This is a genomic window from Catellatospora sp. NPDC049111 (genome assembly GCF_040648615.1).
Taxonomy (GTDB): domain Bacteria; phylum Actinomycetota; class Actinomycetes; order Mycobacteriales; family Micromonosporaceae; genus Catellatospora; species Catellatospora aurea.
The window spans coordinates 1-56727 of record NZ_JBEZEB010000035.1 but is presented as its reverse complement, the minus strand read 5'-3'; the positions used below and the strand labels follow the sequence as shown (position 1 = coordinate 56727).

The 56727-nt window shown below is 72.4% G+C and carries 53 protein-coding genes; 29 read left to right on the top strand and 24 right to left on the bottom strand.

Going from position 1 to position 56727, the window contains the following annotated elements; all coding sequences use genetic code 11:
* Positions 1-42: 42 nt before the first annotated feature.
* Together AB0B66_RS32840 and AB0B66_RS32835 are read left to right on the top strand one after the other, a co-directional pair.
* Entirely contained in the window at positions 43-399 is a 357-nt protein-coding gene (locus AB0B66_RS32840) for a VOC family protein (RefSeq protein WP_360537307.1), read from the top strand.
* Positions 400-542: 143 nt separating this feature from the next.
* On the top strand, positions 543-2930 hold the full coding sequence (locus tag AB0B66_RS32835; protein ID WP_360537305.1) for an excinuclease ABC subunit UvrA: 2388 nt from the start codon (positions 543-545) through the stop codon (positions 2928-2930).
* Positions 2931-3252: 322 nt separating this feature from the next.
* Here AB0B66_RS32835 and AB0B66_RS32830 read toward each other — a convergent pair whose 3' ends face one another.
* The 3 genes from AB0B66_RS32830 to AB0B66_RS32820 all read right to left on the bottom strand — a co-directional run bounded on the left by AB0B66_RS32830 (position 3253) and on the right by AB0B66_RS32820 (position 7214).
* A complete protein-coding gene (locus AB0B66_RS32830) occupies positions 3253-4383 on the bottom strand; it encodes a glycosyltransferase family 4 protein (RefSeq protein ID WP_360537303.1) in 1131 nt (376 codons plus the stop codon).
* Between the two features lie 196 nt (positions 4384-4579).
* Complete coding sequence (locus AB0B66_RS32825) at positions 4580-5821, bottom strand: M48 family metallopeptidase (protein ID WP_360537301.1); 1242 nt, start codon at positions 5819-5821, stop codon at positions 4580-4582.
* A gap of 28 nt (positions 5822-5849) precedes the next feature.
* The gene (locus AB0B66_RS32820) at positions 5850-7214 is read right to left on the bottom strand and encodes an NYN domain-containing protein (protein ID WP_360537299.1); all 1365 of its coding nucleotides are present in this window, start codon (positions 7212-7214) and stop codon (positions 5850-5852) included.
* A 179-nt stretch (positions 7215-7393) separates the two neighbouring features.
* On the opposite strand from AB0B66_RS32820, the gene AB0B66_RS32815 reads away from it, so the two are divergent.
* The 6 genes from AB0B66_RS32815 to AB0B66_RS32790 all read left to right on the top strand — a co-directional run bounded on the left by AB0B66_RS32815 (position 7394) and on the right by AB0B66_RS32790 (position 13910).
* Positions 7394-9061, top strand: a complete 1668-nt coding sequence (locus AB0B66_RS32815) for a DEDD exonuclease domain-containing protein (RefSeq protein ID WP_360537368.1) — start codon at positions 7394-7396, stop codon at positions 9059-9061.
* Positions 9062-9355: 294 nt separating this feature from the next.
* Entirely contained in the window at positions 9356-11203 is a 1848-nt protein-coding gene (locus AB0B66_RS32810) for an HD domain-containing protein (protein WP_360537366.1), read from the top strand.
* Positions 11204-11253: 50 nt separating this feature from the next.
* Positions 11254-11799, top strand: a complete 546-nt coding sequence (locus tag AB0B66_RS32805) for an NUDIX hydrolase (protein ID WP_360537364.1) — start codon at positions 11254-11256, stop codon at positions 11797-11799.
* Entirely contained in the window at positions 11796-12635 is an 840-nt protein-coding gene (locus AB0B66_RS32800; protein WP_360537297.1) for a sugar phosphate nucleotidyltransferase, read from the top strand. Before AB0B66_RS32805 ends, AB0B66_RS32800 begins: the two co-directional genes overlap by 4 nt.
* An 81-nt stretch (positions 12636-12716) precedes the next feature.
* Entirely contained in the window at positions 12717-12992 is a 276-nt protein-coding gene (locus AB0B66_RS32795; protein WP_203687908.1) for an Lrp/AsnC ligand binding domain-containing protein, read from the top strand.
* Between the two features lie 84 nt (positions 12993-13076).
* Complete coding sequence (locus AB0B66_RS32790) at positions 13077-13910, top strand: alpha/beta fold hydrolase (protein ID WP_360537295.1); 834 nt, start codon at positions 13077-13079, stop codon at positions 13908-13910.
* A gap of 231 nt (positions 13911-14141) precedes the next feature.
* Here the strand turns inward: AB0B66_RS32790 and AB0B66_RS32785 are convergent, their stop codons facing one another.
* The 6 genes from AB0B66_RS32785 to AB0B66_RS32760 all read right to left on the bottom strand — a co-directional run bounded on the left by AB0B66_RS32785 (position 14142) and on the right by AB0B66_RS32760 (position 19877).
* Positions 14142-15344: a cytochrome P450 gene (locus AB0B66_RS32785; RefSeq protein ID WP_360537293.1), complete on the bottom strand. Its 1203-nt coding sequence runs from the start codon at positions 15342-15344 to the stop codon at positions 14142-14144.
* Positions 15345-15426: 82 nt separating this feature from the next.
* On the bottom strand, positions 15427-15603 hold the full coding sequence (locus AB0B66_RS32780; protein WP_360537291.1) for a hypothetical protein: 177 nt from the start codon (positions 15601-15603) through the stop codon (positions 15427-15429).
* 185 nt (positions 15604-15788) lie between these two features.
* Positions 15789-17375, bottom strand: a complete 1587-nt coding sequence (locus AB0B66_RS32775; RefSeq protein WP_360537289.1) for a cytochrome b N-terminal domain-containing protein — start codon at positions 17373-17375, stop codon at positions 15789-15791.
* Between the two features lie 2 nt (positions 17376-17377).
* Entirely contained in the window at positions 17378-18454 is a 1077-nt protein-coding gene (locus AB0B66_RS32770) for a Rieske 2Fe-2S domain-containing protein (protein WP_360537287.1), read from the bottom strand.
* Positions 18451-19263: a c-type cytochrome gene (locus AB0B66_RS32765; RefSeq protein ID WP_360537285.1), complete on the bottom strand. Its 813-nt coding sequence runs from the start codon at positions 19261-19263 to the stop codon at positions 18451-18453. The genes AB0B66_RS32770 and AB0B66_RS32765 overlap by 4 nt, the downstream gene beginning before the upstream one ends.
* Positions 19264-19271: 8 nt before the next feature.
* On the bottom strand, positions 19272-19877 hold the full coding sequence (locus AB0B66_RS32760; protein ID WP_120316188.1) for a heme-copper oxidase subunit III: 606 nt from the start codon (positions 19875-19877) through the stop codon (positions 19272-19274).
* 129 nt (positions 19878-20006) lie between these two features.
* Here AB0B66_RS32760 and AB0B66_RS32755 point away from each other — a divergent pair, with 129 nt between their 5' ends.
* The 3 genes from AB0B66_RS32755 to trpD are packed head-to-tail and all read left to right on the top strand — an operon-like array spanning position 20007 to position 22518.
* Complete coding sequence (locus tag AB0B66_RS32755) at positions 20007-20990, top strand: cytochrome c oxidase assembly protein (RefSeq protein ID WP_360537362.1); 984 nt, start codon at positions 20007-20009, stop codon at positions 20988-20990.
* Positions 20987-21379, top strand: a complete 393-nt coding sequence (locus tag AB0B66_RS32750; RefSeq protein ID WP_360537283.1) for a hypothetical protein — start codon at positions 20987-20989, stop codon at positions 21377-21379. Before AB0B66_RS32755 ends, AB0B66_RS32750 begins: the two co-directional genes overlap by 4 nt.
* Before the next feature lie 41 nt (positions 21380-21420).
* Entirely contained in the window at positions 21421-22518 is a 1098-nt protein-coding gene (trpD, locus tag AB0B66_RS32745; protein ID WP_360537281.1) for an anthranilate phosphoribosyltransferase, read from the top strand.
* A gap of 74 nt (positions 22519-22592) precedes the next feature.
* On the opposite strand, the gene AB0B66_RS32740 is transcribed toward trpD, so the two are convergent.
* Together AB0B66_RS32740 and AB0B66_RS32735 are read right to left on the bottom strand one after the other, a co-directional pair.
* Positions 22593-23018, bottom strand: coding sequence for a cytochrome c oxidase subunit 4 (locus tag AB0B66_RS32740; RefSeq protein ID WP_360537279.1), 426 nt, complete (start codon positions 23016-23018; stop codon positions 22593-22595).
* A 10-nt stretch (positions 23019-23028) separates the two neighbouring features.
* Complete coding sequence (locus AB0B66_RS32735) at positions 23029-23862, bottom strand: cytochrome c oxidase subunit II (protein WP_360537360.1); 834 nt, start codon at positions 23860-23862, stop codon at positions 23029-23031.
* Positions 23863-24092: 230 nt separating this feature from the next.
* On the opposite strand from AB0B66_RS32735, the gene AB0B66_RS32730 reads away from it, so the two are divergent.
* A complete protein-coding gene (locus tag AB0B66_RS32730; protein WP_360537277.1) occupies positions 24093-25274 on the top strand; it encodes an aminotransferase class V-fold PLP-dependent enzyme in 1182 nt (393 codons plus the stop codon).
* A complete protein-coding gene (locus AB0B66_RS32725; protein WP_360537275.1) occupies positions 25271-25510 on the top strand; it encodes a sulfurtransferase TusA family protein in 240 nt (79 codons plus the stop codon). Before AB0B66_RS32730 ends, AB0B66_RS32725 begins: the two co-directional genes overlap by 4 nt.
* Before the next feature lie 205 nt (positions 25511-25715).
* On the opposite strand, the gene AB0B66_RS32720 is transcribed toward AB0B66_RS32725, so the two are convergent.
* The 3 genes from AB0B66_RS32720 to AB0B66_RS32710 form a co-directional block, all read right to left on the bottom strand.
* Positions 25716-26690, bottom strand: coding sequence for a carbohydrate kinase family protein (locus tag AB0B66_RS32720; RefSeq protein WP_360537273.1), 975 nt, complete (start codon positions 26688-26690; stop codon positions 25716-25718).
* A gap of 127 nt (positions 26691-26817) precedes the next feature.
* Positions 26818-27171 carry an iron-sulfur cluster assembly accessory protein gene (locus tag AB0B66_RS32715; protein ID WP_360537358.1) on the bottom strand — a complete coding sequence of 118 codons (354 nt, stop codon included), beginning with the start codon at positions 27169-27171 and terminating at the stop codon, positions 26818-26820.
* A 101-nt stretch (positions 27172-27272) separates the two neighbouring features.
* Entirely contained in the window at positions 27273-27647 is a 375-nt protein-coding gene (locus tag AB0B66_RS32710; RefSeq protein ID WP_360537271.1) for a MarR family transcriptional regulator, read from the bottom strand.
* An 85-nt stretch (positions 27648-27732) separates the two neighbouring features.
* Here AB0B66_RS32710 and AB0B66_RS32705 point away from each other — a divergent pair, with 85 nt between their 5' ends.
* Positions 27733-29220 carry an MFS transporter gene (locus tag AB0B66_RS32705; protein WP_360537269.1) on the top strand — a complete coding sequence of 496 codons (1488 nt, stop codon included), beginning with the start codon at positions 27733-27735 and terminating at the stop codon, positions 29218-29220.
* A gap of 104 nt (positions 29221-29324) precedes the next feature.
* Here the strand turns inward: AB0B66_RS32705 and AB0B66_RS32700 are convergent, their stop codons facing one another.
* Positions 29325-30464, bottom strand: coding sequence for a glycerate kinase (locus tag AB0B66_RS32700; RefSeq protein WP_360537267.1), 1140 nt, complete (start codon positions 30462-30464; stop codon positions 29325-29327).
* A 135-nt stretch (positions 30465-30599) separates the two neighbouring features.
* Here AB0B66_RS32700 and nadA point away from each other — a divergent pair, with 135 nt between their 5' ends.
* The 7 genes from nadA to AB0B66_RS32665 all read left to right on the top strand — a co-directional run bounded on the left by nadA (position 30600) and on the right by AB0B66_RS32665 (position 37739).
* Positions 30600-31751, top strand: coding sequence for a quinolinate synthase NadA (nadA, locus tag AB0B66_RS32695; protein ID WP_360537265.1), 1152 nt, complete (start codon positions 30600-30602; stop codon positions 31749-31751).
* Between the two features lie 142 nt (positions 31752-31893).
* The gene (gene murA, locus AB0B66_RS32690; RefSeq protein WP_360537263.1) at positions 31894-33222 is read left to right on the top strand and encodes a UDP-N-acetylglucosamine 1-carboxyvinyltransferase; all 1329 of its coding nucleotides are present in this window, start codon (positions 31894-31896) and stop codon (positions 33220-33222) included.
* A gap of 348 nt (positions 33223-33570) precedes the next feature.
* A complete protein-coding gene (locus tag AB0B66_RS32685) occupies positions 33571-34197 on the top strand; it encodes a DUF3043 domain-containing protein (protein WP_360537261.1) in 627 nt (208 codons plus the stop codon).
* A gap of 71 nt (positions 34198-34268) precedes the next feature.
* Positions 34269-35162, top strand: a complete 894-nt coding sequence (locus AB0B66_RS32680) for an ABC transporter ATP-binding protein (RefSeq protein WP_360537259.1) — start codon at positions 34269-34271, stop codon at positions 35160-35162.
* Between the two features lie 2 nt (positions 35163-35164).
* A complete protein-coding gene (locus tag AB0B66_RS32675) occupies positions 35165-35896 on the top strand; it encodes an ABC transporter permease (RefSeq protein ID WP_360537257.1) in 732 nt (243 codons plus the stop codon).
* A 57-nt stretch (positions 35897-35953) separates the two neighbouring features.
* Positions 35954-37075: a histidine kinase gene (locus AB0B66_RS32670; RefSeq protein WP_360537255.1), complete on the top strand. Its 1122-nt coding sequence runs from the start codon at positions 35954-35956 to the stop codon at positions 37073-37075.
* A gap of 58 nt (positions 37076-37133) precedes the next feature.
* Positions 37134-37739 (top strand): response regulator transcription factor, encoded by a 606-nt coding sequence (locus AB0B66_RS32665; protein ID WP_360537253.1) that lies wholly within the window; start codon positions 37134-37136, stop codon positions 37737-37739.
* A gap of 170 nt (positions 37740-37909) precedes the next feature.
* On the opposite strand, the gene AB0B66_RS32660 is transcribed toward AB0B66_RS32665, so the two are convergent.
* From AB0B66_RS32660 to AB0B66_RS32640, 5 genes are all read right to left on the bottom strand, one after another.
* Complete coding sequence (locus tag AB0B66_RS32660; RefSeq protein ID WP_360537251.1) at positions 37910-38212, bottom strand: AzlD domain-containing protein; 303 nt, start codon at positions 38210-38212, stop codon at positions 37910-37912.
* Positions 38213-38334: 122 nt separating this feature from the next.
* Positions 38335-39624 (bottom strand): MFS transporter, encoded by a 1290-nt coding sequence (locus tag AB0B66_RS32655; RefSeq protein ID WP_360537249.1) that lies wholly within the window; start codon positions 39622-39624, stop codon positions 38335-38337.
* A 162-nt stretch (positions 39625-39786) separates the two neighbouring features.
* Positions 39787-40767, bottom strand: coding sequence for an ATP-binding cassette domain-containing protein (locus tag AB0B66_RS32650; RefSeq protein ID WP_360537247.1), 981 nt, complete (start codon positions 40765-40767; stop codon positions 39787-39789).
* A gap of 22 nt (positions 40768-40789) precedes the next feature.
* Positions 40790-41605, bottom strand: a complete 816-nt coding sequence (locus AB0B66_RS32645) for an ABC-2 family transporter protein (protein WP_360537245.1) — start codon at positions 41603-41605, stop codon at positions 40790-40792.
* Positions 41598-42338: an ABC-2 family transporter protein gene (locus AB0B66_RS32640; protein WP_360537243.1), complete on the bottom strand. Its 741-nt coding sequence runs from the start codon at positions 42336-42338 to the stop codon at positions 41598-41600. The genes AB0B66_RS32645 and AB0B66_RS32640 overlap by 8 nt, the downstream gene beginning before the upstream one ends.
* A 243-nt stretch (positions 42339-42581) precedes the next feature.
* On the opposite strand from AB0B66_RS32640, the gene AB0B66_RS32635 reads away from it, so the two are divergent.
* Both AB0B66_RS32635 and AB0B66_RS32630 read left to right on the top strand, forming a co-directional pair.
* Positions 42582-45269, top strand: a complete 2688-nt coding sequence (locus AB0B66_RS32635) for a WG repeat-containing protein (RefSeq protein ID WP_360537241.1) — start codon at positions 42582-42584, stop codon at positions 45267-45269.
* Between the two features lie 50 nt (positions 45270-45319).
* The gene (locus AB0B66_RS32630) at positions 45320-46318 is read left to right on the top strand and encodes an aldo/keto reductase family protein (RefSeq protein ID WP_360537239.1); all 999 of its coding nucleotides are present in this window, start codon (positions 45320-45322) and stop codon (positions 46316-46318) included.
* A gap of 49 nt (positions 46319-46367) precedes the next feature.
* Here the strand turns inward: AB0B66_RS32630 and AB0B66_RS32625 are convergent, their stop codons facing one another.
* On the bottom strand, positions 46368-46562 hold the full coding sequence (locus AB0B66_RS32625) for a hypothetical protein (protein WP_360537237.1): 195 nt from the start codon (positions 46560-46562) through the stop codon (positions 46368-46370).
* A gap of 90 nt (positions 46563-46652) precedes the next feature.
* On the opposite strand from AB0B66_RS32625, the gene AB0B66_RS32620 reads away from it, so the two are divergent.
* The 3 genes from AB0B66_RS32620 to AB0B66_RS32610 are packed head-to-tail and all read left to right on the top strand — an operon-like array spanning position 46653 to position 50430.
* Positions 46653-48554 (top strand): bifunctional adenosylcobinamide kinase/adenosylcobinamide-phosphate guanylyltransferase, encoded by a 1902-nt coding sequence (locus AB0B66_RS32620; protein ID WP_360537235.1) that lies wholly within the window; start codon positions 46653-46655, stop codon positions 48552-48554.
* Complete coding sequence (locus AB0B66_RS32615) at positions 48532-49332, top strand: adenosylcobinamide-GDP ribazoletransferase (protein WP_360537233.1); 801 nt, start codon at positions 48532-48534, stop codon at positions 49330-49332. The genes AB0B66_RS32620 and AB0B66_RS32615 overlap by 23 nt, the downstream gene beginning before the upstream one ends.
* A 24-nt stretch (positions 49333-49356) precedes the next feature.
* Complete coding sequence (locus AB0B66_RS32610; RefSeq protein WP_360537231.1) at positions 49357-50430, top strand: hypothetical protein; 1074 nt, start codon at positions 49357-49359, stop codon at positions 50428-50430.
* 27 nt (positions 50431-50457) lie between these two features.
* On the opposite strand, the gene AB0B66_RS32605 is transcribed toward AB0B66_RS32610, so the two are convergent.
* Together AB0B66_RS32605 and gcvT are read right to left on the bottom strand one after the other, a co-directional pair.
* The gene (locus tag AB0B66_RS32605) at positions 50458-50808 is read right to left on the bottom strand and encodes an MmcQ/YjbR family DNA-binding protein (RefSeq protein ID WP_360537229.1); all 351 of its coding nucleotides are present in this window, start codon (positions 50806-50808) and stop codon (positions 50458-50460) included.
* 408 nt (positions 50809-51216) lie between these two features.
* A complete protein-coding gene (gcvT, locus tag AB0B66_RS32600; protein ID WP_360537227.1) occupies positions 51217-52338 on the bottom strand; it encodes a glycine cleavage system aminomethyltransferase GcvT in 1122 nt (373 codons plus the stop codon).
* A gap of 72 nt (positions 52339-52410) precedes the next feature.
* Between gcvT and AB0B66_RS32595 the strand changes: the two genes are divergently transcribed.
* Positions 52411-53979 carry a leucyl aminopeptidase gene (locus AB0B66_RS32595; RefSeq protein ID WP_360537225.1) on the top strand — a complete coding sequence of 523 codons (1569 nt, stop codon included), beginning with the start codon at positions 52411-52413 and terminating at the stop codon, positions 53977-53979.
* Between the two features lie 87 nt (positions 53980-54066).
* Here AB0B66_RS32595 and AB0B66_RS32590 read toward each other — a convergent pair whose 3' ends face one another.
* A complete protein-coding gene (locus tag AB0B66_RS32590) occupies positions 54067-54384 on the bottom strand; it encodes a hypothetical protein (protein ID WP_203687876.1) in 318 nt (105 codons plus the stop codon).
* A 182-nt stretch (positions 54385-54566) separates the two neighbouring features.
* On the opposite strand from AB0B66_RS32590, the gene lpdA reads away from it, so the two are divergent.
* Entirely contained in the window at positions 54567-55943 is a 1377-nt protein-coding gene (lpdA, locus tag AB0B66_RS32585) for a dihydrolipoyl dehydrogenase (RefSeq protein WP_360537222.1), read from the top strand.
* Between the two features lie 64 nt (positions 55944-56007).
* The coding region (locus tag AB0B66_RS32580; protein ID WP_360537220.1) for a biotin/lipoyl-containing protein at positions 56008-56727 on the top strand (720 nt) is incomplete at its 3' end.

Genomic DNA, 56727 nt, shown 5'->3' with positions numbered 1-56727 from the left:
AGTGTGACGGACGTAGACGTCACCACGACTCCAGGAGTAACCATGACCGGCTCGTCCACGCAGGGAATCATGACCGTGCTGCACCCCGTGTCCGATCTCGCCGCGGCCAAGACGGTGTACTCGGCGCTGCTCGGCGTGGAGCCGACCGCCGATTCGCCATACTATGTTGGCTTTGACGCCGCCGGTCAGCACATCGGCCTGGTGCCGGGCGGCGGGCCCCAGGGCATGACCTCGCCGGTCGCCTATTGGCACGTGGCCGACATCGAGGCCAAACTGGCCGAGGTGACCGCCGCCGGAGCCACGCTCAAGGAGGCCGCGCACGACGTGGGCGGCGGCCGCCTGGTGGCCACCGTCACCGACCCCGACGGCAACGTGCTCGGCCTGCTCCAGGACAGCTGAGCACGGCACCAGAACCGTCAGCCGCAGGCCGTAGGGTCTGCGGCTGAGGACTGTCCGGCGCACCGCCCGACGCCGGTGGGATCGAGCCCGGTGCGCCGGCCCAGGCCGCGTTGGCGACCCGCCCCCGACCAGATGGAGACACGATGAGCAAGGCCAAGAAGGCGGACACGCCGTCTGAGCTGCACGCCGCCGACAGCCACGACCTGATCCGGGTGCACGGCGCACGCGTGAACAACCTCAAGGACGTCAGCGTCGAGCTGCCCAAGCGCCGGCTCACGGTGTTCACCGGCGTGTCCGGCTCGGGCAAGAGCTCGCTGGTCTTCGGCACGATCGCCGCCGAGTCGCAGCGGATGATCAACGAGACCTACAGCACGTTCGTGCAGGGCTTCATGCCGACGCTGGCCCGCCCCGACGTGGACGTGCTCGACGGGCTGACCACCGCGATCATCGTCGACCAGGAGCGCATGGGGGCCAACGTCCGCTCCACGGTCGGCACCGCCACCGACGCCAACGCGATGCTGCGCATCCTGTTCAGCCGGCTCGGCAAGCCGCACATCGGCTCCCCGCAGGCGTTCTCCTTCAACGTCGCCTCGATCAGCGGCGCGGGTGCGGTGACGATCTCCAAGGGCGGCACCACCACCAAGGAGCGGCGCAGCTTCAGCATCACCGGCGGCATGTGCCCGCGCTGCGAGGGCATGGGCCGGGTCAGCGACTTCGACCTGTCGGCGATGTACGACGACAGCAAGTCGCTCAACGAGGGCGCGCTGACCATCCCCGGCTACAGCATGGAGGGCTGGTTCGGCCGCATCTTCGCCGGTTCCGGCTTCTTCGACATGGACAAGCCCATCCGCAAGTACACCAAGAAGGAACTGCACGACCTGCTCCACAAGGAGCCGACCAAGATCAAGGTCGAGGGCATCAACCTGACGTACGAGGGCCTGATCCCGAAGATCCAGAAGTCGATGCTGTCCAAGGACGTCGAGGCGATGCAGCCGCACATCCGCGCCTTCGTGGAGCGGGTGATCACGTTCGGCACCTGCCCCGACTGCGGCGGCACCCGGCTGAGCGAGGCGGCCCGGTCCTCGAAGATCGGCAAGGTCAACATCGCCGACGCGTGCGCGATGCAGATCAGCGACCTGGCCGACTGGGTACGCGGCCTCGACGAGCCGTCGGTGGCCCCGCTGCTGGACAAGCTCCAGCACACCCTGGACTCGTTCGTGGAGATCGGCCTGGGTTACCTGTCCCTCGACCGGCCCGCGGGCACGCTGTCGGGCGGCGAGGCGCAGCGCACCAAGATGATCCGGCACCTCGGTTCCTCGCTGACCGACGTCACGTACGTCTTCGACGAGCCGACCATCGGCCTGCACCCGCACGACATCCAGCGGATGAACAACCTGCTGCTGCGCCTGCGCGACAAGGGCAACACGGTGCTCGTGGTCGAGCACAAGCCGGAGGCGATCGCGATCGCCGACCACGTCGTCGACCTCGGCCCCGGCGCGGGCAGCGGCGGCGGCACGGTCTGCTTCGAGGGCACCGTGGACGAACTGCGGGCCAGCGACACCCTCACCGGCCGGCACCTCGACGACCGGTCCAAGCTCAAGGACAAGGTGCGCTCGTCCACCGGCAAACTCGCGATCCGCGGCGCGAAGGCCAACAACCTGCGCGACGTCGACGTCGACATCCCGCTCGGGGTGCTGACCGTGATCACGGGTGTGGCCGGCTCCGGCAAGAGCTCGCTGGTGCACGGCTCCATCCCGGACGACGCGGGCGTGGTGTCGATCGACCAGGGCGCGATCCGCGGCTCGCGGCGCAGCAACCCGGCGACGTACACCGGCCTGCTGGAGCCGATCCGCAAGGCGTTCGCGAAGGCCAACGGCGTCAAGCCGGCCCTGTTCAGCGCCAACTCCGAGGGCGCCTGCCCCACCTGCAACGGCGCGGGCGTCATCTACACCGACCTGGCGATCATGGCCGGGGTCGCGACCGTCTGCGAGGAGTGCGAGGGCAAGCGGTTCGACGCGTCGGTGCTGGAGTATCGCTTCGGCGGCCGGGACATCAGCGAGGTGCTCGCGATGTCGGTGACCGAGGCCGAGCAGTTCTTCGCCGCGGGCGACGCGCGCACCCCGGCGGCGCATGCCATCCTGGCCCGGCTCGTCGACGTCGGGCTCGGCTACCTCAGCCTGGGCCAGCCGCTGACCACGCTGTCCGGCGGCGAGCGCCAGCGGCTCAAGCTGGCCACCCACATGGCCGAGAAGGGCGGGGTGTACGTGCTCGACGAGCCGACCACCGGCCTGCACCTGGCCGACGTGGAGCACCTGCTGAGCCTGCTCGACCGGATCGTCGACTCCGGCAAGTCGGTCATCGTCATCGAGCACCACCAGGCGGTCATGGCCCACGCCGACTGGATCATCGACCTCGGCCCCGGCGCGGGCCACGACGGCGGCAAGATCGTCTTCGAGGGCACCCCCGCCGACCTGGTCGCCGCCCGCTCCACCCTCACCGGCCAGCACCTCGCGGAATACATCTCCGCCTGACCCCGCCTGCACGGGACCGGCCGGGTGGGCCGGTCCCGTCGCCAGCGGCCGGCCGCCCGCGCCTGCTCGTGTGGGCGGCCGCCCGACCGGCGACCGCCCTTGATCGTTCGACTTGCCTGGCACCTGTGCGTATCTTGACCCGCCATTCGCCCACCTGCCTGGCAAGTCGAACGATCAAGGTGCGTGACGTCCCCGGCTCACCCGTTCTCGGCGCTCGGCGACCCTGTCCGGGCCGGACACGCCCGGTCACGTTCGCCGACGACCATGCGCAGGTCAGGAGCCGGACGCGCCTGTTCACGTTCGCCGGCGACCATGCTCAGCGTCAGGAGCCGGATCCACGGAGCAGGTCGCGCAGGCGGCGGGCCTGGAGGTCCCAGCCCCACTCCTGCTCGACCCAGGCGCGGCCGGCCGCGCCCATCTTGGCCCGCAGGGCCTCGTCGGACAGCAGCTCGACCAGGCGGGCGGCCAGCGTCTCCACATCGCGGCCGGGCACCACGAAGCCGGTCTCGCCCTCGCGGACCGCGTCCGGCGCACCGCCGGAGTCGCCGGCGATCACCGGCAGGCCCACCGCGGACGCCTCCAGGTAGACGATGCCGAGCCCTTCCACGTCCAGGCCGCGGTTGCGGGTGCGGCACGGCATCGCGAAGACGTCCCCGGCGGCGTAGTGCGCGGGCAGGTCCGCCCAAGGCACCGAGCCGGTCAGCACCACGTGGTCGGCCACATCGAGTTCGCGGGCCAGCCGCTGCACGGTGGGCCGGTGCGGTCCCCCGCCGACGAGCAGCAGCGCCGCGTCCGGGATCGCCTTGCGGACCAGGGGCAGCGCGCGTACCAGCGTGTCCTGGCCCTTGCGCGGCACCAGCCGGGACACGCACACGATCACCGGCCGGCCGGTGAGCCCGTGCCTGGCCCGCACGCTCGCGCCGTCCACGTCGGGGTGGTACATCGTCGAGTCCACGCCCGGGGCGAGCCGCTGCAGGCGGGTCCGCTCCCCCAGCGCCTTCGCCAGCCGCACCCGCTGGTACTCGCCGAGGTAGGTGAGCACGTCGTTGCCGTCGGCGATGCGACGCAGGGCGCTACGGGCACCCGGCAGCGCCGCCCAGCCGATCTCGTGCCCGTGCGTGATGCCCACGGCCCGGCGCACGCCCGCCCGCTTGCGCAGCCCCTGTGCCAGCAGCCCGAGCGGCGCGGCCGCGCCGAACAAGACCCGGTCGCAGCCCTCCGCACGGGCCAGTTCGGCCACCCGCCGCGCCACCCGCGGCGTGGGCAGCAGCACCCCGGTCCGGTCCCGGACCACCGGGTACGGCTGCTCGGCGTCGAACTGCTTCGGGTCGCGCCAGGTCGAGGCGTAGACGACGAGTTCGCCGTCGGGCTGGCGGATCGCGAGGTTGTGCAGGAACTGCTGGATACCCCCGGGGCGGGGCGGAAAGTCGTTGGTCACCAGCAGCGTACGCATCCGCGCAGCCTACCGGCCTCGTGATCCCCGCCCGGCAACGCGCAGATCGCGGTTTGGTGTCACGATCCGCGGTCCGCCCCCGGGCCGACGTCGGGTCGGGTCGGGTCGGGTCGGCGAGGATATGACGGGACGCGGCCACATCATCTTTGATGTACGTACATCAAAGATGATGTGGCCGCATGCGGACGTATGCCTGTCAGCGGCTGCGCGCGAAGGCGCGAGCGGCCGCCATGCGCTCGACGGTCGTCGGGTGGCTGCCGAAGAGGGCCTGCTCCCAGGCGGGCGGGTCGGGGTCGCCGAGGTTGACCAGGGACAACCTGCCCTGCATCTGCTCGAAGCCGGCCGGGTCGCCGGTCAGCTCCAGCGCGTGCTCGTCGGCCCGCGCCTCGATCAGCCGCGACACGTACGCCTGCGCCGGCCCCGCCAGCAGCCCGCCGACCGTGGCGACGGCGAGCAGCAGCCCGATCGCCCGCGGCTCGGCGATCGACTCGACCCCGGCCCGGTGCAGCAGCCACGACCACGCCCCCAGCAGGTACAGGCCGACCACGAAGATCGCCGCGCCGAGCGCGCCGATGACCGTGCCGATCACCACGTCGCCGCGTTTGGCGTGCCCCAGCTCGTGCGCGGCGACCGCGACCACCTCCGACTGCGGGGCCTCGCGCAGCAGCGTGTCGTAGACCACGATGCGCCGGGTCGGCCCGATGCCGCTGACGTACGCGTTGAGCGCGGTGGTGCGCCGGGACGCGTCGGCGACGAGCACGTCGCGCACCGGCACGCCGTCCCGCTGGGCCAGGTCCATCAGCTCGCTGCGCAGCGGCCCGTCGGCCATCGGCGTGAACTTGTTGAACACCGGCTCGACCAGCACCGGGAACACGAAACTGAGCAGCACCACCAGCACCGCCGCGCCGACCGCCCCGACGGCCCACCACCAGTTCGGCAGGAACCGGGTCAGGGTGTAGAAGCCGAGCAGCGCGATCGCGCCGAGCACCGCCGCAACGGCGTACCCCTTGAGCAGGTCGACGGCCCAGCCGCCCCAGCCCTGGGTGGACAGCCCGTAGCGCACCGCCACGGTGTGCCGCCACGCGGCGAACGGCAGCGTGATCAGATCCGCGACCAGCAGCACGAGCAGCCCGCCGCCGAGCACCTTGGCGATCCACGGCCCCGGCACCAGACCGACGAGCCACGAGCCCAGCGGGGTCAACCCCAGCACGAGCGCCGCCGCCAGCCCGATCAGCATCGCCGGGTACGTGATCCAGCGCAGCTCGCCGCGCAGCTCGCGAGCCTTGGCGACGCGGTCGGCGGGCAGCTCGGCCAGCGCGGCGAGCTGGTCGGCGCGCGGCGCGGGCGGCCGGTGCCACGGCACCAGCACCGCCACGGCCACCGCCAGCGCGGCACATAGGACGATCAACGTCAGCCAGGCCCAGCCCCGCACCGTCATCGCCCGATCCTAAGCCCGGCGGGTGGGCTCAGCTGCGGGTGAGGCGGCGGACCAGCGATTCGGAGTTCAGCGGGTACGCGCCGTGGCGGCGTACGCCGTCGGCGACCTCACGGTCGGAGGAGACCACGACGATGGGGCGGCCGGGCGGCTCGGCCCGGACCAGGCGGCGGATCACCTCGTCGGCGGTCTCGCCCTTGCGCGAGAACAGCACCCGCACCCCGCGCGGCGGGGCGGGCAGGCCGTGCACCCGCTCGGCCCCGTCGAAGACGACGGTGACCTCGGCGCCGGTCTGCGCGGCGACCCCGCCCAGGCCGGTGACGAGGCGGTTGCGCTGCTGCTCCAGCGACATCTCGGCGAAGCCGCGTTTGGTCACGTTGTAGCCGTCGACGACCAGGTGCGCCTTGGGCAGGGCGAGCAGCTGGGCCAGCCGGGCCGGGTCGTCGGCGTCCTGGGCCCGGTTGCTCGCCGTGGGCGCGCCGGCCATGTCGGCGTACGCCGCGGCGACGGTGTCCCCCGGCAGCACCTTCGCCGGGTCCAGCGCCAGCTCCCGGCGCAGCCCGGCGGCGGCCTGCCCGATGGTCTCCAGCAGCAGCCACAGCCGCGCCTCGTCGACGGCCCGGCTGTCGCGGGCGGCCTGGCGCGCGTCGCCCGCCACCGCCTCGGCGTCGGCCAGTTTCGCGCGCAGTCGGCGCAGCTCGGCCTCGTGGTCGCCGTGCCCCTTGGCGGCCCGGCCCTTCTCGATGGCCAGCAGCTCATTGGCCCGCTTGAGCTGGGCCTGCGTCTCGCGCAGCGCCTTGCCGCTCGCGCGGGCCTCCTCGCGCACCTGGTTCAGCTCGTCGCGCACCCGGGCCAGCTCGTCGCGCAGCTTGTCGGCCTCGACCCGGGCCACCGCCCGGTCGTGCTCGGCGCGCGCGGCCCGGGTCTCGGCGTCGCGGATGTGCTCGGCGACGGCCGTGCTCTCCGCCTCGGCGGTGACCGCCTGCCCGGCGGCGTCGAGCAGGTCGCGCCAGCCCTCGGGGCGGGCGAGGTAGGCCAGGGCGGCGACCTCGATCGGGTCGGCGGCGGCCGGGGCCATGCCGCCGAGCACCGCCGCGCCCAGCTCGCCCGCATCGGCCAGCACCCGGCCGCTGATCCGCTGCCGGAACACCGCGTCGGCGGTGAGCTGCGCCGCGATCGCCGCGCCGCCCAGCCGGGCCCGGCGGTTGGGCGCGAATTTGGCGACCTTGCGTAGCGCGACGGGCATCTCGTCGTTGGGCAGTGCGGTCAGCACCGCCGCGGCCAGCGCGACCACCCGCTGGCGGATGGGCTCGGGCAGGATCGGCTCGGGCGCGAAGTCAGCCGCCCCCACCGGGTCCCCGGAGGAGGCGTCGAACGAAAGTTCAGCGGCTGACATGGTCCTAGTGTTCCACCGACTTACCGATCTTGTCGCTCAGGTTCGCGGCTCGGCGTCCCCGCCGACCACCCATGTCGTACCGGACGTTTAGCGTCCGGTCTGTGCCGTCCCCGTCCCAGGTGCCGTCCGCGCGCCCCGCCGCGCCCGGTGACCGATTCGAACAGCCGACCCTCGACGGCATGCTGGCCGATCCGCTGCAGCTCGACCTGCGGCACACCACCTTCGTGGTGCTCGACCTGGAGACCACCGGCGGCGCTCCGGACGGCGCGGGCATCACCGAGATCGGCGCGGTCAAGGTGCGCGGAGGCGAGGAGCTGGGCTCGTTCGGCACGCTGATCAACCCCGGGGTGCCGATCCCGCCGTTCATCACCGTGCTGACCGGCATCACCACCGCGATGACTATCGAGGCCCCGCCGATCGAGGCGGTGCTGCCGTCGCTGCTGGAGTTCCTGTCCGGCGCGGTCCTGGTCGCGCACAACGCGCCGTACGACACCGGCTTCCTCAAGGCGGCGTGCGCGGCGCACGGCTACCGCTGGCCGAATCCGCGGGTCGTGGACACCGTGGCGCTGGCCCGGCGGGTGCTCCTGCGCGACGAGGTGCCCAACAACAAGCTGGGCACGCTCGCGGCGTACTTCCGGGTAGGCGACCAGCCCAACCACCGGGCCATGGCCGACGCGCGGGCCACCGTCGGGGTGCTGCACGCGCTGATCGCCCGGCTCGGCGGGCACAAGGTGCACACGCTCGGCGACACCATCGAGTTCGTCAAGGCGGTCGCGCCGGTGCAGCGGGCCAAGAAGCACCTGGCCGAGAACCTGCCGCACGCGCCCGGGGTCTACCTGTTCCGGGCCGCCGACGACCGCCCGCTGTACGTCGGCACCTCCAACGACATCGCGACCCGGGTGCGCAGCTACTTCACCGCCGCCGAGCGCCGGGCCCGGATCAAGGAGATGCTCGGCGCGGCGGTGCGGGTGGACGCCGTCGAGTGCGCCCACGCCCTGGAGGCACAGGTACGCGAACTGCGGCTGATCGCGGCGCACGCGCCGCCGTACAACCGGCGCTCCAAGCACCCGGAGCGGGTGCAGTGGCTGAAGCTGACCGCGGAGGCCTTCCCCCGGCTGTCCGTAGTCCGGCAGCTCACCGCCGATGGCGCGTCCTATCTCGGGCCGTTCGCCGGGCGGGCGGCCGCCCAGGCGGCGGTGGACGCGATCCACGAGGCGCTGCCGCTGCGGCAGTGCACGCCGAAGCTGTCGCCCCGCAAGGCCTCCCCCGCCTGCGCGCTCGCCGAACTCGGCAAGTGCCCGGCCCCCTGCCAGCTCTCCATCAGCGTCGAGGAGTACGACGCGCAGGCCGCCGCGCCGCTGCGGGCCGCATTCGACGGCGACCCGGACGCCGTGGTGGACCCGCTGCTGGCCCGCATCCGCAAGCTGTCCGACGCCCAGCGCTACGAGGACGCGGCGGCGGTGCGCGACCGGCTCGCCGCGTTCCTGCGCGCGGCGGTGCGCATGCAGCGGCTGGCCGCGCTCACCTCGATCGAGGAGCTGATCGCGGCCCGGCGCACCGAGCGCAACGCGTGGGAGATCGCGATCGTGCGACGGGGGCGGCTGGCCGCCGCGGCGACCGCCGAGCCGGGTGTCCACCCGCGACGGACGCTCGACGTGCTGCGGCCGACCGCCGAGACGGTGCTCGCCGCACCCGGCCCGACCCCGGCGGCCACCCCGGAAGAGACGGAACGCATCCTCGACTGGCTGGAACGGCCGGAGACGCGCCTGGTGGAGGCCACTTCCGGCTGGGCCTCCCCGGCTCGCGGCGCGGCACGCTGGAAGATGCTCCTCCAGGCGAGCCGCTAGCCCCCGCGGAGTCAGTGTCGGCATACCCGTTCGGCCATTACTTGACCGAACGCATGAAAGGTCTTGACCATTCGGCCACGACGTTCGTTACTAGGCTATGGAGCGATATCCAGAGATCTCTCGGAAGTGGGCAGTCGTGACGGGGCGTCGAGGCCTCGTACGCGCCGCGCGGCGCTCCACCTCCACGCGGTGAGAGGGGTGTCCTCAGTGGACGCGGAAGCCGCCACGGTGGCGACGGGGATTCCGGTAACCGGCCGGGCCGGGGAGAGCATGCTCACCACCCGGCTGCGGGCGATGCTCAGCTGGCCGAACATGCGGGAGCGGGCGCCGGTGCCCGCCGATCCGGTCACCGCATTGATCAAGGCGCACCACCAGGTGCACTCCGGCTCCGACGTCGCCCTGCTGCGCCGCGCCTACCTGGTCGCCGAGCGCATGCACCGCGGCCAGATGCGCAAGAGCGGCGACCCGTACATCACGCACCCGCTGGCCGTCGCGGAGATCCTGGCCCACCTGGGCATGGACGGCACCACCCTGGCCGCGGCGCTGCTGCACGACACGGTCGAGGACACCAGCTACACCCTGGCCCAGCTGCGCGCGGACTTCGGCCCGGACGTCGCGCACCTGGTCGACGGGGTGACCAAGTTCGACAAGGCGCACTTCGGCGCACGCGCGGAGGCCGAGACCATCCGCAAGATGATCGTCGCCGCGGGGCAGGACATCCGGGTGCTCGTCATCAAGCTCGCCGACCGGCTGCACAACATGCAGACCCTCGACGCCCGCTCGGCGGCCTCCCGCGCCCGCATCGCCGGCGCGACCCGCGAGGTGCTGGTGCCGCTGTGCGACCGGCTCGGCATCCAGGCGCTCAAACGCGAGCTGGAAGACAAGGTGCTGCTCTTCCTCGACCCGGAGGAGTACGAACGCATCGACGGCATGGTGTCCAACCGGCCGGACTGGAACGACTACGTGCAGAACCTGGTCACCCTGGGCCGGGGCGCGCTGCGCCGGGAGAAGCTCGACGGCCGGGTCAAACCGCGCCCCCGGCACTACTACTCGATCTGGAAGGACACCCAGCAGGCGGGCAGCCCGGTCCCGATGGACCTGCCCCGCATCGTGGTGATCCTCGACGGCGACGACCCGGACTGCTACGCCGCCCTGTGCGCGGTGCACCAGCAGTGGAAGCCCATCCCCGGCCGGTTCAAGGACTTCATCGCCGCGCCCAAGAACAACCTCTACCGCTCGCTGCACACCACGGTGCTGGGCCCCGGCGACCAGATGGTCGAGGTGCTCATCCGCACCGAGCAGATGCACCGCGCGGTGGAGTACGGCGTGGTCGCCCCGTTCCGCTATCCGGCCCGCCAGTCGCGTCGCAGCACGGCGCTGAGCATCTTCAACCCGGTGCGCACCGCGCCCCGCGAGGTGGTGCCGCCGCCCCGCCAGCACGGCGAGCACGCCTGGCTGCGCCGCGCGCTGGACCTGGAGCAGGCCGCCCCGGACGCGGTGCAGTTCGTCGAGACGCTGCGCTGCGACCTGGCCGAGCAGCAGATCCAGGTCTTCGCCTGGGGACGCCAGCTGCTGCTGCCCGCGGGCGCGAGCCCGGTCGACGTGGCGTACGAGCTGGGCACCCGCACCGGCGACCGCTGCGTCGCGGCGACCGTGAACGGCGTGCTGACCCCGCTCAACGCGGCGCTGACCGACGGCGACGTGGTGGACATCCTGGTCAGCCGGGCACGCAACCATCCCGGCCCGCGCCGGGAGTGGCTGGAGTTCGTCAAGTCGCCGAACGCGCGGCTGCGGCTGAGCCGCCGCTTCACCGAGCCCGAGGTTGCCGCGGGCACCGTCAGCGACCGGCTGCAACTGGGCCGGGCCGCGATCGGGCTGGCCCTGCGCCGGCGGGACCGGGCCCTGGCCGACGAGCAGCGCCTGATCAGCCTCGCCCAGGCACTGGACTACCCCGACCTCGACACGCTGCTGATCGCCGTCGCCGAGCACCGGGTGTCCGCCGACACCATCGTCGACCAGCTCATCGCCAGCGTCGACAACCAGAACGAGGCGGCCCGCACGCCCCCGGTGAACGTCGTGCCTCCGCGTCGCGACGCCGCTGACACGCCGCCGCGACGCTCGTCGACTAGCCTGGCAAGGTGAAGAACGAGGAGCGAACCGGCGAATCCCCCAGCGCGAACCCCGGCACCCGGGTGAACCGGCGCTCGCCGCTGGGCACCAAGCTCGTCTCCTTCGGCTACGGCGTCTTCTACCGGATCCCGCCGCGCTGGCGCAGCCGCATGGTGAAGCTGGTGACCGCGCGTTATTCGGTGGGCTCGGTGGTGCTCATCTTCGACAGCGAGGCCGTCGGCCCCGAGCGCATCCTGCTGCTGCGCCAGCCCCCGGGACGCGGCTGGACGCTGCCCGCCGGGCTGCTGGAGCGGCGGGAGCCCCCGATCGTCGGGGCATGCCGTGAGGCGGCCGAGGAGACCGGCATCCGGCTCACCATCGAACAGGTCAGCCCGGCGATCCCGAACGCGGTGGTGCACCACCGCGGGCACTGGGTGGACATGGTCTTCACCGCCCGGGTGCCCGCCGCCCGCACCCCGCTCAGTGTGGACGGGGCCGAGGTGTGGGAGGCCCGCTGGCATGCCGTCGACGAGCTGCCGGTGGTGACCCCGGCGACGGCCCGGCTGCTCGGCCACTACGGCATCGGCCCGGAGGCGCACCTGCGCGACAACATGGACGTGGCCCGGTGAGAGCCCCCGACGACGTCTGCGCCGTGGTGCTCGCCGCGGGGCTCGGCACGCGGCTGCGCCCGCTGACCATGCTGCGGCCCAAGGCCCTGGTGCCGGTCGGCAACCAGACGCTGCTGGACCGCACCCTCGACCGGCTGGCCGAGGTCGGGCTGGCCGGGCCGGACCGGGTCGCGGTCAACACGCACTGGCTGGCCGGGCAGATCGCCGAGCACGTCGACGGCCGGGTGCGGCTGTCGTTCGAGCCGGAGCCGCTGGGCACCGCCGGGGCGCTGGGCAACCTGCACGGCTGGATCGACGGGCGAGCGGTGCTGGTGCTCAACGCCGACGCGTACGTGGTCGCCGACGCCCCCGAGGACCTGGCCGCGCTGCTGTCCGGGTGGGACGGCGAGCGGGTGCGCATGCACGGCGTCAAGGCGGGGCTGCCCGACCCGTTCGGCGGCTACAACTTCGCGGGCGCGTCGCTGCTGCCCGCCGCCGACGCCGCGGCCCTGCCCGACAAGCCGCGCGAGCTCGTGCGCACCACCTGGCGGCCGGCCGAGCAGGCCGGACGCCTGGACGTGATCCCCCTGCCCGGCCGCTACCTCGACTGCGGCACCCCCGCCGACTACCTGGACGCCAACCTGGACGCCGCCGGCGGCGGCAACCTGTTCGGCGACGACGTACAGGTCACCGGCGAGGCGCACGGCAGCGTGCTCGGCGCCGGCTCCCGCGTGCACGGCACGGTCCGCGACTGCGTCCTGTGGCCCGGCGCCACCGTCGCCCTCCACGAGAACCTGCACCGCGTGATCCGAGTCGGCTCCGATCTCACCGTCCCCGCGCCGCACCCGGTACAGTGATCATGAACTTATGGCACGGCTCGGCGGCGTGGCGCGGCCACAACTCCATGATCAACAGACGCACGGCGTGAGGAGCCCACGGTGATCACAGCGATCGTTCTCATCGACTGCGCGACCGACGCGATCCCAGAGGTCGCCGAGGAGCTGGCCAACCTCGAAGGCGTCAGCGAGGTGTACTCCGTCGCGGGCGGCGTGGACCTGATCGCCATCGTGCGGGTGCGCGAGTTCGACCACATCGCCGAGGTCATCGCGGGCGGCATCTCGAAGGTGCCGGGCGTGCTGAACACCGACACGCACATCGCGTTCCGCTCGTACTCCCGGCACGACCTGGAGCAGGCGTTCGCCATCGGCTTCTGAGCAGTGCGGGTGGCCCCATCGAGCGGTCCGCGTCACACCTCGCGGTGCTTACTTGTGAGTAACCTCGCGGTCTAGGCTGCTGCCATGCAGCTCACCGTGGACCGTGGCAGCGACCGGCTCGGCGTACAGCTCCACCCCGTACAGAATCCCGACGCTCCCCTGGTCGTGGTCTTCCCCGCGATGGGCGTGCCCGCCGGTTACTACACCCGGTTCGCGCACTCCCTCAACGCGGCCGGCCTCGGCGTCGCGGTCGCCGACCTGCGCGGCACCGGCGACAGCTCGCCCCGCCCCGGCCGGGAAAGCCGGTACGGCTACACCGAGCTCGCCGACGACGTCCCCGCGGTGCTGGCGGCCCTCGCGGAGCACCGCGCCGGGCGGCGCACCATCCTGCTCGGACACTCCCTCGGCGGGCAGATCTGCGTGCTGCACCTGGCCCGCGAGGCCGCCCGCGGCGCGGGCCACAGCGTCGACGGGCTGGTCCTGATCGCGGTCGGGCTGCCGTACTGGCGGACCTACCCCCGGCAGCGGCTGGGCGTGCTCGCCATGACCCAGTTCGTCAACGCCGTCTCCGCCGTCCTGCGGGTCTGGCCCGGCTGGGGCTTCGGCGGCCGCCAGGCCCGCGGCGTCATCCGGGACTGGGCGCACACCGCCCGCCACGGCGAGTTCCCCGCCCACCTGGGCGTATCGGCGGCGCTGTCCCGGGTGGACCTGCCGGTGCTCGCGATCAGCGTGGACGACGACCAGTACACCCCGCCGGAGACCACCGACCACCTGGTCGCCGCCCTGACCGGCGCGAAAGTCCACCGCGACCACCTCACCACCGCCGCCGCCGCCGCGCCCCTGGACCACTTCAAGTGGGTCAAGGCGGGCGCTGCCCTGGCCCCCCGCATCACCGCCTGGCTCCCGATCCGCCACTGACCGCACCCTGCACCGGCGGCCCGCGCCCGCCCCACTGGCCTGCCTCCGGCGTGACCAAGGCGGGCGGGGTCCGCACCCAGCTCGTTCGACTTGCCAGGCACCTGGGCGAATGCGGCCTCAAGATACGCACAGGTGCCAAGCAAGTCGGACGATCATGGCGTGCGGACGAGCGCGGCGCGGGCGGCCGGGCGGCGAACGCGACCGGCCGTCCCACAGCCGGTGCGCGGGCCGTCAGGCCGTGATGGGCAGGGTGGCGTAGCCGCGGAAGCCGAGGCGGTCGCGGCGGGTGGGGACGCCTGCCGAGCGCAGGTGGGGCAGCTTGTCCAGGAGCAGCGGGAAGGCGATCTGGGCCTCCAGCCGGGCCAGTGGCGCACCGAGGCAGTAGTGCGCGCCCGCACCGAAGGCCAGCGACGGCACGGACGGGCGGTCGGGCAGGAAGTCGGCCGGCGCGGCGAAGCGGCGCGGATCGCGGCCGGTCGCGGCGAGCACCAGCAGCACCTCCGTGCCCGCGGACAGCTCCACCCCGGCCAGCTCGGCGTCCTGCCCGGCGTACCGGGAGGTGACCTGCACGGGCGGGTCGAGCCGGAGCATCTCCTCGATGTAGGCCGCGGACAGCGACGGGTCCGCGCGCAGCCGGGCCGTGTGCTCCGGCCGGTCGAGCAGCATGGCCAGGCCGTTGCCGAGCAGGTTGGTCGTCGTCTCGAAGCCCGCGACCAGCAGCAGCACCAGGTGCGAGACGAGTTCCGCCCCGCCGATCCGGCCGTCCGCGCCCGCCGCGAGCAGGTCGCTGATCATGTCGTCGCCGGGTTCGCGCTGCCGCCGCGCCAGCAGGTCGACGAAGTACTCGGCCAGCTCGTCGCTCGCGGCGTCGGCCCTGGCCAGCTCCTGCGGGTCGCCGGCGAACACCTCCAGGGCCAGCGTGAGGTCCTGCGCCCGCGGCCGGAACCAGTCCCGGTCGGCGACCGGGACCCCGAGCAGGGCGCAGATCACCGACACGGGCAGCGGATACGCCACCTCGTCCATGAAGTCCACCGGCCCGCCCGCCGCCGCGATCGGCTCGACAAGCTCCTCGGCCAGCGCGGTGACGTCGGCGCGCAGCGCCGCGACCCGGCGGGCGGTGAACGCCGAGCCGGCCAGCCGCCGCAGTCGGGTGTGGTCGGGGGCGTTCTGCCAGAGCATGGTGCGGCTCAGCCACTGCCAGGAGGCGACGGTGCGCCAGCCGGGCATAGCCCGGTCCAGCGCGACGGCGTCGGTGACCCGGAACGAGGCGTCCCGCAGCACCTGATCGGCTTCGGCATACCCGGTGACGACCGCGAACCCGTCGCCCAGCAGCACCACCGGGCCCGCCGCGCGCAGCCGCTCGTAGTGCGGGTACGGATCGGCCCGGCCCTCGGCCGTCGCCAGTGCCTGCATCGCCGCCAGCGCGTCCTGCATCGCCGCTCCCCCTGCCCGCCGTCCTGAGGGGAAGACTACGACGCGGGGGCGACCATGCCGCCGAGCCGCATGGCACGGGCTCTCAGCGGGGCATCAGCGACATCGGCCGGCAGCCCGGACCGGTGTGCACCGTCGCGCAGCAGCCCAGGGTCCACTGCCCGTTGAAGACGGCGTGCCGGGCCACACCCGTGGCGGCGGGCCGGAGTGCCGCCGGTGCGGTCCGCGGGTCGCGCTTGCCCGCGTGGCCTGCTGTGATCATGTGATTGCCTCCTGGAACGAACCGCGCGCCGACGTCTGATGCGCCACGACTATGCCATGGCCGTCCCCCAAGATCTGCGTGAGGCGGCGTCGCGGCCCGGGTGACGGTGCCCACCCGGGCACGGAAACGGCGGAGGGCGCCCACCTCGGGTGGACGCCCTCGCACCGTGCGGAACCGTTGCCGGATCAGCTCTTGCCGCTCGTGATCTCCTCGCGCGGCTGCTCCTCCTGCTGCGGCGGAGCCGGCTGCTCGATCGGCCGGAAGAAGCCGCGGACGGCCGGACCCAGCGCGCCGAGGCGGTTCATCTTCTTCGGCACCGTCCAGCCGACGTACGGCAGGTCGGTGTGGCCGTGCTCGTCCGGCGCGGCCAGCGGCTGGTGCACCTCGACGAAGCGCCCGTCCGGCAGCCGCTTGATGATGCCGGTCTCGACGCCGTGCGCCAGCACCTCGCGGTCGTGCTGCTGCAGGCCCAGGGCGAGGCGGCGGGCGAAGTAGTACGCCAGCGGCGGCAGGATCAGCAGGCCGATGCGGCCGGCCCAGGTCATCGCGTTCAGGCTGATGTGGAACTTGTCGGCGACGATGTCGTTGCCGCCGGAGATCGTCAGCACCAGGTAGAACGCCAGCGCCATGGCGGCCAGGCCGGTGCGGTCCGGCACGTCACGCGGACGCTGGAGCAGGTTGTGCGACGCCTTGTCCTTCTTCCAGCGCGCCTCGATCCACGGATACGCCATGGGCAGCACCGTCAGGATGCCCGGGAGCACCACGGTCGGCCAGAACAGCGGTGGGATGTTGTACCCGAGGAATCTGATGTCCCAGGCGGGCATCAGACGGGTCGAGCCGTCGAGGAACATGACGTACCAGTCGGGCTGGCTGCCCGCGGAGACGACCGCGGCTTCGTACGGGCCGAACAGCCAGATCGGGTTGATCTGGAACAGGCCGCCCATCAGCGCGATGACGGCGAAGACGAGCATGAAGAAGCCGGCCTGCTTGATCGTGTACCGCGGCACGAAGCGCTCGCCGACCACGTTGTTGTTCGTCCGGCCCGGCCCCGGCCACTGGGTGTGCTTCTGGATGAAGACGAGTCCCAGGTGGATGCTGACCAGCGCGAGCAGGATCAACGGCAGCAGGAAGACGTGCAGGATGTACAGGCGGGACAGGATGATCTCGCCGGGGAACTCGCCGCCGAACAGCGACGTGGTCACCCAGGAGCCGATCACCGGGATGGACAGCATGATCGCCGAGGCGATGCGCAGACCGGTGCCGGACAGCGCGTCGTCGGGCAGCGAGTAGCCGGCGAAGCCCTCGGTGAAGCCCAGCCAGAACATGCTCAGACCGATGATCCAGTTGAGCTCGCGCGGCTTGCGGAACGCGCCGGTCATGAAGATCCGGAACATGTGCACCACGATCGCGGCCATGAACAGCAGCGCCGCCCAGTGGTGCATCTGGCGCATGATCAGGCCGCCGCGCACGTCGAACGACAGGTCCAGCGCCGTCTCGTACGCCCGCGACATCTGCACGCCCTGCAGCGGGATGTACGAGCCGTCGTAGTGCACCTCCTGCAGCGAGGGCTCGAAGAACAGCGCGAGGAACGTGCCGGTCAGCAGCAGGATGATGAACGAGAACAGCGCGATCTCGCCGAGCAGGAACGACCAGTGGTCGGGGAACACCTTGTTCAGCATGCCGCGCAGCGGGGTGGCGACGGGCAGCCGGGTGTCCACCTCCTGGGCGGTCTTGCCCGGGAGGGCTTTGAGGTCAACCTTGCGACGCTTCATGGTCAGTCCTTCTCCCAGAACGCCGGCCCGACCGGCACCTTGTAGTCGCCGGTGGCCACGAGGTAGCCCTCCTTGTCCACGCTGATGGGCAGCATGGGCAGGGACCGCGTCGCCGGGCCGAAGATCGGCCGGGCGTTGTCGGTGATGAGGAACTGGGACTGGTGGCACGGGCAGAGCAGGCGGTTGGTCTGCTGCTCGTACAGGCTCGCCGGGCAACCCGCGTGGGTGCAGATCTTCGAGTACGCCACGAAGCTGCTCCAGGTGCTGCCCTGGTTGATCGTGTACAGCTGGCCGTTCAGCTTCGCCGCGTCGTCCTCCCGGAGGTGGATCAGCAGCGTCGGCGAGTCGGCGTGGTGGTTGCTGGCCCCGCCCGGGATGTTCGGGAACACCGTGATCTGGCCGCCGGTGCTCACGTGCTCCGGCCGCACCAGCGTGCCGTCGTCGTGCATCAGCCGGATCGGGTTCTGCGGCGTCGCGCCGGCGAAGCCCGTCTTGAACAGGATGTCGGGGTGGTGCGGGTCCTTGATCAGCGCGCCGATCGGCACCGCCGCGGCGGCCAGCCCCAGCGGGGCCAGGCCCAGCAGCGACCACTTCAGGATCGGCCGCCGGCCCAGGCCCATCTCCTCGCCGACGAACTGCAGCGTGTTGCCGGTGAGCTTCTGCTCCTCCGGCGCCGACGGGCCGTCGTGCCGCTCCTGGATCGCGATCTCGTGCGGGAGCAGCTTCTTGCCCCAGGTGAGGATGCCCAGACCGACGCCGACCAGGGCCAGGCCCAGGGTCAGGCCGAGGACCGGGGTGTAGTACTTGCTGGCGTGCGGGCCCAGCTCGTACTCCCACGGCCACCAGATGAAGGCGATGACGAACAGGGTCGACATGATGCCGGTGAGCAGGAAGAAGAAGGCGACGATGCGGGTCATGCGCCGCTCGCCCTTCGAGCCCGGCGGGTACTGCGCCTCGTAGTGGACGATCTCCACGCCGTCGCGCCGCGCACCCTCGCGCACGATGTCGAACCGGGTCAGGTTCGGGTTGTCCAGGTCGACGCCCCCGGCGTCGCGCACCTGGGTGTTCGTGTCACTCATGACTTACCCGCAATCCACAGCGCTGCGAAGACCAGTGCCACGACGCCGACCAGGAAGATCGCCAGACCCTCGGTCACGGGGCCGAAACGGCCCAGGCCCCAGCCACCCGGGTCGCTGTCGCTCTTCAGGTTCTGCACGTAGGCGATGATGTCGAACTTGTCCTGCGGCGTCAGTTCGTTGTCACCGAAGACCGGCATGTTCTGCGGGCCGGTCAGCATCGCCGCGTAGATCTGCCGGTCGGTGGCCGGCTCCAGGGTCGGCGCGAACTTGCCGCTGGACAGCGCGCCGCCGCCACCGGAGAAGGCGTGGCAGGACGAGCAGTTGATCCGGTACAGCTCACCACCGCGGGCGATGTCGCCCTTCGACGCGAAGTCCTCGCCCTCCGGGAGCTGCGGGCCGCCGCCCAGCTCCTGGATGAAGGCGCCGAGCTGCCGGGCCTGGTCGTTGGTGAACATCGGGTCCTTGCGCTCCGCCTGGGCCTCCTGGCGGGCGGCCGGCATGCGGCCCGTCTCCACCTGGAACTCCACGGCCGCCGAGCCGACGCCGATCAGGCTCGGTCCGCGCCCCTCGACGCCCTGCGCGTTCGCGCCGTGGCAGGAGATGCAGCTCACGTCGTACAGCGCCTTGCCGGCCTCGGCGGCCGGGGTGAGCGGGGCGGCGCCCTGGGCTCCGCCGGGCGCGACGATCGCGTAGATGCCGCCCGCGAAGACCAGCGCGGCGAACATGCGCAGCGCCGAGTTCAGCCGCCGGCGTACCCGGCTGCGCTGCTTGGGCGCACCCGCCGCCGGGCGTGGGGTGTCTGGTGTCATAGCCGAGCTCACATCCGCTCCAGCAGGTAGATCATGAAGAAGAGGCCGACCCAGACCACGTCGACGAAGTGCCAGTAGTACGACACGACGATCGCCGAGGTTGCCTGCGCCGGCGTGAACCGACCCATGGTGGTGCGGATCATGTAGATGATGAAGGCGATCAGACCGCCTGTCACGTGCAGGCCGTGGAAGCCCGTGGTCAGGTAGAACATCGAGCCGAACCCGTCGGCGTTGATCTTGATGCCCTCACTGACCAGCACGCGGTACTCGTTCACCTGGCCGAGCACGAACGTCAGGCCCATCAGGAACGTGATGGTGAACCAGAGCCGCAGCCCGTACACGTCACCCCGCTCCGCGCGCAGCACGCCGATCTGACAGGTGATGGAGGACAGCACCAGGATCGTCGTGAAGAACACCGCGTACGGGAGGTTGAGCACGTGGGAGTGCTGGATCCACTGGTCGTAGTCCGCGGCGCGGATCGCGAAGAACATCGCGAAAAGCGCCGCGAAGAACATGAGTTCGCTGGAGAGCCACACGATCGTCCCGACGCTGACCATGTTGGGCCTGGTCAGGGAGTGGATCCTGCTCTTGTCGATGGCTGAGGCGGCAGTCACGCGGTCATTATTGCCCCCTACCTGCATCGGCGAGCGTCGGGGTGCCTGGTTGGCGGCGTGTCGTGACCCGCCGGACCGCCCGCGACGAGCACGGTCTAGCCTCGGGTGGTGCCGCCTGTCGATCATTTCATCGCGCTGACCTCGGACGTTGCGACCTTGACCGCCGAGACTCCCCCGTTCACCGTGGCGACGCTGGTGACCGGCGCCCGGCTCGACTCGTGGCTCGCGGTCGGTCTACTGCTGGCGGGTGCGCTTTATCTCTACGGCACGCACCGGCTGCGGATGCGCGGCGACCGGTGGCCGGTGGGGCGCACCATCGCCTTCCTCGGCCCCGGCCTGGGCACGCTGGCCCTGGTCACGGTGAGCGGCATCGGCGGATACGACACCACGCTGCTGTCGGTGCACATGCTGCAGCACATGGCGCTGTCCATGGTCGCGCCGATCTTCCTGGCCCTGGGCGCGCCGGTCACGCTGGCCCTGCGCACGCTGCCCGCCCGCTACCGCCGCACCCTGCTGGCGGTGCTGCACAGCAAGGCCGCCGCGGTGCTGGCGAATCCGCTGGTGGCGTTCGGCATCTTCGTGGCCAACCCGTTCGCGTTGTATTTCACCAGCCTGTACGAGCAGACGCTGCGCCACGAGTGGCTGCACGAGGTCATGCACGCGCACTTCATCGCCACCGGCTGCCTGTTCTTCTGGCCCCTGCTGGGCCGCGACCCGCTGCCGGGACGCTGGCCTTATCCGGCCCGCGCGCTGCTGATGCTGTTGAGTGTCCCGTTTCACACCGTGCTCGGGCTCACCATCATGCAGCAGAAGACCCTCCTCGGCGGCGACTGGTATCCGTCGCTGAACCTGTCCTGGATGGACCCCTGGGCCGACCAGGTGACGGCCGGCGGCGTGCTCTGGGCCGGCGGTGAGCTGGTCTCGGTCACCATGCTCGCGGTCCTCGTCGTCCAGTGGATCAAGCAGTCCCGCCAGGAGGCCGCCCGCATCGACCGCCAGCTCGACCGCGAGGAGGCCGCACAGGCCGCCGCGGCGGCCGGGTCGGCGCAGGTCGACGCGGACGGCGCACCGCACGACCACGAGATCACTCCACCGCTTAGGATGAGCGCATGAGTACCAAGACCGTCCTGCTCTACAGCGACGACCCGCAGGTCCGCGACCGGATGCGGCTGGCCATCGGCGAGCACCCGGCACCCGACCTCGATGTCGAGTTCGTCGAGGCGTCCACCTACGCCGAGTGCGTCAAGCTGGTGGACGACTACGAGATCGATCTGCTGGTGCTGGACGGCGAGGCGACCCCGGGCGGTGGCCTGGGCGTGGCGCGTCAGCTCAAGGACGAGATCGACGAGTGCCCGCCCTGCTGTGTCGTCATCGCCCGCTCGGCCGACCGCTGGCTGGCGGCGTACGCCCGCGTCGACGCGACGCTGGTGCACCCGCTCGACCCGATCGAGACCGCGAAGGTCATCTCCAACCTGCTGCACGACGAGACCGTGGCCGCCTGACCCGAGCACCGCGCGCCACGCCCTTCACCCCTGGAGGCCCGATGGGCGACCGGAACACCTGGCCCCACCTGCTCGGCGCGCTGCTGCGCCGCGAGGAGCTCACGCCGGACGACACGGCCTGGGCGATGGGCGAGATCATGTCGGGCGTGGCGACACCGGCGCAGATCGCCGGGTTCGCGCTGCTGCTGCGGGCCAAGGGCGAGACCGCCGGCGAGGTGTCGGGTCTGGTCGCCACGATGCTGGCGAACGCGGCCCCGCTGCCGCAGACCGACGAGCAGCGCACGGCCACCCTCGACGTGGTCGGCACCGGCGGCGACCAGGCGCACACCGTCAACATCTCGACGATGTCCGCCATCGTGGCCGCCGGCGCGGGCGCGCGCGTGGTCAAGCACGGCAACCGCGCCGCCTCCTCCTCCTGCGGCACGGCGGACGTGCTGGAGTTCCTCGGCATCCCGCTGGACCTCAGCCCGGAGCAGGTGGCCGCGGTCGCCGAGGAGGCGGGCATCACGTTCTGCTTCGCCGCGACGTTCCACCAGGGCCTGCGCCACGCCGGCGGAGTACGCCGCGAGCTGGGCGTGCCCACCGCGTTCAACTTCCTCGGCCCGCTGACCAACCCCGCCCGGCCCCGCGCGGGCGCGATCGGCTGCGCCGACGTCCGGATGGCCGGTGTCATGGCGCAGGTGTTCGCCGACCGCGGCGACACGGCCCTGGTGCTGTGCGGCGAGGACGGCCTGGACGAGTTCACCACCGCCGCCCCCACGCGCGTCTGGGTGGCTCGTGGCGGGCGCGTCACCCCACTCACGATCGACGCCGCCGATCTCGGCGTGGCCCGTTCCGCTCCCGGGGACCTGCGCGGCGGCGACGTGTCGCTCAACGCCGACGTCGTGCGCCGCCTGCTCGGCGGGGAGACCGGCCCGGTGCGCGACGCCGTGCTCGTCAACACCGCCGCCGGGCTGACCGCCCACGACTGGGCGGTCAAGGGCGCGGGAGCCGCCGACGCGGACTCGCTGGTCGAGGAGCTGACCGACGCGCTGCACGCGAACATGCGCCGCGCCGCGGAGGCCGTCGACTCGGGCGCGGCGGCCGCGGCCCTGGAACGCTGGATCGCCGCCGCCTCGGCTGCCAAGTACGCCCAGTAGCGCAGACTCACGAAATGAAACCGGCCCCCTCCGCTGTGGAGGGGGCCGGTTTCATTTGCTTTCGGTGCGGAGGATCAGTGCTCCGCGGTGCGGCGGGTGCCGGTGTAGTACTCGAACAGCATCGCCGAGGTGGACAGCAGCACGCACACGATGCCGAGCGCGATCAGCCACCACATCCAGAACACCAGGCCGAGCGAGGCGATCAGCGCCGACATCGCGATGCCGAACGGCCAGTAGCTGCCCGGGCTGAAGAAGCCCAGCTCGCCGGCGCCGTCGGCGATCTCGGCGTCGAGCCGGTCCTCCGGGCGCGGGTCGATGCGGCGCGAGACGAACCAGAAGTAGCCGCCGCACATCAGGCAGAGCAGGAACGACAGCGCCAGCGCGGTGGTGCCGATCCACTCGATCCCGCCCATGGACAGGTCCGTCCACCAGCCGTAGACCACCGCGGCGACGATCAGGAACAGCGCGACGCCGACGAAGATGCGGTATTCGGTCTTCATGTCTCCAGCCTCAGTTCGCGGTGCGCAGGGTCGGGAACGGAGTCGTCGTCGTGGCGTAGGGCGTCTCGCCGATCGCGGTCAGCGCCTCGGGAGTGCTCTTGCCCGCCTTCAGCGCCGCCACGAACTGCGCGTACTTCTCCGGCGTCACGGCCCGCAGCTCGAAGTTCATCATCGAGTGGTACGTGCCGCACAGCTCGGCGCACCGGCCGACGTAGCTGCCCACCTGAGTGATGTTCACTTCGAACTGGTTGATCACGTTGCCGGGGAACACGTCGCGCTTGAACAGCAGCTCCGGGACCCAGAACGAGTGGATGACGTCGTTGCTGTGCTCGACGAAGCGCACCGTCTTGCCGACCGGCACGACCACGACCGGGATGTAGTTGCTGTCGCCGGGCGTGCTCTCGACCTTCTCCGCGTCCACCTCGGGGCTGGAGAGGTAGTTGAACTGCCAGTTCCACTTGAACGCGACGACCTCGACGGTGGCGTCCGGGTTCTTGGTCAGCTTGTTCACGTCGGTCTGCACGACGGCGGTGTAGTAGAACAGCACCGCGATCACCAGGAACGGCAGCACCGTGTAGAGGATCTCGATCGGCAGGTTGAACCGCGTCTGCGTGGGCAGGTCGGCGTCACCGCGCTTGCGGCGGTAGGCCGCCACGCACCAGAAGATCAGACCCCACACGAAGAAGCCCACGGCGAACGCCGCGACGACCGAGCCGACCCACAGGTCGTACATCCGCTCGGACTGCTGGGTGATGCCGCCCTCGGGCCAGCCGAATCCGTCGAACGCAGCACCGATGTTGTTGATGCTGCAGCCGGCGAGCAGGGTCACCAGGACCACCGACATCGCGCTCAAGCCGACGGCTCGCCTGCGGGCTCGTGTTGCGACCACCTGCTCCTGCCTCCCTTAGCAGCGCCACCTTCGGACGCACCGGTGAGGGGCGTGACCGACGGTCGCAGAGTACTTCACCCCGGGGCCCCGGCCGGGCCTGGGGTCGGCCCGGTGATCCGGCGTGTCCGCGGGATTCGGTGACGGCGACGACTGCCGTCACCGCTAGATCACGATACCGTCGAGGGGTGGGAGATCCCCGGCAGGCCGGACCAATCGATCAGGGCGAAGACGTGCGCGGCGCGTATTTCGATGCGGCGACGGCGACGCCGCTGCACCCGGCCGCACGCGAGGCGCTGCTCGGCGCGCTCGACGACGGCTGGGCCGACCCGGGCAAGCTCTACACGCAGGCCCGCCGCGCCCGCCTGCTGCTCGACGCGGCCCGCGCCACGATCGCGCAGGTCCTGGGGGTACGCCCGGACGAGCTGACCTTCACCAGCAGCGGCAGTACCGCCGCGCACGCCGCCGTCCTGGGTGGACTGGCCGGGCGGCGCCGCGCCGGGGCGACCCTGGTCCGCTCGGCGATCGAGCACTCGGCTGTGCTGCACGCCGGCGAGCGGCACGTACGCGACGGCGGCACCGAAACCGAGGTCCCGGTGAATCTGCTCGGCCGGGTCGACCTCGACGCCTGGACCTCGGCCGTGTCCGCGCCCGGGGCGGCGCTCGCCGCGCTGATCAGCGCGAGCCACGAGGTCGGCACGGTGCAGCCGGTCGCCGCCGCGGCGGCCGCGTGCCGCGAGGCGGGTGTGCCGCTGTATGTCGACGCCGCCCAGTCACTGGGCCGGGTCCCGGTGCCGGACGGCTGGTCCCTGCTGACCGGCTCGGCCCGCAAATGGGGCGGTCCGCCCGGGGTCGGCCTGCTGGTGGTGCGCAAAGGAACCCGCTGGGTGTCGCCCTACCCGGCCGACGACCGGGAGTCCGGCCGCTTCCCCGGCGCGCCCGACCTGCCCGCGATCCTCGCGGCGGCCGCCTCGCTGCACGCGGTGCACGAGACCGCGGCACAGGAATCAAGACGCCTGTCCGGCCTGGTCGACCACGTCCGCGCCACCGTCGCGGCGATCGTTCCCGACGTGGAGATCGTGGGCGACCCGGCCGACCGGCTGCCGCACATCGTCACCTTCTCCTGCCTGTACGTCGACGGCGAAGCACTGCTCACCGCCCTCGATCGGCGCGGTTTCGCGGTGTCCTCCGGTTCGGCCTGCACGTCGTCCACCCTGCGGCCGAGTCACGTGCTCGCCGCGATGGGCGCGCTGACCCACGGCAACATCCGGCTGTCGCTGCACCGCGACACCACCGCTGACCAGGTGGAACGTTTCCTCGCCGAACTGCCCGGCATCGTCGCCGCGCTGCGGGCGGAGGTGGGCATGTGAACCCGGACACCCCGGTCGACGTATTGGACTGTCTGGGGCAGCGCTGTCCCCTGCCGGTGATCGCCCTGGCGAAGCGCCTGCCGTCGGTGCCGGTCGGCGCGGTCGTACGCGTGCTCGCCGACGACCCGGCCGCCGCCGTGGACGTCCCCGCGTGGTGCCGTATGCGTGCCCAGGAATACCTCGGCGCGGTCTCCGTCGACGGCTCCCCCGCGTTCGACGTCCGCCGCCTCAGCTGAGTCCGCTCCGCGCCTGGCCAGGTATCGGTCCCGTGCGCATTTGCTCTGCACCCAAAAGCTTGCTCTGCACCCACCGACGCAACACGGCGCCCGCTCGACGGCGCTGCTCCGTTGCGTATTCGGGTGCAGAGCAAGCGAATGGGTGCAGAGCAAAGTCGGCGCGGGGCAACGCCCCACGCCGACGTCGATCGCCCTTCCGGGCAGGTCAGTTCAGGTGGGGCCGGATGTCGGCGACGACGGCGTCGCCGTAGGACTCGGCCAGGCGCTTGAGGAAGTTGTCCGGCTCGACCTCGTACTCCTGGGTGCCGACGGTCTCCAGGACCAGCGTGGCCAGCAGCGCCCCGACCTGCGCGGCCCGCTCCAGGCCCTGGCCCCAGGACAGCGCCGCGAAGAAGCCGGCCCGGAAGCCGTCGCCGACGCCCGTCGGGTCGTACACCTGGATCTCGCGGGCGACCGGAACGTGGATCGGCGCGAAGTCGCGGCCGGTGATCCGGACGCCGTTCTTGCCCAGCGTGGTGACCCGCACCTTGACCCGCTCCAGCACCTCGTCAGAGGTCAGGCCGGTCTTCTGCTCCAGCAGCGAGTTCTCGTACTCGTTGGTGAGCAGGTACTGCGCACCGTCGATGAGCTGCAGCACGTCGTCGCCGCTCATCCGGGCCAGCTGCTGCGACGGGTCGGCGGCGAACGCGTACCCCCGGTCGCGGCACTCCTGCGAGTGGCGCACCATCGCCACCGGATCGTTCGCGCCGACGATGACCAGGTCGAGGCCGTCCAGGCGCTGGTGCACCGGGGACAGCTCGATGTTGCGGGCCTCGCTCATGGCGCCGGCGTAGAACGAGGCGACCTGGCACAGGTCCTCGTCGGTGGTGCAGACGAAGCGGGCGGTGTGCGCTACCTCACTGACGTGCACCGAGTCACAGTCGACGCCGTTGCGCTCCAGCCACGAGCGGTAGTCGGCGAAGTCCGCGCCGACCGCGCCGACCAGGGTCGGCTGCAGGCCCAGCTTGGCCAGGCCGAAGGCGATGTTCGCCGCCACGCCGCCACGCCGGATCACGAGGTCGTCGACCAGGAACGACAGCGAGACCTTGTCCAGCTGGTCGGCGATGAGCTGGTCCGCGAAGCGGCCCGGGAAGTGCATCAGGTGATCCGTGGCGATCGATCCGGTAACGCAGATCTTCATGGTTGACCTTCAGGTCGGCGAAAGATGGGCGCGGAAAGCGTACCGGTTGACGCACATACGACAGCGGCACTCCGGCATGGCCGGAGTGCCGCTTGTGTCGTCGCCCACAGCGGGCGGCGATGAAGGCTCAGTGGAACGAATCGCCACAGGCGCAGGAGCCGCCGGCGTTCGGGTTGTCGATGGTGAAACCCTGCGCGTCGATGCGGTCGGCGAAGTCGACGGTCGCGCCCGCGAGGTACGGCGCGCTCATCCGGTCGACGACGACCTCGACACCGCCGAACTCCTTGACGATGTCGCCGTCGAGCTCGCGCTCGTCGAAGAAGAGCTGGTAACGCAGGCCGGAGCAGCCACCGGGCTGAACCGCGACCCGCAGCCGGAGGTCATCGCGACCCTCCTGCTCCAGCAGAGCCTTGACCTTGCCGGCCGCGACCTCGGTGAGGTTGATGCCGGTGGTGTCCGTCTTGCTGTCGGGCGTCGAGATGTCGGGCGTCGTCACGTGGTGCTCCCCAAGCGTGAAGTGCTGATAATCCTTCGAGGTAACGCTAGCGCGCCCCGGTTTGATTCCCCAGAGCGCCTCACGGGCTACTGCCCCAGTGTGGTGTTGATGACTGCGCGGTGGGTGGGCCGCGCCGCAGCGTGCCGTTCCCGCCCGGCGTCGGTGGGGTGCACGAACACCCCGCGCCGGTCGGAGGTGCAGAGCTGCCGCTCCACCAGCCCGTCCTTCTCCAGCCGGGCGACGGTGCGCGACAGCGCGCTCTGGCTGAGGTGGATCTGCTCGCCGAGTTCCTGCATGCGCAGCCCGGTGCAGTCCGTCGCGCCGACGAGCCGGTCCAGCACCTCGAACTCGCTCATGCCGAGCCGGTGCTGCTCCTGCAGCGCGCTCTCCAGGGCGCAGGAGAGAGCCGCGTACTGCCGGGACAGCTCTCGCCACGCCTTCACGGCCACCTCGTCGGGCATGCCCGGAGCATAACATGCAGGTGCAGTAAATGTGAACGCATTTTATGCTTGCGCATTCAATGCACGTGCAACTAATGTACCGAGCATGTCCTCCACCACGACGCTGTCGCCACCTGCCCCTGGCACCTCCTCTCCGGCCCCCGCGGACCAGCGCTGGACCCCGCGGCTGTGGGGCACGCTGCTGGTGCTGTGCGCGGTGCTCTTCCTCGACGGCCTCGACGTCTCGATGGTCGGCGTGACCCTGCCCGCCATCCAGTCCGACCTGGGCCTGTCCACCGCGACGCTGCAGTGGATCGTCAGCGGCTACGTGCTCGGCTACGGCGGCCTGCTCCTGCTCGGCGGGCGCACCGCAGACCTGCTCGGCCGCCGCCGGGTGCTGCTGATCGCCCTCGCCGTGTTCGCGGGCGCGTCCGTGCTCGGCGGCCTGGTCGAGGACGGCACGCTGCTCATCGCGACCCGGTTCGTCAAGGGCCTGGCCGCGGCGTTCACCGCGCCGGCCGGCCTGTCCATTCTGACCACGACCTTCCGTGAGGGACCGGTGCGCAACCGGGCGCTGGGCATCTACACCGTCTTCGGGGCCAGCGGCTTCTCCTCCGGCCTGATCCTGGGCGGCCTGCTCACCGAGATCGACTGGCGGGTCACCTTCCTGCTGCCCGCGCCGCTGGCAGTGCTCGCCCTGATCGCGGGCCTGCGGCTGATCCCGCGCGACGGCGCGCGCAACCCCGGCGGCTACGACGTGCTCGGCGCGGCCACCTCCACCGGCGCGCTGCTGCTGCTCGTGTTCACCGTCGTCAACGCGCCCGAGGCGGGCTGGACCTCGCTGCGCACCCTCGGCTCGCTGGCCCTGGTCGTGGCGCTCGCCGCCGCTTTCGTGATCGCCGAGCGCACGGTCGCGCACCCGCTGGTGCGGCTGGGCATCTTCGCCAACCGCAGCCTGGTCCGGGCCGACCTCACCGCGATGGCGGTGTCCGGCGGCTACCTGAGCTTCCAGTTCATCGTCGCGCTGTACCTGCAGACCGTGCTGGGCTGGTCGCCGCTGCAGATGGCGCTGTCGCTGCTGCCCGCCGGGATCATCGTGGCGAGTTCCGGCCCGGTCGTCGGCAGGCTGATCACGCGGTACGGCACCCGGCGGCTGATCGCCCTGGGCATGGTCGCGTTCGTCGCCGCGTACGCCCTGTTCCTGCGGGCCGGGCCGGAGCCGGAGTTCCTCACCGTGATCCTGCCGACCGCGCTGCTGCTCGGGCTGGGCTTCGCGCTGAGCTTCTCCGCCCTGAACGTGCAGGCGACCAACGGCGTCGCCGACGACGAGCAGGGGCTGGCCTCCGGGCTGGTGCAGAGCTCGTTCCAGGTCGGCGGGGCGATCGCGCTGGCCGTCACGTCGGCGGTGGTCGGCGGCGGGGCCATCGAGCCGGGCCGCCTGCCGGACACCTTCGTGCCCGCCATCGGCCTGGTCACCGCGATCTCGCTGCTCGGCCTGCTGGCCGCCGTGCTGGGTCGGCGGCCCGGCCGCCACGCCGGCAACCGGGCGACGCGTGAGGATGATCGGTATCTCGTGTCAGAAGGTGCGGCCTGACCAGAGGTTTCACCGCCGACCGGCGATCATCGCCGCCACCGGTGTTAAGAAGGGCACCTTCCTCTACGCGTAGCGATGGGAAGGTGCCCTTCCTTTGCTTCGGGTCAGCGGGACCACTGGTGGGCCAGGCGGGCGGAGAGTTCGCGGAGGCCTCGGGCGGGTTCGGCCAGGGCGAGGTCGACGCTGCCGAAGTGGTCTACCAGGGCGTGGGCCTCGGTGACGCCGGCCGCGCCCTGCTCGCGGCGGCCGGTGGTGACCCGGCCGGCCAGCACCACGCACGGGATGCCGAGGTCGCGGGCCGCGCCGGCCAGGCCGGAGATCGCCTTGCCGCGCAGCGACTGGTGGTCGAAGGAGCCCTCGCCCGTGATCACCAAGTCGACGTTCTCCAGCACCTCGTCCAGGCCGGTCAGCTCGCGGATCAGGTCGATGCCGGAGGCGACGGTGCCGCCCAGGGCCAGGATCGCCGCGCCGAGGCCGCCCGCCGCGCCGCCGCCGGGCAGTTCCGCCAGCTTCGCGGGGCAGCCGGGCAGCTCGCGCTCCAGCACCGCGGCCCAGTTGGCCAGGGCGGCATCGAGCAGCGTCACGTCCTGCGGGGTCGCGCCCTTCTGCGGGCCGTACACCGCCGACGCGCCGTGCAGGCCGGTCAACGGATTGTCCACGTCGGTCGCGGCGATCAGCTCGACGCCGTCCGGGAGCGGGCCGGCCCCTTCGCCGAGGGTGAGGGACGCGCAGGTGGTCAGGGCCGCGCCGCCGGGGGCCAGTGGTTCGCCCGCGGCGTCCAGGCCGACCGCGCCGAGGGCCGCGAGCAGCCCCGCGCCGCCGTCGTTGGTGGCCGAGCCGCCGAGCCCGATCACCACACGCCGGGCCCCGTGCGCGAGCGCGGCCTCGATCAGCGCGCCGAGGCCGTACGAGGAGGTGACTTTCGGGTCCCGCTCCCCCGGCTCGACCAGGTGCAGGCCGCAGGCCTGGGCGCTCTCCACGTACGCCGTGCCCGCCTCGTCCCCGGCCAGCAGCACCGCGCCGAGCACCGGGCGGCCCAGCGGGTCGGTCGTGTCGACCTCGACCAGCTCGCCGCCGATCGAGGCGTGCAGCACCTCGACGAAGCCGGGGCCGCCGTCGGCGATGGGGCGGCAGATCAGCTCGTCGGCCACCGCGGCCTCCCGCCAGCCCTCGGCGACGGCCTGCGCCGCCTCCACCGCGGTGAGGGTGCCGGCGAACTTGTCGGGACAGATCAACACTCGCATGGGCTGCACGATAGTGACCCGCCCCGGCCGTATGGGCGACCGGCGTGACCGCGTCCCACGCCCCGGCCGCCGCCGGGCGCCGTGGGGCAGGCCACAGCCGTGCGGGCGAGCCTGCCGCGCCCGGTTGGTGCGACGATGGGAGGCGTGACTGCTCCCGTACTGCTGCTGCTCGGCCGCGGCAAGGACTCGAACTCCGAACGCGGCGTCGACTGCCCGGGCGACCTGCCCGCGCCCAGCGACCCCGGGCTGGTCGAGCGTGCCGCCGCCGCCAAGGCCGCGCTCGGTGACCGGGTCTTCGTCCTCGGCCACCACTACCAGCGCGACGAGGTCATCCAGTTCGCCGACGTGACCGGCGACTCGTTCAAGCTGGCCCGCGAGGCCGCGGCGCGGCCCGACGCCGAGTTCATCGTGTTCTGCGGCGTGCACTTCATGGCCGAGTCGGCCGACATCCTCACCTCCGAGACCCAGCGCGTGGTCCTGCCGGACCTGGCCGCGGGCTGCTCCATGGCCGACATGGCCGTGCTGGAGCAGGTCGAGCAGTGCTGGGACCTGCTGAGCGACCTCGGCATCGCGGACTCCGTAATCCCCGTCACCTACATGAACTCCTCCGCCGACATCAAGGGCTTCGTCGGCCGCAACGGCGGCGTGGTCTGCACCTCCTCCAACGCCAAGCGCGCGCTCGACTGGGCGTACGCCCAGGGTGAGAAGGTGTTGTTCCTGCCGGACCAGCACCTGGGGCGCAACACCGCGGTGCTGGAGATGGGCTACTCGCTCGACGACTGCGTGCTCTACGACCCGCACAAGCCCAACGGCGGGCTGACCGACCAGCAGCTGCGCGACGCCAAGATGATCCTGTGGCGTGGGCACTGCTCGGTGCACGGCCGGTTCACCCTGGAGAACGTGCAGGCCATGCGCGAGCAGGTGCCGGGCGTCAACATCCTGGTGCACCCGGAGTGCCGGCACGAGGTGGTCACCGCCGCCGACTACGTGGGCTCGACGGAGTACATCATCAAGAAGCTGGAGGCGGCCGAGCCCGGCTCCGCGTGGGCCGTGGGAACCGAACTGAACCTGGTCCGGCGGCTGGCCGCCGCACACCCGGACAAGCAGGTCATGTTCCTGGAGAAGACGGTCTGCTACTGCTCCACGATGAACCGCATCGACCTGCCGCACCTGGTCTGGGCGCTGGAGGAGCTGGTCGCGGGCCGGGTGCCCAACCAGATCACGGTCGACCCCGACACCGCGCACCACGCTCGGGTGGCGCTGGACCAGATGCTGGCACTGCCGTAGGCGACTGATTACTCTGAGTGCGAGCACCGCGTCCGAATCGCGGTGCTCGTACTCATTTAAGCTTCCCGTGTTCCGTCACACATCACGCAGCGCTATGCTGCCGGGGTTTGCTTTTCACTCGCGCCACACCCAGGAGGTCGCCTTGTCGGACGACGTGCTCATCGTCAGCGGAGGTAGCCCGCTCAAGGGCGAGGTGCGGGTCCGCGGGGCCAAGAATCTGGTCTCCAAAGCCATGGTCGCCACCGTGCTGGGCGAGAGCCCGAGCCGAATGTACGACGTCCCGCGCATCCGCGACGTGGAGATCGTGCGCGGTCTCCTGGAACTGCACGGCGTCAAGGTGAGCAACGGCCAGCTCGACGGGGAGCTGCTGTTCGACCCCTCCAACGTCGAGCGCGCCGGCATCGACGAGATCAACGTGCACGCCGGCTCCAGCCGGATCCCGATCCTGCTGTGCGGCCCGCTGCTGCACCGGCTCGGCCACGCGTTCATCCCGGACCTGGGCGGCTGCCACATCGGCCCGCGCCCGATCGACTACCACCTGGAGGCGCTGCGGCGCTTCGGTGCCGTCGTCGACAAGACCCCGGAAGGCCTGCACCTGTCCGCCCCGGACGGCCTGCACGGCATCAAGTACGAGCTGGACTACCCGTCGGTCGGCGCGACCGAGCAGATCCTGCTCACCGCCGTGCGCGCCGAGGGCGTCACCGAGCTGAGCAACGCCGCGGTCGAGCCCGAGATCATCGACCTGATCTGCATCCTGCAGAAGATGGGCGCGATCATCAAAGTCCACACCAACCGGGTGATCGAGATCCAGGGCGTGCCGCGCCTGGGCGGGTTCACGCACCGCCCCATCCCGGACCGCATCGAGGCCGCCAGCTGGGCCTCGGCCGCGCTGGCCACCCGGGGCGACATCACCGTCAAGGGCGCCCGCCAGGCCGACATGACGACGTACCTCAACGTGTTCCGGTCCATCGGCGGCGAGTTCGAGATCGACGACAACCCGGTCGACGGCGGCATCCGCTTCTGGCACCCCGGCGGCGACCTGCGCCCCGTCGCGCTGGAGACCGACGTGCACCCCGGCTTCATGACCGACTGGCAGCAGCCGCTGGTCGTGGCGCTGACCCAGGCCAACGGCCTGTCCGTGGTGCACGAGACGGTGTACGAGAAGCGCTTCGGCTACACCAGCGCCCTCAACCAGATGGGCGCGCACATCCAGGTGTTCCAGGACTGCCTCGGCGGCACCCCGTGCCGGTTCGGCCGGATGGGCTTCCGCCACTCCGCCGTCATCGCCGGCCCGGCCAAGCTGCACGCCACCGACCTGGTCATCCCGGACCTGCGGGCGGGCTTCAGCCACCTCATCGCGGCCCTGGCCGCCGAGGGCACCTCCCGGGTGCACGGCGTCGACCTGATCAACCGCGGCTACGAGGACTTCGAGGCCAAGCTCGCCGGCCTCGGCGCGACCGTCTCCCGCTGACCCCTCCCGCACCATCCCGCCCCACCGGCACCACCCGCCCCGCGGGCACCCCGTTTTTCGTGGAATGGCTGAAGCGTGGCTGCCCCCGAACCACCACGACACCCGTCGCATGCTTGTCCACCCACCGCCCCCGCCACCCCCCCCCCCGCGGGCACCCCGTTTTTCGTAGACGTTGGCCTATCTCATCGAGTTTGATCTGCAAAAACTCGATGAGATAGGCCAACGTCTGTTCAAGGCGCGGGCGCCGAGCGCGCCCCGGGCGGGGCGCAGCGCTGGGCGGGAGCTGTTCGTCACAGGTCGCCACGCGGTGGCCGTCGGCCGCGGCCGCGGGTCGGCTACCCTTGCTGCGTGCCGTTGTTCTCCCGCAAGACCACCGACGTTTCCGCTGCGACCCCGGCCGAAGAGCCGGAGGCCACGGAGATCGTGCGCGCCTCGCGCTCGTACACGCCCGCCAAGGGCAAGGCGACGCCGAAGCGCACCGAGGCTCAGCGCCGCAAGGCCGAGCCGCCGCCGGCGAACCGCCGCGAGGCGATGAAGCGCCAGCGCGAGAAGATGCGCGCCGACCGGGCCGAGTCCATGGCCGGCATGAAGGCGGGCGACGAGCGCTACCTGCTGCCCCGGGACAAGGGACCGGAGCGGCGGCTGGTGCGCGACTACGTCGACTCCCGGCGTACCGTCGGCACCTGGTTCTTCGGCGGCGCCTTCCTGATCTTCTTCCTGATCCAGGTCCGCGACCCCCGCATCGCGCTGGCCGCGAACGTGATCTGGCTGCTGCTGGCGCTGGCCGTGGTCGTCGACAGCGTCTTCATCTGCCGGAAGATCAAGAAGCTGGTCAAGGCGAACTACCCCAAGACCACGCAGCGCATGGGCTCGCTGTACATGTACGCGGTCATGCGCGCCATCACGTTCCGCCGCATGCGCATGCCGAACCCGCAGGTCAAGATCGGTGACCCGGTCGTCCCCACCAAGGCCTAGGACATCTGTCCTGCCGGAGTCGGGATCGCCGGATCTGCCCGGCCGTCCCGGCTCCGCCTAGCGTCGGACGCATGACGGAAGCGGTGCGGCTGCAAGCGGTCGCGAAGAACTACGGCCCGGTGAGGGCGGTGGACGGCATCGACCTGTCCATCGCCCGCGGCCAGACGGTGGCGCTGCTCGGCCCCAACGGAGCAGGCAAGTCCACCACCATCAACATGCTGCTCGGCCTGCTGGAGCCGACGGACGGCACGGTACGCGTGTTCGGCGGCAGCCCGACCGAGGCGGTGCGGGCCGGCCAGGTCGGCGCGATGCTGCAGGAGTCGGGCTTCGCCGCCAACGCCACGGTCCGCGAGCTGGTCGAACTCGCCCGCGCGCTGTACCGCGACCCGCTGCCCACGGCGGAGATCCTGGCCACGGCCGACCTCACCGAACTGGCCGGACGCCGCCTCGACAAGCTGTCGGGCGGCCAGACGCAGCGGGTGCGCTTCGCGTTCGCCCTGGCCGGCAACCCCGAACTGCTCGTGCTCGACGAGCCCACCGCCGCGCTGGACGTGGAGAGCCGCCAGGCGTTCTGGGCGGCCATGCGCCGCTACGCCGCCACCGGTCGCACCGTGCTGTTCGCGACGCACTACCTGGAAGAGGCCGACGACTTCGCCGACCGGGTGATCGTGATCGCGCGGGGTCGGGTCGTCGCCGACGGCAGCGGAGCCGACATCAGGCAGCTCACCGGCGGGCGTACGGTCAGCTTCGACCGCGCGGGCACCGACCTGGACGTGCTGCGGCGGCTGCCCGGCGTGGTCGAGGCGGAGACGCGCGGCGAGCGCGCCCTGCTGCGCTGCGACGACTCCGACACCACCGTGCGCGCCCTGCTCGCCGACGGCCACGCCTGGCGCAACCTGGAGATCACCGGCGCTGGCCTGGAAGAGGCCTTCCTGTCCCTCACCGCAGCCGCAGGCAAGGAGTGACCGTGCGCGCCTATCTCGTCTTCGAACTGCGCCGCCTGATCCGCGAGCCGCGCATGGCGATCTTCACCGTGGTGCTGCCGGTGCTGATCTACACGATCAGCAGCGGCAGCTCCGGCGACGCCGGCCAGGTCGGCGGGGTGGACGTCGCCGCGTACCTCATGGTCAGCATGGCGGCGTACGGCGCGCTGGTCGGCGCCCTGTCCGTCGGCATCGCGGTGTCCCAGGAGCGCGCCTCCGGCTGGCTGCGCCAGTTGCGCATCACGCCGCTCGCCCCGACCCAGGTGGTCGCCGTGAAGGCGCTGCTGGCCTCGCTGCTGGCGATCCCGCCGGTGGTCTCGGTGGGCCTGGTCGCGGCGTTCGCGTACGGGGTGTCGTTCAGCGCCGGGCAGTGGGTCGCGCTGGTCGTGCTGATGTGGCTGGGCAGCCTGCCGTTCGCCGCGTTCGGGCTGGCGTTGGGCTTCACGCTGCCGCCGCAGCTGACCCAGCCGGTGAGCATGCTGGGCGTGTTCGGGCTGGCGTTCCTCGGCGGGCTGTTCGTACCGGTCGCGGTGATGCCGCACGTACTCGCGTCGATCGCCACCTGGCTGCCCAGCAACCGCTTCGCCGAGCTGGGCTGGTCGGTGGTCGCCGGACAGGCGCCGCCGGTGGGCGGAGTCGCCATCCTCGCGGCCTGGGCCGTGCTCTTCGGCGGGCTCGCGGCGTGGGCCTACCGCCGCTCGGCGGCGCTGCGGTGATGTCGGGGTTCCTGGACGGCCTGAGCCGGGCGGGCGCGACCTCGTCGCACCCGCTCGGTGGCCGCCGCGGCGGCGCGCCGCCGTGGGCAGCGCCGGGGTGCGCTGTTCGCCGCGCTGTGGCTGTGGCCGCTGGCCCCGACCGCGCACGCGGTGCTGGCCGGTGACGTCTCCGCACCTGTAGTGGCCGGGCTGGGCCTGGCCGCCTTCGTCGGGCTGTACCTGTTCGTCGTCGTGCAGGGGTTCAGCTCCGCGGCCCGGCCCGGCGTGCGCAACCAGGCGCTGCTCGGGCTGGTCACGGTCGTCGGGCTGGCGCTGGCCGCCGCCTTCGGCGGGCAGCCCGGTGGCTGGGTAGGACTGGTGCTCTACCTGGCCGCCGCCGGGGTGGCGCTGTACGCGCTGCCCTGGGCGTACCTGTGGCTGGCCGCCATGGTCGCGGCGCAGATCGCGCTGGGTCTGCTGCACGGCGAGCCCGCGAAGGAGATCGCCGAGTCGGTCTTCAACACCGTGATGGCGGGCGCACTGATCATGGTGGTACGCCGGATGATGCGCCTCATCCGCGAGCTGAGCGCGACCCGCGACGAGCTGGCCCGCGCCGCCGTGGAGGGCGAGCGCCTGCGGTTCGCCCGCGACCTGCACGACCTGCTCGGCCACAGCCTGTCCCTGATCGTCGTCAAGGCCGAGGTGGTACGCCGCACCGCCGGGCGCGACGCGGCCGCCGCCGCCCGGGAGGCCGCCGAGATCGAGCAGATCGGCCGCACCGCGCTGGCCGAGGTGCGCCAGGCGGTGAGCGGGTACCGGGCCCGTGCCTTCGCCGCCGAGCTGGCCACGGCCGGCGCGGCGCTGTCCGACGCGGGCATCGAGCCGACCGTGCGGGCCACGGCCGAGGCGATGCCGGCCGCCGTCGACGACGCCTTCGCCTGGGCGGTCCGCGAGGCCGCCACCAACGTCATCCGGCACAGCGGAGCCGGCTCGTGCGTGATCGCGCTCAGCCGCACCGACCACTGGCAGTTGGAGGTGCGCGACGACGGCCGGGGCGTCCCCGCCGACACGTCGCCCGGAAACGGCCTGCGCGGCCTGGCCGAGCGCCTGGCCCTGGTCGGTGGCACGCTGTCGACCGTGGACCTGTCCGGCGGCGGTTTCGTGCTGCGCGCCACCGCGCCCGCCGGAGCCCCGGCATGACCCGCCTGCCCGCCCGCCGGAGCCCGCTTCCGATCAAGGTGCTGCCCGGGGGCCGTCGGTGATCAGGGTGCTGCTCGCCGAGGACCAGGGCATGATGCGCGGTGCGCTCGCGCTGCTGCTCGGCCTGGAACCCGACATCGAGGTGGTGGCCCAGGTGGGCCGGGGCGACGAGGTCGCGGCCGCCGCCGTCGCGGCGTCGCCCGACGTGGCGCTGCTCGACATCGAGATGCCCGGTCTGTCCGGCCTGGACGCCGCGGCGCAGCTGCGTACCGCCGCACCGTCGTGCAAGGTGCTGATCCTGACCACCTTCGGCCGACCGGGTTACCTGCGCCGGGCCATGGACGCCGGGGCGCGCGGCTTCCTGGTCAAGGACGGGCCGGTCGAGGAGTTGGCCGAGGCGATCCGGCGGGTGCTCGCCGGGCAGACCGTCATCGACCCGGCCCTGGCCGCTGCGGCGCTGGCGGCCGGCCCCAACCCGCTCACCGAACGCGAACGCGAGGTGCTGGCCAGCGCCGCCGACGGCGCGACCATCGCCGACCTCGCCACCCGCCTGCACCTGTCCGAGAGCACCGTGCGCAACTACCTCTCCGCCGCCATCGGCAAGACCGGCACCCGCAACCGCATGGAAGCCGTCCAGACCGCCCGCACCCAAGGCTGGCTCTGACCCACCTTTGGGTTGATCATGAACCTGTGGACGTGTTCGACGGTGTGTCGCGACCCTGGCACCGTGATCGATCCGAAGCATCGCCGAACAGCGGGCAAGCCGGCGAGCCGGCGCGGTCAGGGCAGGCCGGCGGATCGGCGCGGTCAGGGCAGGCCGGTGGATCGGCGCGGTCAGGGCAGGCCGGCGAGCCGGAGCAGGGCCGCGGTCGCGGCGGCGGCCACCACGACGAACGGCGCCTTCCGCCACGCCAGGACCGCGCCGACCAGCACGCCGAGCGGACGCGCGAAGCCGACGGACAACCGTCCCGCCTCCGTGAACACCGCCGTGGCGACCAGGGCGGCGAGCAGTGTCGTCGCCGCGATCGGCAGCAGGTGCCGCAGCCGTTCGGGCAGCACCAGCCGGTCGTGCAGCAGCACTCCGGCGATGCGGGTCGCGTAGGTGCCCGCGGCCAGCGCGAGGACCACCAGCAGCATCCCGGAATGAAGATCGCTGTTTCGGGTCAGAACCTGCGGTTCAACCAGAGGTTTTGACCCGAAACAGCGATCTCTGCTCCGCCGGAGCACGTCCCGCTGTCGCCGGAAAGCGTGCGCAGGACTCAGGCCGAGGTCAGGGCGACGGAACGGGATGCCGGGTGCGAGGAGGTCACGGCATCGGCGCGGTCCGCGGCGTGCACCGCGCGGCGCAGGCCCGGCGCGACCAGCACCGCCAGCAGTAGCCCCAGCACGGCGGCGGCGAGCGGCACCACGAATGCGCCGCGGTAGCCGTACGCGTCGGCGAGCCGGCCCGCGACGGCCGCTCCCAGCGAGACCCCCGCGACGACACCACTGGCCAGCAGGGTCATCACCATGCCGGCGCGGCGGGGCGGGCACAGCCGGCCGGCCAGGGCGTACCCGGAGATCAGGTACGGCGCGGCGGTGACGCCGAGCACGACGACGGCCGCCAGCGCGGTGAGCGTGGAGTGGGCGAGCAGCAGCGCCGCGCTGCCCCCGACGAGCGCGGCGGCCGACCAGGCGTACCGGCTGACCGGGCCGAGCGACTCCGGCAGCCAGGCCACGGCCAGTCCGGCGACGGCGCTGCCGACGCCCAGCACCGCGTAGATCAGGCCGGCCGAGCCCGCCGAGCCGATCGAGTCGGCGAACGCGGTCACCCCGGTCTGGGTCGCCCCGAACACGATCCCGATCACCGACATGGCCGCGACCAGCACCGCCACCCGCGAGAACGGCATCGCGTCGGCCGGTTCGGCGGCAGCGGGTCCGGTCGGCGCATCCGCGCGGGGTGCGCGCAGCACGGGCGGCACGGTGCGGTGCAGCGCGAACGGCACCGCCGCCAGCACGGTCAGCACGGATCCGACGAGCAGCGGCGCGCCCGCCCAGCCGGACATGGCAAGGATGCCGACCAGCGCCGGGCCGGCCAGGAAGGAGGCCTCGTCGGCGGCTCCCTCGTACGCCATCGCGGTGGGCAGCCGCCGCTGCTGTCCCCGGTCGCCGAGCAGCACCGCCCAGCGCACCCGGACCAGCGGCCCGACCTGCGGCATGGCGAACCCGGCGAGCGCGGCGAGCGGCAGCACCGCGGCGGACAGGCCGCCGGTGACGGCGAACACGAGGGCGGCGTACGCGGCGGCGTCGACGATCGCGGTGGCGATGCCGACGGCGCGCTGGCCGTACCGGTCGGCGAGGCTGCCGGTGACGGGACCGCCGAGCGCCGCGCCGACGCCGAACGCGGCAGCGGCCAGCCCTGCGGTGCCGTAACTGCCGGTGGCGGCGACGACGAGCGTGATCACGCCGAGCGGGCCCATGGCGGCGGGCAGGCGGGCGAAGAAGGCGAGGACGAGGAACCAGGGTCCGGTGATCCGGACGAGGTCACGGTAGGAGGCACGGGCAGGCATGTTGTTGCTCCGGGTACGGCGCGGTTGATGCGCGCCGTCCCACCCAACCAGCGCGCCCCTTGCGGCCCTGTGCGCCCCCGAGTCTAGCCGCACAAGATCCGCTCCCGGAAGCGGATGTCACCAGCGGCACAGTCAGCGGCGCGTTAAGAAGGTGCCCTTCCTCTACGGATTCCGTTGTGAAGGTGCCCTTCCTTCGGAGCGGTAGAGGCGGGCGATGACTTCTTCGATCTCGGGTTCGGTTACGGAGAGGTCGCGGAGGTTGCCGAGGGTGGTGAGGGTGGAGATGAGGGTGCCTACGGAGGCGGTGTTGTCGAGGGTGAAGGTGAGGCGGGGGCCGGTGGAAGCTTCGAGGTGTACGCCGGGTAGGTCGGGCAGGGCCGGGGGCGGGGTGTCGAAGTCGACGGTCACCCGGCGCTGGGAGCCGTAGCGGGCGTGCAGGGCGTCGATGCCGCCGTCGTGCACCACGCGGCCGTGGTCGATGACGACGATGCGGCGGCAGAGCCGTTCGATGTCGGCCAGGTCGTGGGTGGTCAGCACGATCGTGGTGTCGCCGGTCCCGCCGAGTTCGGCCAGGAAGCCGCGCACGGCCTGCTTGCTGACCACGTCCAGGCCGATCGTCGGCTCGTCGAGGAACAGCACCTCGGGGCCGTGCAGCAGGGCCGCGGTCAGCTCGCCGCGCATGCGCTGGCCCAGCGACAGTTGGCGCACCGGGGTGTCCAGGAACGGGTCCAACTCCAGCAGGTCGCGGCAGCGGCGCAGGCGGGCGGCGTGCTCGGCGGCGGGCACCCGGTAGATGTGGCGCAGCAGCTCGTACGAGTCGCGCAGCGGCAGGTCCCACCACAGCTGAGAGCGCTGCCCGAACACCACGCCGATGCGCCGGGCCAGCAGGATGCGCTGCGGCACCGGGGTCAGCCCGCACACCGACACCCGCCCGCCGGAGGGGTGCAGCACGCCGGTGAGCATCTTCAGCGTCGTGGACTTGCCCGCGCCGTTCGGGCCGAGGTAGCCGAGCAGCTCGCCGCGCTGGACGGTCAGGTCGACGCCGTCGACCGCGGCGACGTCGCGCCGTTCCCGGCGCAGCAGGCCCTTGCGTACCCGCACGGTGAAGTCCTTGCGCAGCCCATGCGCCTCGATGACGTTCACGCCCCGTGCCTCCCGTCGGTGTTCATGAGCCGGTGCTGCGGTAGTGCCGTACCCCGGTGCGCCAGACCAGGGCGGCCAGGGTCGCCGCGACGACTGCCGGCAGGGGGCCGCACCAGCCCAGCCAGGCGGGGGCCCCCAGCGGGTCGGGGCGGTCCAGCAGGATGAGCGCCGGGTAGTACGCCACCAGGCCGAAGCCCAGCCCGAAGGCGAGCAGGTGGCGGAACCAGCCGCCGTAGACGGTCATCGGGTACGAGGTGAAGTCCCGCCCGCCGTAGGTGAGCGCGGCGCTCAGCTCGCCGGAGTCCACCCACCAGAACGCCACGGTGGCGGTGGCCACGAACACGGCGCTGAAGAAGACCGCCCCGACCACCGGCGTGACCGCCAGGAGCAGCAGGTTGGCGGGCGTGAGCGGCACCCCGGCCAGGCGCACCGCGATCGCGAGCACCACCACCCCGGACAGCACCCGGCCCACGCGCCGGACGCCCACGTCCATCACCAGCAGCTGCCACAGCACACCCAGCGGGCGGATCAGCACGGCGTCGAGCAGCCCGGTGCGCACGTGCCGCTGCACCCGGTCGATGTTGCCGACAGCGAGATCGGCCAGCGAGAACGCCAGGGACGACAGCCCGAACACCAGCAGTGCGTCGCCCAGCGAGAACCCGGCCAGCAGCGGCACCCGCTGGAACACGACCAGCACGGTGAGCAGGTCGGCGCCGGTGAACACGACGTTGGTCAGCAGGTCGAGGGTGAAGCTCACCCGGTACGACGCCTGCGACCGAACCTGAGCGGCGATCAGGCGGCGGTAGATCGCGGCAGTGGAGGCCGTGGGCTCAGCCACCTTGCACCACCAGCCGCCGCTCGGCCCGCCGCTGGACGACGACGCACGCCGTGAACAGCAGCACGGCCCACATGCCCTGCAGCCCCAGCAGGGCCAGCTGCCCGGCGGGCGGGTCCCGTTCGACCAGCACGTCCAGCGGGACCTGTAGCAGGGACGGGAAAGGGGTGCCCAGGTAGACCGCGGTCGCCGCCCAGTCCGGCAGGAAGCGGATCGGGAAGTACAGTCCGCCGAGCATGCCGGCGCAGACGGCCCAGCCCATCAGCACGCCTCGGGTGTCCAGCAGCCAGTAGCCGGCCGCGTTGGCCAGGTACCGCCCGGCGAAGCAGACCAGCACCGCGAGCAGCACCGACACCGCGAACATGGGGTAGGTGGCGGCCCGGCGCGGCAGGTACATGTCGAACGCCAGCGCTCCGACCGCGATCGGCACGACGAACCTCGTGAGCAGCGCGTACGCGGCCCGACCCAGGTCGGGCAGCAGGTAGCCGAGCACGGGGTGGACCGGGCGCAGCAGGTCGGTGACGACGTCGCCGGAGCGGATCCGGTCGGCCAGGTCGGTCCAGCCCCACATGGCCACCACGCCGATCAGGCCCTGACCGGCCCACACGTAGGTGACCAGTTGCGGGGCGTCGTAGCCGGCCGCCTGCCCGCCGAGCGCCGCCGCGGAGCCGGCCACGGCCAGCATGACGTAGGTGCGCACGAAGCCGAACATGGTGTTGGTGGCGGTGGCCGCCACCGTCGCCTGACGGTATGTGGCGAATCGCCGGAATCCCGATGCGCCTAATGTCCGGAAGAGCCCTGCCGTCTCGGTGAAGTTTCGGATTGTGAGCCGATCCGCAGTGGCGGTGACGAAGCCCACCCCGTACCCTCCACTCGCAACCGCATTCATTTTTCGGGCCGGGCGCGACCATACCTTCGTGGCGAACCGGTTCGCGATGCATTTGTGCCATAAGCGACTCAGAACCAGGCGAGGTGGGGCGTGACCGACGAGCGCACCGACGAGCGGCACCGCGGCACGCCGGCCTGGGCCGGTACGCCAACGTCGCCGTGGTCGCGCGTGCCCGGACAGCGCCCGCCCGCGGACTCCCCCGACCCCGCCGCGCAGCAGCCCGCCAACGCGCAGGCGCCGCAGCAGGGCGGCCCGCAGCAGCCCGGCCAGTACGGCCCCGGCCAGCCGCACCCCAACGGTCCCCAGCAGTACGGGCAGCCGCAGGCCGGCCAGGGCCCGCCCGGGCCGTTCCCGCCCGCCAACGGGCAGCGTCCGCCGCAACAGGGGCAGGGCAACTGGGACCCGAACGCGCAGCGCGGCGGCCGTCCCGGCCCGATGCCGCCGCAGCCCGGCCCGCAGTACCGCCCGAACGGCCCCGGCCCGCAGGGGCAGGTCTACGGCGGCCCCCACCAGCAGCACCCGCAGCAGGGCCCCGGCCCGCAGGGTCAGTACGGTCCGCCCCAGCAGGGCCGCCACCCGCAGCAGGGCCCCGGCCCGCAGGGTCCGCGCCCGCCGCAGCAGGGGCAGGTCTACGGCGGCCCCAACCAGCACCCGAACGGCCCCCAGCAGTACGGCCAGCCGCACCCTGGCCAGCAGGGCCAGCCTTACGGGCACCCGCAGGGCCAGCCGCCGTACGGTCCGCCGCAGGGCCGTCCCGGCCAGCCGCCGCAGGGTCAGGTCTACGGCCAGCCCGGCATGCCGCCGCAGGGTCACCCCGGCGCGCCCGGACAGGGCCAGCAGGGCTATGCCCCCGCGCCCGGCCAGCAGGCGCCCGGCCAGCCCGTGGCGCCGCAGGTTCCGCAGGCCGCGGCGGCTGCCGCGCCACCCGCAGCCCCGCCCGCGCAGCAGGCCGCCCCGACGTCTCCCGCCCAGCCCGCCGCGCCGACCCCGGCTGCCGCTCCGACGGCCGCCGCCGCGCCTGCGCCGGCCGAGCAGGCGCAGGCCGCGCCGGGTCGCCGCGGACGCCACTCCACCTCGGACACCGGCATGATTCCCGCCATCACCGACGACACGCCGGCTCCCGCCGAGGCCGCAGCTCCCGCTGCCGCACCGGTCACCGGCGAGGCCGCGGCCGCACCGGTCTCCCCCGCGCCCGTGTCGGCCGCGCCGGTCTCGGCGAACCCGGTCTCCCCGGCCGCGCCGCAGACCCCGGCCGTGGCCACCCCGGACACGGTGCTGCCCGTCGCCGCGAGCGCGGCGGGCGCGGCCACCGCGCTGTCCGCCCCGACGATGCTGCACCCGCTGGTCCGCCCGGGTGCCGCGCCCACGCCCGCCGCCGAGCCCGCGGCGACCACGGCGACGGTCACCGGTGACGCGGCCGCGGCCGCCGCCGCGGCGGCCGAGCCGGAGCCGGAGGCCACCCCGGAGGCGGGTCCCGACCCGGAGCAGGTGCTGGCGGCGTACGAGTGGCGCTTCCACCACGAGACCCTGCGCGAGCTGGTCGACAACCCGGACGAGCTGCGGGAGATCCGCGACCGGCTCACCGAGAAGCTCACCCCGGCCACCGACAACCCGACCCGGGCCCGGCTGCTCAGCCTGCGGGCCGTGGTCTCGCGCATCCTCGGCGACCTGACCAAGGCGCTGTCGGACGGCAAGATGGCGCTGGTGCACGCCGAGGCGACCGGCGAGCTGCGCCGCATCGCGCTGGCCAAGGCCCGCCTGGCGCACGTGCTGCAGTGGCGCGGCGACTTCACCGAGGCCGACAAGCTGTTCGCCGAGGCCAACTCCACCGAGCTGCCCGACCGGCTGCGCGCCACCATGCACGAGCACGCCGGACGGTCCTGCCTGGACCAGGGCCGCTACATGGAGGCGTTCAACCACTTCGAGAAGGCCCTCGAACTGCGCAAGGTCGAGGACCCGGAGCTGATCGCGCGCACCGAGATGGCACTGGACGCCGTCTCGATGAAGATCGCCGAGAACGGCATGGGCCCGTACCCGCGCAGCATGGACGAGATCCTGCAGGTCAGCAAGCCGCCGGTGCCGCGATTCGACGAGCGGGTGCAGTGCTGGGGCTTCGCCGGGTCCGACGGCCGCACGGTGATCTCCCCCGCGTTCGCCGACGTGCAGCCGTTCCGCGACGGCGCGGCGTGGGTACGCCGCCCGGAGATGGAGACCTGGGAGCTGATCGACGAGGCGGGCACCCGGCTCATCGACGGCCGGGCCGGCTGGCTCGGCGTGGGCTCGTTCTCCGACGGGCTGGCGTGGGTGTCGCGCGACGGCGCGGGCAACTGGGTCGCCATCGACAAGCAGGGCCGGGTCATCATCTCGACCGGCTTCGAGGACGTGCGCCCGTTCCGCCGCGGCCTGGCCGCGGTGCGCCGGGGCGGCTGGGGCGCGGTCGACAAGCAGGGCCGGGCCGTGGTGCCGTTCCAGTTCACCGGTTTCGCGACCGCGCTGACCGACGGCCGCTACGTCGACGGCTTCTCCGACGAGGGCCTGGCCATCGTGGACGCGGGCGGCCGCAAGGGCGTGGTAGACCGCACCGGCGCCGTGGTGGTGCCGCCCGTGCACCCCGCCCTGGTCATCCACCCGGTGGCGTTCCTGATCGCCGGGCCGTCCGGCCGCTGGGGCGCGCTGGACCGCAAGGGCCGCCCGTTCATCGACCCGGAGCTGCCCAGCCGCCAGGTCGTCATGGAGGAGCTGGACCGCCTGCTCGCCGACACGAAACCGGTTCTGTAGAGCAATCCACCCTATGGCGGGTCCCGAACCGGGCGGCATAGGGTCTCCGTATGGAGTTTCGGCATTTGGGCCGTTCCGGGATGCTCGTCAGCGAGATCTCGTACGGAAACTGGATCACCCACGGCTCGCAGGTCGAGGAGGACGCCGCCGACGCGTGTGTGCGCGCGGCCCTCGACAGCGGGATCACCACCTTCGACACCGCCGACGTGTACGCCGGCACCCGCGCCGAGTCGGTCCTCGGCCGCGCGCTGAAGGGCGAGCGCCGCGAGGGCCTGGAGATCTTCACGAAGGTCTTCTGGCCGACCGGTTCGGGACGCAACGACCGGGGCCTGTCCCGCAAGCACATCATGGAGTCGATCAACGGCTCGCTGACCCGCCTGCAGACCGACTACGTCGACCTGTACCAGGCGCACCGCTACGACTACGCCACGCCGCTGGAAGAGACGATGACAGCGTTCGCCGACATCGTGCACTCCGGCAAGGCGCACTACATCGGCGTCTCGGAGTGGAAGGCGTCGGAGATCCGCGCCGCCCACGCGCTGGCCACCGAGCTGAAGATCTCGCTGGTGTCGAGCCAGCCGCAGTACTCGATGCTGTGGCGGGTCATCGAGGCCGAGGTCGTGCCGACCTGCGAGGAGCTGGGCCTCGGCCAGATCGTCTGGTCGCCGATGGCGCAGGGTGTGCTGAGCGGCAAGTACCTGCCGGGCCAGCCGCCGCCGGCCGGTTCGCGGGCCACCGACGAGAAGTCGGGCGCGGGCTTCATCGCGCGCTGGCTCGACGAGGACGTGCTGACCCGGGTGCAGCTGCTCAAGCCGCTGGCCGAGCAGGCGGGCCTGACGATGGCCCAGCTGGCCATCGCGTGGGTGCTGCAGAACCCGAACGTCTCGTCGGCGATCGTCGGCGCGACACGTCCGGAGCAGGTGTACGACAACGTCAAGGCCTCGGGCGTGAAGCTCGACGCGGACCTGATGAAGGCGATCGACGAGATCGTCGAGCCGATCACGGAGCGGGACCCGGCCAAGACCGTGTCCCCCGCCGAGCGGCCGTGAGGTGACGTCGGGGGCCGCCCGCATGGACGGCCCCCGACGGTTCCGGGGGTCAGGCCCCCTGCAGGCTCATCCGGTACTCGTCGCGGTCGCCCTCGACGAGGATCACCTCCACCGCGCCGGCGCTGACCAGGTCACGCCAGGTCTGGCCGAGCCACGACTCGGCATCGGCCTGGTTGCTGAACGTCTCGTTCGGGCCTTCGACCGGCTTGCCTGCCGCGTCCTCGTACCGCCAGCTCCACGTCATGACGATCAGCTTATCCGCCGCCGGTGATCCGGCCGCGCAGGCGGCGCATCCGCTGACCCGCTCCGCCGCCGAAGGTCATAAGGTACGGGCATGTCGCATGACGGTTGGCCCCCACACTTCGGGGCACGGGTGCTGGTGCTCGGCGGTATTCGCTCCGGCAAGAGCGAGTACGCCGAATCGCTGCTGTCGGGCGCGCGCTCGGTGCGCTACCTGGCCACCGCCCTGGCGGACGGCGGTGACCCGGCGTTCGCCGACCGGGTGGCCGCGCACCGCGAGCGCAGGCCGCACTCCTGGATCACCGTCGAGACGTACGGCAACCCGGCCGCCCTGGTCGACGCGCTCGGGCAGGCCGCCGCCGAGGACACGCTGATCGTCGACGACCTCGGCGGCTGGGTCGTGAACCTGCTGGACCGCGACGACGCGAGCGTGCACGTCAGCCGGCTGGCCGCCGCCGTAGCCGGGTGTGCGGCACGGGTGGTGCTGGTCAGCCCCGAGGTCGGGCTGTCCGTCGTGCCGCCGTCGGAGGCAGGCGTGCGCTTCGCCGACCTGATGGGACTGGTCAACCAGGCCGTCGCCGCCGCCTGCGACGCGGTGGCCCTCGTCGTCGCGGGACAGCCCGTCTGGCTGCGCGGCGGGGACGCCGCAGGCACGCACGTCACCACCGCGCAACCGGCCGGTGCGGCGGCGGGCGCGGCTGCCACCGGCGCAGGCGCCGCTGCGGCCGCGGTCGCCGCCACGGACACCGGTGCCGCAGGCGCGACCACGGCCGGTGCGCCGACGACCGTGACGATCCCATCCGTTCCCGCGATCCCCAGCCCCGAGGTGCTCACCCCGGCCGCCGCCGCGCCGAGGCCGTCGGCCGCGCTGACCGAGAGCACCCAGGCGCTGCCGCTCGTGGCCACGGGCGTGGTCATCGGGCCGAACATGGACCTGCCCATCCCCGACGGCGACGCCCGCGAGGCCGCCCGCGACCACCTGCACCTGCTCGACATCCCCGGCGCGGGCCTGGGCCGGCTGACCGAGATCGTGCTGTTCGCGGCGGGAGCGCAGGGACGTACCGTGCCGCTGCCCTGGCAGCAGCCCAGGATGCTGCTGCTGCACGGCAACCACGAGGGCGACGCGGCCGCCGGGCAGACCCCGCACGGGGCGGCGCTGCTCGCGGCGCAGGCCCGCCGCGGCGAGGGCCCGATCGGGCTGCTGGCCGCCGAGCACGGGGTCAGCCTGCAGATCGTCGACACGGCGACGGCCGAGGCCATCGAGCACAGCCCGGCGGCCGAGCAGGAAACCGTCGAGGGGCTGCTCCGCTACGGCTGGCAGCTCGCCGACGAGGCCGTCGACAGCGGGGTGGACCTGCTGGTGCTGGGCTCGTGCGGAGCCGGCGCCGAGGCCGCGGCCGCCGCGGTGGTGTCCGCGGTGACCGGCGCGGAAGTGCCCGGTCTGCTGGCCCGGGTGGTCAGCGCCGACGGCACGGTCGACGACGCCGCGTGGATGCGGCGCTGCGCCGCGGTGCGCGACGCGCTGCACCGGGTCCGTGGGCGGGTGCTGCCGGCCAAGGAGCTGCTCACCGAGCTCGGCGGGCCGGATCTGGCGGTCGCGGCCGGCGTGATCCTGGGTGCGACGGCCCGGCGTACGCCGGTGCTGCTGGACGGGCCGGTCGGCGTCGCCGCCGGGCTGGTCGCCCGGGACCTGGGCAGCCAGTCGCGGCTGTGGTGCGCGCTGGCCGACACCGGCAGGCACCCGACCACCGTGCTCGCCGCCGACGTGCTCGGCCTGACGCCGCTGACCGACCTGAACACCGGCCTCGGCGAGGGCGCGGGCGCGCTGCTGGCGCTGCCGCTGCTGCGTTCGGCGCTGACCCTGGCCGCGTCGCTGCCCGCGCTGCCGCCGCTGCTCGACGAGCCGCCCGCGCACCTGCAGGAGCCCGAGGACGAGCCGGACGACGCCACCGACCCGGCAGTGTCCCGCGCCGATGACGCCTCCATCGTGGACTGACGGTCCGGCGACCGGCGGGTCCTGGTTCGACGGCCTGCGGCTGGCGCTGACCACGTTCACGGTCGCGCCGGTCGCCGGGCCGCGCAGCCTGGACCGGATCGTCGCCGGCCGGGCCATGGCACTCGGCCCGGTGGTCGGCGCGCTGCTGGGCGCCCTGCTCGGCGGCCTGCTGGCGGCGTTCGCGGCGGGACTGCCCGCGCTGGTCGCCGCGACGCTGACGGTGGGCCTGGCCGGGCTGCTGAGCCGCGGGCTGCACCTGGACGGGCTCGCGGACACGGTGGACGCGCTGGGGTCGTACCGTTCGCGCGAGCGTGCCCTGGAGATCATGAAGTCGCCGGAGGTCGGCCCGTTCGGTGTGGTCGCCCTGATCCTGGTGCTGCTGCTGCAGGTCGGGGCGCTGGCGCAGCTGACGGCGCGGCCGCTGCCCGCGGTGGTGGCGGCGGTGGCCGCGGCCGTCGCGGGTGGACGGCTCGCGATCGCCGAGGCCTGCCGCCGGGGCGTGCCCGCGGCGCGGCCGGGTGGCATGGGTGCCCTGGTCGCGGGCACGGTGCCCCCGGTCGCGCTCGCCCTGGCCACGCTGCTGGTCGCCGCGGTCGCGGTGCCGGCCGTGCCGGGTCGGCCGTGGCAGGGCCCGGCCGCCGTGCTCGCCTCGCTGCTCGTCGTGGCCGGCCTGCGGGTCCATCTGGTACGCCGGTTCGGCGGGGTCACCGGGGACGTGCTCGGTTTCCTGTCCGAAACGGCGACCACGGTGATCGCCATCGGACTGATTCTCTTCTGACCCGCGGCCCGCTAGCATTCGCGAATGATCTTCGAATCCGCCACTCCGCTCGCCCGCGCCTGCGACGCGCTGGTGCGCGCCCGCCGCGAGCGCGACATCGAGGCCTTCGAGTCGGCCACGGCGCAGCTGTGGGAGGCCGCCCAGACGGCCCCGGCGGACGAGCTCACCACCGCCCTGACCGCCTGCGCCGACCTGCTCGGCGAGCTCGGGCCCGGCTTCGGCGGCGAGTTCGCGGTGCTCTGCGGCGCGCTGATCGAGCTCGGCGCGTCACCGGAGCCGCTGGTCCCGGTGCTGCGTGAGCGGCTCAGCGAGGTGGCGGGCCTGTCGGCGGAGTTCGCTGCCGTGTGGGCGCGCGAGTTCCCCGGCGAGGGCACCCCCGAGCCCGACCCCGCGGAGTTCGAGACCACCCTGGAGCGCCTCGACGCGGCCATTCCGCCGGACCACGCCGTACGGCTCGTCGAGAGCTGGTTCGGGCTGCAGGCCTGGATGCGCTGCGCCACCACGCTGCTGCAGAAGTCGGCCGCGGCACGGCGGGCCTGCCAGGCCGAGCCGGCGTTGCGGGCGGCGGTGTCGGCGCTGGAGCCCGAGCGCGAGGACATGACCTGGCTGGCCATGCTCCTGGCGGTGCTCGACGGGGAGCGGCTGCTGGTGCTGCACCGCGCTACCGGGCGCGGCTGGCGCATGACGATCGGCGGGATCGCCGACAACTTCCAGCTGCACACCCTGCTGGCCGCGACCCTGTCCGGACACGACGCCGACGGCCTGCTGGAGGGCCTGTCGGTCGACCCGGCCTGGACCGCGGTGGCACTGGACGCGCCGGCCACCTCGTTCGGCGGCCAGGTGACCGGTTCGTTCAACCTGGTCGACGCGTACGGCGCGTGGATCTGGAACGAGGGCGTGCCCGCCGACATCCCGGCGCTGGACGGGGTGCGCGTGGTCGTCCTGGACCCGCCGCCCTACGCCCGGAGCTGGGACAACGTCCGGCGCTACCCGATGATGGCAGCCTCGATCACGCTCGACGAGGTGTTGTCCGCCGACGAGGCGGCCTCGTGGCTGGGCCGCGTGGGCGAGGCCAAGGGCTTCGACGGTCAGGCTTGATCCGCCCCGCGCGGCTCCGCCGACCGATCAGGCCTGCGCGTCGTACTGCTTGACCAGCTTCTTCGGCGCGGTCCGCCGCCACGCCTCGACGACCAGCTCGCGCAGCTCGGCCGGGTCCACCCGGGACAGCTCGACCCGCACCCACCCGAACCGCCCGACGTAAGCCGCCGCCGAGTACACTTCGGGCGCCGCGGCGAGCAGTGCCGCCTGCTCCTGCTTCGAGGCCTTCACCGACATCGTGTCGCTGCCCGGCATACCGGACGCGAACATCTTGTCGCCGACCCGCAGCGTCGGGTGACCCCACTCCTCGACCATCACCTCGGCACCCCCGGGCAGCGCGAGCACCCAGTCCCTCACCTGCTCATACGCGACCGCCATGGCGACCACCCTAGGCCATCGGCGAACCCGCGCACGGACCAGCGATCGGCCCCCGCCAGCTGTCCGACACACCCGAACACTCTCCGGCGGCTCGTCTGCCCTGCCGCGAATCCGCCTGCCGCCTCGGCGGCCGGTCCGGGAGCCCTGACAGGACAGTCATCGCCGAGCGGCTACATCTTTTTTGATGTGGCCACATCAAAAAAGATGTAGCCGCTCACGCGCATGGTCCCGTCGTCGGCGTCACAGTCCGTGTCCGGCCCGTGCGGATGCCGAGCCGGAAACCGACGGCCGGCGGCCGTGACGGCGTTACCGCGACGGGCTCACCCCACGGTCAGCCGCACCGGCAGCGGCCCGGTGCCTGTCGCCGGGTCACATGGCCGGGTCGCGGATCAGTGGCCGGGTCGCGGGTTACTTGACGGACGGCTGCACGAATGGCGGCTTGGTGACCGTCATGGAGCTGCGGCGGCCGCGGACGTCGACCTCGACGGTGTCGCCCTCGCTCAGGCCGGCGGCGGTGTCGAGCAGCGCCAGGGCGATGCCGATCTTGCGAGTGGGCGAGAAGGTGCCGCTGGTGATCTCACCGACGGGCTGGTCGCCGGAGAGCACGGTCATGTGGGCGCGGGGGATGCCCCGGTCGTTGGCGACCAGGCCCCACAGGGTGCGGCGCGGGCCGGCGGCCTTCTCGGCGGTGAGCACGTCGCGGCCCCAGAAGGCGGGCTTGTTCCAGCCGACGGCCCAGCCGGCGCGGGCCTGCACCGGGGTGATGTCGAGCGACAGGTCCTGGCCGTGCAGGGGGTAGCCCATCTCGGTGCGCAGGGTGTCGCGCGCGGCCAGGCCGCAGGCACGGGCGGGCACGCTCGCGCCGAACAGCGCGTCCCAGACGCGGGTCGCGTCGGCCGACGAGACGACCAGCTCGTAGCCGTGCTCGCCGGTGTAACCGGTGCGGCACACGGTCAGGGTGACCCCGTCGAGGTCCGCTGTGGCGAAGCTCATGTACTCGTGGTCGGTGGGCAGACCCAGCTCGGCCAGCAGCTCCGCCGAGCGCGGACCCTGCACCGCCAGCACCGCGAAGTCCGCGTGCTCGTTGGTGACGGACAGCTCGGCGGGCGCGGCGGCGGTCAGCCGGCGCACGACCTCGGTGGTGTTGGCCGCGTTCGGGATCAGGAAGACGTGGTCGTCGCCGTAGAGGTAGGCGATGATGTCGTCGACCACGCCACCGGTCGCGTCGTCGCAGCACAGCGTGTACTGCGCCTTGCCGGGCTTGATGCGGCCCAGATCGTTGGACAGGCAGGCGTTGACGAAGTCCGCCGCGCCCGGCCCCGTGATCCGCGCCTTGCCCAGGTGGCTGACGTCGAACACGCCCACGCCCTCGCGGACGGCAGCGTGCTCCTTGAGCACCCCGCCCCCGGCGTACTCCAGCGGCATGTCCCAGCCACCGAAAGCGGCGAACTTCGCCCCCAGCGCCGTGTGACGATCGTGCAAAGGCGATGTGAGCAGGTCGGCTGAGTCTTTTGAACCCATGTCGGTCATGAGCGCAACTTACCCTGGCGTTTGGGGTTCGTTAGCATCGGCGCAGCAACCCACGTCCACCAGGAGTACTTTGTGACCACGCCCACCACGGCTCTGCCCACGCTGAGCCTCGCCGACACCGACCCCGCCGACCTCACCGTGGACGCCGTCGTCATCGGCGTACACAGTCAGGAAGGCGCCGAGGGCGCGGTCGGCGAGCTGTTGCTGGCGTCCGGGGCCGAGAGCATCGCCGCCGCGTTCGACGGCAAGCTGACCGCCACCCTGGCGCTGCTGGGGGCCACCGGCGGCGCGGGCGAGGTCACCAAGCTCGCCACGCTCGGCACCATCACCGCTCCCGTGCTGGTCGCCGTCGGCCTGGGCGGCGAGCCCACCGGCCCGGCGCCCGCCCCCGACACCCTGCGGCGCGCCACCGCCGCCGCCGTCCGCGCCCTCGCCGGCGCGAAGAAGGTCGTGCTGGCCCTGCCCCTGTCCGACGACGCCGACGACAGCGGCGCGCTGACCCTGCGCGCGGTCGCGGAGGGCGCGGCGCTGGGTGCGTACCGGTTCACCGGTTACAAGGGCAAGCCGGCCGCCGGCCGCAAGGACCCGGTCACCGCGGTGTCGGTGCTCGTGCCCGACGCCAAGGAGGCCGGCGCCAACGCCGAGCTCAAGCGCGCCGGTGTGGTCACCGCCGCGGTCGCCCGCACCCGCGACTGGGTGAACGCCCCCGCCAACCTGCTGCGCCCGCCGAACTTCGCCGACGAGATCGCCGCGCTGGCCGGCAAGGCCGGGCTCGACGTCGAGGTGCTCGACGAGAAGGCGCTCATCGAGGGCGGCTTCGGCGGCATCCTCGCCGTCGGCATGGGCTCGGCCGCCAAGCCGCGCCTGGTGAAGATCACGTACACGCCGGCCGAGTCGACCGCCAAGGTCGCGCTGATCGGCAAGGGCATCACCTTCGATACCGGCGGCGTGTCCATCAAGCCCGCCCAGGGCATGTGGGAGATGAAGTCCGACATGGCCGGCGCGGCCGCCGTGGCCAGCACGATGGCCGCGATCGCCGAGCTCAGGCCCGCCGTGGCGGTGACCGCGTACATCCCGATCGCGGAGAACATGCTGTCGGGCGAGGCGTACCGGCCCGGTGACGTGATCACCATGCGCAGCGGCAAGAAGGTCGAGGTGCTCAACACCGACGCCGAGGGCCGCATGATCCTGGCCGACGCCATCGCGCTGGCCTGCGAGGCCCAGCCCGACTACCTCATCGAGACCTCGACGCTGACCGGCGGCCAGGTCATCGCGCTCGGCAAGAAGATCGCCGGTGTGATGGGCTCGGAGAAGCTCGCCCAGCGCACGAAGGTCGCCGGCGACCTGGTCGGCGAGCCGACCTGGCCGATGCCGCTGCCCGACGAGATCCGCAAGTCGATGGAGTCGGACGTCGCCGACATCCTGCAGGTCAGCGCGGGCATGGAGCGCGCCGGCCACATGCTGCAGGGCGGCGTGTTCCTGCGCGAGTTCGTCACCGAGGGCGTCGAGTGGGCGCACATCGACATCGCGGGCCCGTCGTTCCACTCCGGCGAGGCCACCGGCCACTGGAGCAAGGGCGGCACCGGTGTCCCCGTCCGCACCCTGCTCGCCCTGGTCGACGACATCGCGGCCAACGGCTGATCCGGCCCGCTCGCGGGTGAAGATCGCTGTTTCCGGTCATGATCTGCGGTGCGACCGCAGGTTTCAACCGGAGACAGCGATCTTTCTTTATTCCGCCGGGCGAAGCTTCTGGCGGGCGTTGAAATCGCGCATGCGCTGGGGGTAGCCCACGAGCTGGACGTCGTAGACCGGCATGGACAGGCGCTGGGCGAACTGGCGCACCGCCGTCGGGCTGGGCATGCGGCGGCGGGTCCACTCGCCGTCGTGGGCGATCAGGATGACCGTGGTCCCGGTCACCGTCGTGCGGGGCTCGATGAACGCCTCGACGCCGCGGCGGGACTGCGCGAACTGCTCCAGATGGGTGACGTCGGCCGGGTTGGCCGGGCGATCTGCCGGGGACCCGCCCCGGCGGCGGAACCAACCCACACCTGCTCCTCTCCGAAGGTGCCTCTGCGGTGCGCATGGTACCGGGCAAGAGTAGCCAGACGTGTCCTTGAGCACCTCGGTGCGCGGGAGCACGCCCGCAGTGACAAGATGGCCGAGTGTGGGCTGAGCACACGCTGGCCCACGGTGACGCGAAGTGGCAATGACGCGACCTTGGAGCGATCGTGAGCGAGACCTTTGACGTAGTCATCCTCGGCGGCGGCAGCGGTGGTTATGCCACCGCGCTGCGTGCGGCGCAGCTGGGTCTGTCCGTCGCGCTGATCGAGAAGGACAAGCTGGGCGGCACCTGCCTGCACCGGGGCTGCATCCCGACGAAGGCGCTGCTGCACGCCGGCGAGGTCGCCGACCAGACCCGCGAGGCGGCGCACATCGGCATCAAGGCCGAGCTGATCCAGATCGACATGGCGGGCGTGAACTCGTACAAGGACGGCGTGGTCGCCGGCCTGTACAAGGGCCTGCAGGGTCTGATCAAGTCCGCGAAGGTCACCTACATCGAGGGCAAGGGCACCCTGGTCGCCCCGAACGCCGTCGAGGTGAACGGGCAGCGGGTCACCGGCCTCAACATCGTGCTGGCCACCGGGTCGTACTCGAAGAGCCTGCCCGGCCTGGAGCTGGACGGCGAGAAGGTCATCGCCAGCGAGCACGCGCTGACCCTGGACCGGGTGCCCACCTCCGCGATCGTGCTGGGCGGCGGCGTGATCGGCGTCGAGTTCGCCAGCGCGTGGAAGTCGCTGGGCGCCGACGTGACCATCGTCGAGGCGCTGCCCCGCCTGGTCGCGGCCGAGGACCCGGACATCTCCAAGCAGCTGGAGCGCACCTTCCGCAAGCGCGGCATCGGCTTCAAGGTCGGCAAGCCGTTCGAGAAGGTCGAGAAGACCGACTCCGGTGTGAAGGTCACCATCGCCGGCGGCGAGACCCTGGAGGCCGAGCTGCTGCTGGTCGCCGTGGGCCGCGGCCCGGCCACCGCCAACTGCGGCTACGAGGCCCAGGGCATCACCATGGAGCGCGGCTTCGTGATCACCGACGAGCGCCTGCGCACCAACCTGCCCAACGTGTACGCCGTCGGCGACATCGTGCCCGGCCTGCAGCTGGCGCACCGCGGCTTCGCCCAGGGCATCTTCGTCGCGGAGACGATCGCCGGGCAGAACCCGGCCCCGATCGTCGAGTCGGGCATCCCGCGCGTCACCTACACCGACCCCGAGATCGCGTCGGTCGGCATCACCGAGGCCCAGGCCAAGGAGAAGTTCGGCGCGGACGCCGTCGAGACGTACAACTACAACCTGGGCGGCAACGGCAAGAGCAAGATCCTGGGCACCCAGGGCTTCGTGAAGCTGGTCCGCCAGAAGGACGGCCCCGTCGTGGGCATCCACATGATCGGCGCCCGGATCGGCGAGCAGGTCGGCGAGGCCTCGCTGATCGTCAACTGGGAGGCGTTCCCGGCCGAGGTCGCGGCGCTCATCCACGCCCACCCGACGCAGAACGAGGCGCTCGGCGAGGCGCACCTGGCGCTGGCGGGCAAGCCGCTGCACGCGCACAACTGAGCGAATAAGCTCACCTCGTCCTTTTATCACTGCGGATCTGCACTTAACTGAGGAGTCTGAAGCAATGCCGGTATCGGTAACCATGCCGCGGCTCGGCGAGAGTGTCACCGAGGGCACCGTCACCCGGTGGCTCAAGCAGGAGGGTGACCGGGTCGAGGTCGACGAGCCGCTGCTCGAGGTCTCCACCGACAAGGTCGACACGGAGATCCCGTCGCCGGCGGCCGGCATTCTCAGCAAGATCATCGTCGGTGAGGACGAGACCGCTGAGGTAGGCGCCGAGCTCGCCATCATCGGCGGCGAGGGCGAGAGCCCGGCGGCGGCCGCACCGGCTCCGGCCGCCGCGCCCGCCGAGGCCCCCGCCCCGGCCGCCCCGGTCCAGGAGGCGGCACCGGCGCCGGCTCCCGCCGCCGCTGCCCCCGCCGCGGCTCCCGCCGGTGACGCCACCCCGGTGAAGATGCCCGCGCTCGGCGAGAGCGTCACCGAGGGCACCGTCACCCGCTGGCTCAAGCAGGTCGGCGACACGATCGAGGTCGACGAGCCGCTGCTCGAGGTCTCCACGGACAAGGTCGACACGGAGATCCCGTCTCCGGTCGCAGGCGTCCTGCTGGAGATCACGGTGCCTGAGGACGAGACCGCCGCCGTCGGCGCGCAGCTCGCGCTGATCGGCGCGGCCGGCGGCGCTCCGGCCACGGGGTGCGCTCGTCGCCCTGGCCGAAGGGGTTGCGCTCGCACAGCCGCTCCAGCAGCCCGGCGGGCGGCTCACCGGGCAACGACCAGCCCAGCA

Bases quoted from the DNA above. Each gene is read 5' to 3' on its own strand.
- AB0B66_RS32720 (WP_360537273.1), bottom strand. From the start codon at position 26,690: ATGAAGATCTGCGTTACCGGATCGATCGCCACGGATCACCTGATGCAC.
- AB0B66_RS32700 (WP_360537267.1), bottom strand. From the start codon at position 30,464: ATGCGAGTGTTGATCTGTCCCGACAAGTTCGCCGGCACCCTCACCGCG.
- AB0B66_RS32780 (WP_360537291.1), bottom strand. From the start codon at position 15,603: ATGATCACAGCAGGCCACGCGGGCAAGCGCGACCCGCGGACCGCACCG.
- gcvT (WP_360537227.1), bottom strand. From the start codon at position 52,338: ATGACCGACATGGGTTCAAAAGACTCAGCCGACCTGCTCACATCGCCT.
- AB0B66_RS32785 (WP_360537293.1), bottom strand. From the start codon at position 15,344: ATGCAGGACGCGCTGGCGGCGATGCAGGCACTGGCGACGGCCGAGGGC.
- AB0B66_RS32835 (WP_360537305.1), top strand. From the start codon at position 543: ATGAGCAAGGCCAAGAAGGCGGACACGCCGTCTGAGCTGCACGCCGCC.
- AB0B66_RS32660 (WP_360537251.1), bottom strand. From the start codon at position 38,212: ATGCTGCTGGTGGTCCTCGCGCTGGCCGCGGGCACCTACGCGACCCGC.
- AB0B66_RS32775 (WP_360537289.1), bottom strand. From the start codon at position 17,375: ATGAAGCGTCGCAAGGTTGACCTCAAAGCCCTCCCGGGCAAGACCGCC.
- AB0B66_RS32750 (WP_360537283.1), top strand. From the start codon at position 20,987: ATGAGTACCAAGACCGTCCTGCTCTACAGCGACGACCCGCAGGTCCGC.
- AB0B66_RS32770 (WP_360537287.1), bottom strand. From the start codon at position 18,454: ATGAGTGACACGAACACCCAGGTGCGCGACGCCGGGGGCGTCGACCTG.
- AB0B66_RS32820 (WP_360537299.1), bottom strand. From the start codon at position 7,214: ATGTCAGCCGCTGAACTTTCGTTCGACGCCTCCTCCGGGGACCCGGTG.
- AB0B66_RS32790 (WP_360537295.1), top strand. From the start codon at position 13,077: ATGCAGCTCACCGTGGACCGTGGCAGCGACCGGCTCGGCGTACAGCTC.
- AB0B66_RS32825 (WP_360537301.1), bottom strand. From the start codon at position 5,821: ATGACGGTGCGGGGCTGGGCCTGGCTGACGTTGATCGTCCTATGTGCC.
- AB0B66_RS32765 (WP_360537285.1), bottom strand. From the start codon at position 19,263: ATGACACCAGACACCCCACGCCCGGCGGCGGGTGCGCCCAAGCAGCGC.
- AB0B66_RS32620 (WP_360537235.1), top strand. From the start codon at position 46,653: ATGTCGCATGACGGTTGGCCCCCACACTTCGGGGCACGGGTGCTGGTG.
- AB0B66_RS32610 (WP_360537231.1), top strand. From the start codon at position 49,357: ATGATCTTCGAATCCGCCACTCCGCTCGCCCGCGCCTGCGACGCGCTG.
- trpD (WP_360537281.1), top strand. From the start codon at position 21,421: ATGGGCGACCGGAACACCTGGCCCCACCTGCTCGGCGCGCTGCTGCGC.
- AB0B66_RS32630 (WP_360537239.1), top strand. From the start codon at position 45,320: ATGGAGTTTCGGCATTTGGGCCGTTCCGGGATGCTCGTCAGCGAGATC.
- AB0B66_RS32655 (WP_360537249.1), bottom strand. From the start codon at position 39,624: ATGCCTGCCCGTGCCTCCTACCGTGACCTCGTCCGGATCACCGGACCC.
- AB0B66_RS32830 (WP_360537303.1), bottom strand. From the start codon at position 4,383: ATGCGTACGCTGCTGGTGACCAACGACTTTCCGCCCCGCCCCGGGGGT.
- AB0B66_RS32710 (WP_360537271.1), bottom strand. From the start codon at position 27,647: ATGCCCGACGAGGTGGCCGTGAAGGCGTGGCGAGAGCTGTCCCGGCAG.
- AB0B66_RS32810 (WP_360537366.1), top strand. From the start codon at position 9,356: ATGCTCAGCTGGCCGAACATGCGGGAGCGGGCGCCGGTGCCCGCCGAT.
- AB0B66_RS32705 (WP_360537269.1), top strand. From the start codon at position 27,733: ATGTCCTCCACCACGACGCTGTCGCCACCTGCCCCTGGCACCTCCTCT.
- AB0B66_RS32625 (WP_360537237.1), bottom strand. From the start codon at position 46,562: ATGACGTGGAGCTGGCGGTACGAGGACGCGGCAGGCAAGCCGGTCGAA.
- AB0B66_RS32815 (WP_360537368.1), top strand. From the start codon at position 7,394: ATGCTGGCCGATCCGCTGCAGCTCGACCTGCGGCACACCACCTTCGTG.
- AB0B66_RS32735 (WP_360537360.1), bottom strand. From the start codon at position 23,862: ATGTCGGTGGTCCTGGTGACCCTGCTCGCCGGCTGCAGCATCAACAAC.
- nadA (WP_360537265.1), top strand. From the start codon at position 30,600: ATGGGAGGCGTGACTGCTCCCGTACTGCTGCTGCTCGGCCGCGGCAAG.
- AB0B66_RS32680 (WP_360537259.1), top strand. From the start codon at position 34,269: ATGACGGAAGCGGTGCGGCTGCAAGCGGTCGCGAAGAACTACGGCCCG.
- AB0B66_RS32615 (WP_360537233.1), top strand. From the start codon at position 48,532: ATGACGCCTCCATCGTGGACTGACGGTCCGGCGACCGGCGGGTCCTGG.
- AB0B66_RS32605 (WP_360537229.1), bottom strand. From the start codon at position 50,808: ATGGCGGTCGCGTATGAGCAGGTGAGGGACTGGGTGCTCGCGCTGCCC.
- AB0B66_RS32740 (WP_360537279.1), bottom strand. From the start codon at position 23,018: ATGAAGACCGAATACCGCATCTTCGTCGGCGTCGCGCTGTTCCTGATC.
- AB0B66_RS32840 (WP_360537307.1), top strand. From the start codon at position 43: ATGACCGGCTCGTCCACGCAGGGAATCATGACCGTGCTGCACCCCGTG.